Raw genomic sequence first — 54701 nt, 5'->3', positions numbered from 1 at the left:
GGCGCTGGTGGCGACCACCCTCGGCACCGCCGAGGACGAGCAGCGGGTCGAGCAGCTCACCGGCATGATCTTCAAGAAGTTCATGCTGCACTACAACTTCCCGCCCTTCAGCGTGGGCGAGGTGAAGTTCCTCCGCAGCCCGGGCCGCCGCGAGATCGGCCACGGGGCGCTCGCCGAGCGCGCGCTGCGGCACGTCATGCCGGCCGAGGACAAGTTCCCGTACACGGTCCGCATCGTCTCCGACATCATGGAGTCGAACGGCTCCTCCTCGATGGCCTCCGTCTGCGGCGGCTGCCTCTCGCTCATGGACGCCGGCGTGCCCATCAAGGCGCCGGTGGCCGGCATCGCGATGGGCCTCATCAAGGAGGGCGAGAAGATCGCCATCCTCTCCGACATCCTCGGGGACGAGGACCACCTCGGCGACATGGACTTCAAGGTGTGCGGCACCGAGGCCGGCATCACCTCGATCCAGATGGACATCAAGATCGGCGGCGTGACCCGGGAGATCCTCGAGCGGGCCCTGTCGCAGGCGGCCGAGGGGCGCAAGCACATCCTGGGCGAGATGCTGAAGTCGATCCAGGCGCCGCGCGCCGACGTCAGCGCCTACGCGCCGCGCATCACCACCATCAAGATCCGCCCCGAGCGCATCAAGGACGTCATCGGGCCCGGCGGCAAGGTGATCAAGGAGATCACCGCCCAGACCGGCTGCGCCATCAACATCGAGGACGACGGCTCCATCTCCATCGCCAGCTCCGACCAGGAGCGGGTGGCCGCCGCCATCAAGCGCATCCGCGACCTGACGCAGGAGGCGGAGGTGGGGAAGACCTACCTCGGCACCGTGCGGAAGATCGCCGAGTTCGGCGCGTTCGTGGAGATCTTCCCCGGCACCGACGGCCTCATCCACATCTCGGAGCTCTCCGACAAGCGGGTGAAGAGCGTCTCCGACGTCCTCTCCGAGGGCGAGGAGGTGCTGGTGAAGGTCATCTCCGTCGACCGGGCGGGCAAGATCCGGCTCTCGCGCAAGGAGGCCCTGGCCGACGCGGCCAAGAAGGCCGAGGGCGCGGGCGGCGGGTCGACCCAGGCCTGAGCGTGGCGCCGGTGCTCAAGCTGCGGCGGGTCGCGCACCGCGGCCCGCCGCTCGAGCTGCCGGGGTACCACAGCGCCGGCGCGGCCGGGCTCGACCTGCGCGCCGACGAGGCGTGCACGCTCGCGCCCGGCGAGCGCCGGCTGGTCCCCACCGGCCTGGCGCTCGAGCTGCCGCCGGGCCACGAGGGCCAGGTGCGGCCGCGCTCGGGGCTCGCGCTCAAGCACGGCATCGGGATGGTGAACGCGCCCGGCACCGTGGACCAGGACTACCGGGGCGAGGTGGGGGTCCTCCTCGTCAACCTGGGCCAGCTGCCGTTCGAGGTGAAGCGCGGCGAGCGCATCGCCCAGCTGGTGGTGGCGCCCGTGGTCCAGGTGCAGGTGGAGCTCGCCGAGGAGCTGTCCGACACGGGCCGCGGCGCCGGCGGGTTCGGCTCCACCGGCCGATAGCAGAGGGGCTGTCGCCATGATTCCTCGCTACACGCGCCCCGAGATGGCGCGCATCTGGTCCCCCGAGCGGCGCTACCGCATCTGGCTCGACGTCGAGCTGGCGGCCTGCGAGGCGATGGTGCGCCTGGGGCAGGTCCCGGCCGAGGACTACGGCCAGCTCGAGCGGACCTTCGCCCGCTACGAGCTCACCCCGGCCGACGTGGCGCGCATCGACGAGATCGAGCGCACCACCAAGCACGACGTCATCGCCTTCCTCACCTTCCTGGAGGAGCGGGGCGGTCTGCCGGCGCGGCACCTGCACAAGGGGATGACCTCCTCGGACGTGCTCGACACCACCCTGGCGGTGCAGCTCTCCGAGGCGACGGTGCTGGTGCTGGCCGGCGTCGATCGCGTCCGGGCGGCGCTCAAGAAGCGCGCCTTCGAGCACAAGACCACCGCCATGATGGGCCGCAGCCACGGCATCCACGCCGAGCCCATCACCTTCGGGCTCAAGCTGGCCGGCTGGTGGGACGCGTGGGGCCGCCGCCGCGAGGCCATCGAGCGCGCTGGCCGCACGGTGGCGGTGGGCAAGATCTCGGGGGCGGTCGGCACGTTCGCGAACGTCGATCCCCGCGTCGAGGCGTTCGTGATGGAGAAGCTGGGCCTCGCCGGCGCGGAGGGCGCGGCGACCCAGATCGTGAACCGGGACCGCCACGCCGAGCTGTTCTGCGCCTTCGCGGTGGCGGCCGGCACGCTCGAGCAGCAGGCCACCGAGGTCCGGCACCTGCAGCGCACCGAGGTGCGCGAGGCGGAGGAGCCCTTCACGGCCGGGCAGAAGGGGTCCTCGGCCATGCCGCACAAGCGCAACCCCATCCTCTCCGAGAACCTGACCGGCCTGGCCCGCCTCATCCGCTCCTACGCGCTGGCCTCGCTGGAGGACGTGGCGCTCTGGCACGAGCGCGACATCAGCCACTCCTCGGTGGAGCGCGTCATCGGCCCCGACGCCACCCTGGCCCTCGACTTCGGGCTGAACCGCTTCGCCGGCATGATGGAGGGGCTGCGCGTCTACCCGGAGCGCATGCTGCAGAACCTCGAGCTCACCGGCGGCCTCCAGGAGGCGCAGCGGGTGCTGCTGGCGCTGGTGGGCAAGGGCGTCCCGCGCCAGGAGGCGTACGTCTACGTCCAGCGGAACGCGATGAAGGTCTGGGAGGAGAAGGTCGACTTCCGGACCGCGCTGGAGCGCGATCCGGACGTGTCGCGGATCCTGACCGGCGGCGAGATCGGGGCCTGCTTCGCGCTCGACTACCACCTGAAGCACGTGGACACGATCTTCGCCCGCGTGTTCGGCGCGTAGCCGGGCGGCGCTACAGGTAGCCCTTCGCCTTCAGGTTCTTCTCGATCCGCGCCGCGACGCTGCCCACCTGCGACTCGAACGCGGTCCCGGTGAGGCGCTCGAAGGCCTCGATGTACTTCTGGGCGAGCATGACCCGCACGTCGTCGCTGAGCGGCGGCGGCTGGCCGTGGCCGGAGAAGCCGTGCTCCTTGATGAGCCACTGGCGGATGTTCTCCTTGTCGAGCATCTCCTGCTCGGCGCCGCGCGCGAACCGCTCCTCGTACCCCTCCGCCACCCAGTAGCGCGAGCTGTCCGGCGTGTGGATCTCGTCGATGACGACGAGCTTGCCGTCGGCGAGCCCCATCTCGTACTTCGTGTCGACGAGGATGAGGCCGCGGCTGGCGGCCCACTCCTGGCCGCGCTGGAAGAGGCGGTGCGCGATGGCGGTCGCCTCGCGCCAGACCTCGGGCGCCACCAGGCCCTGCTTCAGGATCTCCGCCTCGCTGATGGGCTCGTCGTGCTTGCCGTACTCGGCCTTGGTGGAGGGGGTGATGATGGGCTGGTCGAAGCGCTGGTCCTTCTTGAGCCCCTTCGGCCAGGCGATGCCGTAGGCGCCCGCCTTGCCCGCCTGGTAGTCGCGCCAGAGCGAGCCGGTGATGTAGCCCCGGATGACGATCTCGACCGGCAGCGCCTTGGCCCGCTTCACCACCATCACGCTCGGATCCGGCGCGTCGATGAGGTGGGTGGGCGCGAGGTCCTTCACCTTGTCGAACCAGAACAGGGTGAGCCGCGACAGCACCTCCCCCTTGAACGGGATGGTGCCGAGCACGTGGTCGAAGGCGGACACGCGATCGGTCGTGATCATGACGATGCGGTCGCCGCGGGAGTAGTTGTCGCGCACCTTCCCGCGGTAGAGCTCGCCCAGCCCGGGGAGGTCGAGCTGCCGCAGGGTGGACGGGAGCTGCGCGCGGATGGAGGACTCGGGGATCATGGGCGCCTCGTGTAGCATCCCCGCGCCGGCGGGGAGCGGGCCGATTGTAGCGAGGGACGCGATTTGAATCTCGACAACGTTTCGTTCGTGCTGCACCGCCCGTCCTCGGCCGAGAACATCGGCGCCGTGGCCCGCGCCATGAAGAACTTCGGGCTCTCCCGGCTCGCCATCGTGGCGCCGCCCTCCTGGACCGGCCTGCCCCGGGGCGGGGGCCCCCTCGGCGCCCGGGAGGAGGTGCTCCTGCGGGCGCGCAAGACCGCGCGGCGGGCCGCCGACGTGCTGGAGGGCGCCGCCATCCACGCCGACGCGCGGGCCGCGCTCGCGGGCGCCACGTGGACCTGCGGCACCACCTCGCGGACGGTGGAGGGGCGGGCGCCCATCTCGCCCCGCGCCCTGGCGGCGGAGGTGGCCGCCCGCAGCGCGCGCGGTCCGGTCGCGATCCTGTTCGGGGAGGAGCGGCGCGGGCTGTCCGACGCCGAGCTGGAGCTCTGCCAGGCGGCCTGCACCATCCCGACGCTCGCGGCCTACGACTCGATGAACCTGGCCATGGCCGCGGCGGTGCTCGCGTACGAGCTCAGGCTCGCCTCGCCCGGGCTAGGCGCGGCGGGGGAGGACGCGGCGGAGCCGGTCGAGCGGCGCCCGGCCCAGCACGCGACGGTGGAGGCGCTCTGGGCGCGCCTCGGGAGCGTGCTCGGGGCGGCGGGGTACCTGAACCCGCAGAACCCCGAGCACATCCTGGCCGAGTGGCGCCGCCTGCTCGCGCGCGCGGAGCCGACGCAGCGCGAGATCGAGCTGCTCCTCGCGGCGGCGAGGGCGCTCGAGCGAAAGCTGAAGCTGGGGTGAGCGGCACGGCGGGGGACGAGCCCCGCGCTCGCTCAGCTCGCGGCCGGGGCTTCGGCCGCGGGGGCGGCGGAGAGCTTGGCGCTCTTCCGGCTCGCCTTCCAGGCGTCGAAGTGCTCCTGGCACAGGCCGTGGGCGGCGACCTTCTTCTTGCAGGCTTCCTTGCCGCAGGTCTCGTAGCGCGGCGCGCCGAGGCCGGGCTTCTTCTCGAGCTCCCCGCGGCGCCACTTCTTGTAGTGGAAGAAGCAGAGCCCCTTCGCGCGGTAGCCGCGCTTGCAGCCCTCGATCTGGCAGCTCTTCTTGCCGCCACCCTTGGGCGCCGGCGCCGTCTTCTTGGTCTTCGCAGTCTCGGCCATGGCTCTCTCGAAAAGGCGACCGCGCCCGGAGAACGGGCGCGGGGGTCGCTAGATAACCCGACCTCGGCGAGGAGCGCAAGCCGTGCGTGCGCCGGGGGGCCGGCTACTCGTCGAGCGCGCCCGAGGCCGACCCCGTCCCGGTGACCGCGCCGTCCTCGGCGGCGTCCGGCAGCGGCCCCAGCTCGACGTGCAGCGAGCGCTCGTCGGGGCCCCGGCGGACCTGCAGCGCCACGCTGCGCCCCACGCCGGCGGTGGCGACGTACCAGCGCAGGCGGGCAGCGGTGGCCACGCTGCGCCCCTCGAACCCGGTGATGACGTCCCCGACCTTCAGGCCGCTCGCGGCCGCCGGCCCGCCGGTCACGACCCCGGTCACCACCACCTCGCGCGGGCGCGCGGCGCGGCCCGCCGCCGGCCGGAGCTCGCGCACCGAGACCCCGAGCCAGCTCCGCACCACCCGGCCGTGGTCGCGGAGCTGCGCCAGGATCTCCTTCGCCATGTTGATGGGGACGGCGAACCCGATGCCCTGGCCGCTCGCGTTGATGGCGGTCGCGATGCCGACCACCTCGCCCCGCAGGTTGAGCAGCGGCCCGCCCGAGTTGCCCGGGTTGATCGACGCGTCGGTCTGGATGAAGTCGTAGTAGCCGTCACGTCCCGAGGGGACGACGTCGGAGCGGCCGGTGTGGCTCACGATCCCGACGGTGACGGTGTGGGCCAGGCCGAAGGGGTTGCCCACCACCATCAGCCACTCCGCGATCTGGAGCCGATCCGAGTCGCCCAGGGGCAGCGCGGGGAGCGCCCGCCCGGCCGACACCTCGACGAGCGCCACGTCGCTGGCGGGGTCCTTCCCCACCACGCGCCCGGGGAGCCGCTCCCCGTCCTCGCCCACCTCGACCTCGACGCGCGCGGCGCCCTCGACCACGTGGGCGTTGGTGAGGATGAGGCCCGAGGGGTCGATGACGAAGCCGCTGGCGAGCCCCCGGCGCGGGGCGTCGCCGCGGAAGTGGTCGAAGACGTCCTTGAGCGGATCGCCGGGCGCGGGGTCGCGCTCGCCCTGGACCGTCACGATGCCGACCACCGCCGGCAGCGCCGCCTGGGCCAGCCGCGTCAGCTCGGGCAGCGCGCGGCCCGCGACCTCCGGCGGAGGAGCGGGCGGGGCGGCGGCCGTGCGCCCGGCGAGGAGGAGAGCCGCCGCAGCCGCCGTGAACCCGATGCCGCCCGGACGCCGCATCTCCCGCACCCCCGCCGCTCAAGGTGAGCGCGGCCGCGGGCGTCCACAAGGCGCGGGACCTGGCTGGCGCTACCGCGCCGCCCGCTCGGCGACGACGCGGTCGAGGGCGGCGCGGTCCGCCTCGGTGTGGTGCTCGGTGGGCACCGCGGGCCGCGCCGCGCGCGCCACCGGCCGGGAGGCCCGGGGGGGCCTCGGCCGCGCCGCCGGGCGCGGCGGCTCCGGCGCGAGCCCCATCGCCACCTTCGCCTCCGCCAGGGAGCGGTCGGCGAAGGTCGAGGCGTCCGGCGCGGCGCGCCAGCGATCGAGGACCGTGCGCCCGCGCACCGGGACGAAGGCGGCGGCCGCCGCGAGCGCGGCGCACAGGAAGAGCCCGAAGAGCACCCTCAGCATGCCGCGAGCGTGCCACCGCCCGCGGGCGCCGGCCAGTTTTCGGAAAGCGCGGCCGCCCGGGCGCGGTCAGTCCATCAGCCCCTCGTCGCGCGCGGCCCTCCCCAGCTTCTCCTTGAGCCGCTCGAACCGCTTGCGCAGGGCGGCCTCGCTCGGCGCGGGGCGCCCGTCCTCGGCCAGCACCAGCGCCACCTCGCGCCACGGCAGGTCGCGGTCGACCCGCAGGATGAGCAGCGTCTGCTCCTCGGGGGCGAGCCGCGCGCGCAGCGCGGACATGCGGTCGGCGCGCCGCGCCTCGTCGCCGAGGGTGGTGAGGACCTCGGCCGCGAGCGCCGACGCCTCGCGCGTCTCCAGGCGGCGCCCGCGCTGCCGGTAGGGGTCGCGCGCCCAGCGGGCGCTGGCGTGCCAGGCGATGCGGTAGGCCCAGCCGCGCAGGGAGGCGTCGCCGCGGAACCCGGGCAGCCCCTTCCACAGGTCCTCGGCGAACTGCGCGAACACCTCCCGCGCGTCCCCGTCGTTCCGGAGCAGGGAGACGAGGTAGGCGAGCACCTGCGGGCCGAGCTCGCGGAGGGCGAGCGCGGTCGCGTCCCGGGCCCGGCCTTCGGCCACCAGCGCCTGCACGCGCGCCTCGAGGGTCATGGCGGGGGGCATGGTAGCGAGGGCGGCCGGGCCGGCGCGAGCGGCTTTCACGCGGCTCCGAGCGCCGCCGCCAGCTCCGCCGCGCTGCGGGCCGGCGAGGGCGCCCCGGCGGCCGCGAGGCGCTCCGGCGCCACGAGCCCCCAGCCCACCGCCACGAAGCGCAGCGGGACGGCGCGGGCCAGGGCGAGGTCGACCAGGCTGTCCCCCACCAGCACCGCCTCCGCCGGCGCGACGCCCCGGCGCGCGAGCAGGGCGCGCGTCCCCTCGGGCGACGGCTTGCGCGGCGCCTCGTCGCCGCCCAGCACCTCGACGAACCGCTCCGCCACCCCGAGCCCCTCCAGGATCCGGCGCGCGAGCCGCCCGGGCTTGTTGGTGTGCACGGCCAGCGGGAAGGGGAGCGCGGCCAGGAGCTCGCGCAGCCCGGGGTAGAGCACCGTGTGGTCGAGGAGGTGCACCTGGTAGTGCTCCCACCAGGCGGCGAGCGCCGCCTCGCGCAGCTCGACCCGGGGCGCCACCGCGCGCTCCACCAGCAGCGCCGCGCCCTCGCCGACGAAGCTCGACACCTCCTCCAGCGAGCGCTCGGGGAGCCCGAGCGCCCGCAGCGCGTGGTTCACCGCCAGGCAGAGGTCGAGCCGGGAGTCGACCAGGGTGCCGTCGAGGTCGAAGACCGCGAGGCGGATCACGGGCCCCGCCTCTCGCGCTCGCCGTCGGGCTGGGCCGCGCCGGGCGCGCCCGCCTCGAGGATGGTGAACTCGACGCGGCGGTTCTTGGCTCGGCCCAGCGCGGTCGCGTTGGAGGCGAGCGGCCGCTCGAACCCGAACCCCTGGGAGCCGAGGCGGCCCGCGGCGACGCCCCGCTCGACGAGCGCGCGCACGACCGCGCGCGCCCGGCGGGCCGAGAGGTCCTGGTTGTAGGCGCGGCCGCCCACGTTGTCGGTGTGGCCGTCCACACGCACGCGGCGCAGCTCGGGGTGCGCCAGCAGCGCGCGGGCCACCTCGTCGAGGATGGGGAAGGACTCGCGCCGGAGCGTGTCCCGGCCGGTCTCGAAGGTGATGGCGTCGCGGAGCGCGATCCGGCTGCGCTCGACCTCGACCTCGACCAGCGGGGCGCCGGCGGCCGGCGGGCAGCCGTCGCTCTGGGCCGGGCCCGGCTGGTCGGGGCAGCGATCGTCGAGGTCGGGCACGCCGTCGCCGTCGCGGTCCGGGCAGCCCTCCAGCTCGGCCGGGCCGGGCTGGTCGGGGCAGCGATCCTCCGCGTCGGGCACGCCGTCGCCGTCCCGGTCGCCCGGGCGGCCGGCGCCTTCGCGCTCCGCGGCGGCGAGGCGCTCCCAGCGCAGCCCGGCGAAGACCCGGAACGACTCGCGCCCGTAGCCGGCGTCGCCGAACCAGGCGAGGCCGGTGCCGGCGCCGACGTCGACCGCGAAGTCGCGCCAGACCCGGGCGCGCACGCCGGCGCGGACCGAGAGCGGCGCCCGGGCGCGGTCGCTCGACAGGTCGAGCGCGCGCGGGAGCTGGCCGGAGAGGTCCGCCACCGCGCGCCACGAGGTGAGCCGCCCGAGCGGCGGCAGCGCCGTGGAGGCGCCGAGCCCGTAGGTGATCCCGTCGCTCGCCACGAGCTGCAGGTACTGCCCGCTCTTGCGGAACAGGTAGCCCACCGAGGCGTCGAGCCTGACCGGGCCCAGGGCGCGGCCCGCCAGGAGCTGCGGGTTCACCGCGAGGCCGTCGGAGAGGAAGGCGCGGCCGTCGCCGGTCGGGAGCCGGAGGTCGACCAGCGCCGCCAGGTCGAGCGGCAGGACGCGGGGCAGCGGCGCCTTGGCGAGCAGCCGCAGGTCGCCGAAGGCGGTGGCCGCGATCGGATCGACGAGTGGCCCGGTCACGCCGCGGGAGGTGAGCAGGTCGAGGTGGGAGCGCTGCCAGGCGGCGAAGGGCAGGTCGGCCCCGAGCTCGACGGCGCCCAGCGACCAGCTCCCGAGCGCGTGCAGCGCGACGCGATCGGCGAGCAGATCCCCGAGCCGCGCGTCGCCCTGCTTGGCGGCGAGCAGGCCGTGGACCCAGTCCACGAGCAGCTCGGCGTGCGCGGCGCCGGCCGGCGCGGGGGCGGCGGTCTCGACGGCGAAGGCGCCGTCGGCCAGCGCGGCCGGGCGGGAGGGGTCCGCGTCGAAGCCGCGGCGCGTGGGGTCGTCGGCGCGCGCGCTGGCGGCGGCGGCGAGGGCGGCGAGCAGGGCCAGTCGGCGCATGAGCGCGACTGTAGATCACACGTGGGCGGTGGCAAGCGCCGCGTCGCGCGCCGCCCCCGCCCGCCTTTGCACGACGCGTACGAGCGCGTCGCACACCGCCGGGTCGATCTGGCTGCCGCGCAGCCGCTCCAGCACCGCCACCGCCGCCGCGCCGGGCAGCGCCTGCTGGTAGGGGCGGACGGAGGTGCAGGCGTCGAAGGTGTCCACCGCGTTCACGATGCGCGCGACGAGCGGGATGGCCTCGCCGGCCAGGCGGTCGGGGTAGCCGCCGCCGTCCCACCGCTCGTGGTGGTTGCGCACCGCCGGCGCCGCCGCCTCGAGGAACGCCACGCCGCGCAGGATCTCCGCGCCGATGGCCGGGTGCGCGCGCATCAGCTCCTGCTCCGCGGGCGCCAGCTGGCCGGCCTTGTGGAGGATGGCCTCCGGGATCCCGATCTTCCCCACGTCGTGGAGGAGCCCGCCGTAGGCGAGCGCCTTCAGCGCGGGCTCGTCGAGACGGAGCTCCCGGCCCACCTCGACCGCCAGCTCCGCCACCCGGTCGCTGTGGCCGCGCGTCGAGGGGTCCTTGGCGTCGATGGCGGAGGCGAGGCTGCGCAGCGTGGCGAGGTACCCCGCCTCCAGCGCGGCGATGAGCGCCCGGTTCTCGCGGTCGTAGCTCGCGAGCTCGCGCGACATGTGGTTGAAGGTGTACGCGAGCTCGCCGATCTCGTTGCGGACGGTGACCGTCACCTGGCGGCCGAAGCGCCCGCGCGCGATGTCGAGGGCGCCGCGCACGCACTCCGAGACCGGGCGCGCCAGCCGCCGCGCGAACCAGGCGGAGAGCGGGAGCGCCACCGCCAGCGCGGCCGCGAGCCCGAGCGCCGCCGCCCGGAGGGTGACCGTCGCGTGCGCCTCGCGCAGCAGGACGAAGCCCAGCACGACCGACGGCACCACCGCGGCCGCCAGCATGAGCAGGAGGGTCGAGCGGAAGAGCCGCATCCGGGTCAGGGGCGGGTCGCCCGCTCGAGGGCCCTGGCGATGTCGCGCCGCCGGAAGGGCTTCTCCAGGATGATCGCGGGCGACTGGACGTCCTCCAGCTCGCGGATCGAGCTGTCGCTGATGGCCGTCAGCAGCACCACCGGCATCGCGAGCCCCCGCTCGCGCATCGCCTTGAGCGCGTCGAGGCCCGACAGCTTCGGCATGAGGAAGTCGAGGATGGCCGCGTCCGGCTGCTCGCGCACGGCCAGCTCGACGGCCTCGGCGCCGTTGGCCGCGGCCACCACCGCGTGGCCGAGGTCGACCAGCATGTCGCCCAGGAGCGCCCGGATGGTCTGATCGTCGTCGGCGATGAGGACCTTCATCCCACGCTCCCCGCGGTGCGCCCGGAGGATAGCACCCCCGCCCCGCGAAGCCCGGGCGTGGGTGCGGCCCATTCGCTCAAGGTCCGAGGCCCACCCACACGCTGCCGTCCGAGAACACCTCGCGCTTCCAGATCGGCACCTCGTGCTTGAGCCGCTCGATGGCGGCCTCGCAGGCCCGGAACGCCGGGGTGCGGTGCGGCGCGGCGCAGGCGATGACCACCGCCGCCTCGCCCGGCCCGAGGTGGCCGACCCGGTGGACGATGGCGACCGCGGCGCCGTGCTCCCGCTCGACCTCGTCCGCCACCCGCTGCAGCGTCCGCTCCGCCATGGGCAGGTAGGCCTCGTACTCGAGCCGCACCACCGGGCGGCCCTGCGTCTCGCCCCGCACGTCGCCCTCGAAGGTCACCACCGCGCCGCGGCCGGGGCCGCGGACCGCCTCCACCGCCTCGTCGAGCGCGAGCGGACGCTCCACCACCCGGCAGCGCGGCGCTCCGCCCGACACCGGCGGGATGACCGCGACCTCGGCGCCGTCCGGCACCGGCTCGGCATCGGACGCCATCTCCTGATTGACGGCCAGCCGGCAGCGCGGCAGGACGCGCGCGAGCGCCGGATGGCGCGCCGTGAGCGCCCGGCGCAGGTCGGCGACGGTGCCCGCGGGGAGGTCCAGCGCCTCGCGAGCCAGCCCGGCGGCCTCACGCGCGCCGGCGAAGTAGAGGACGGTCAGGGGCACGCCGCACTCCTTAACACGCCTTCGGCGCCGCCGCCCCGGGTCGGGGGCGCGGCGAGGCCACCTCGCGGCGCCTCACGCCCGGGTGGCCTGCGCCACCCAGCGCGACACCTGGCCGGCCGCCTCCGGCGCCGTCGGCGCGAACCGGGCCACCTCGGCCCCCCGCGCGAAGAGCACCACCGTCGGCGCCTGGCGGACGCGGTACGCCGCCGTGGCCGCCGGCTCGCCCGCCGTGTCCACGCGCAGGCACACCAGCTCGCCCGCGCGCGCGCTCGCCACCTCGGCCAGGCAGGAGGCGCGCGCGCCCGGCGCCGCGAAGTCGACCAGGACCGGGGCCGGAGAGGAGGCGATGAGCGTCACCAGGGCCGCCGCGTCGACGTGCTGGGGCGCGCCGCTCGTGTCGAGGGCCGCGCGGCAGCGCTCGCACCGCGCCCCGGCGCCGGCGGCGCTCCGGTTCACCGCGCCGCAGGCGGCGCAGCGGTAGATGCCCATCGGCGGATCCCCCCGCGAGGAGACGACCCCGGAAGGATACCACGCGGCCGCGCGGAGGGATCACCCCTGGTGCGATCGAGGGTGGGTTACTGTAAGTCAATTACCGGAAGATCCGCGCCAGGTCGCCGAACACCGTCACCGCCAGCAGGAGCCCGAACAACGCCACGAAGCCGGCGAGGTGGACCACGTTCTCGACGCGCTGGTTCACGCGCCGCCGCGTGACGATCTCGTAGACCAGGAACACCAGCCGGCCCCCGTCGAGCGCTGGCAAGGGGAGCAGGTTGAAGAGCCCGAGCGCGATGGAGATGAACCAGACGATGCTGATGAAGGGGGCGGCGCCGGCGCGGGCGCTCTTCGCCATCTCCTGGGCGATGCCCACCGGCCCGCGCAGCTCGGCGCGCTGGCGGCCGGTCACCATCTGACCCAGGCCGGCCAGGATCTCGCCCGCCCGCTCGTTGGTGACCCGCAGGCCGCCCGCGACGGCCTCGGCCGGAGAGGCCCGCGTGACCCGGGCCGCCTGGCCGATGCCGAGCCGCCCGGCGCCGCCCTTGTCCTCCGGGGTCGCGACGAGCTCCACCGTCGCGCCGCCGCGCTCCACGGAGAGCCGCGCCTCGCGGCCGGGGTGCGCCACCACCTCCTCCACCAGCGCCTTCCAGGTCTCGATCGATCGGCCGTCCACCGAGCGCACGCGGTCGCCGGCCTGGAGCCCCGCGCGCGCGGCGGCGCCGCCGGCCACGATCTCGCCGATCACCGGGGCCGGGTCCGGCTCGCGGAAGCCGAGGCTGGCGAGCATCGCGGCCGCCAGGAGCACCGCGAACAGGTAGTTCATGGCCGGCCCGGCCAGGATGACGAGGAACCGCCGCCAGGCGGGCTGGTTCGCGTACGCGGCTCGGTCGTCCGGCGCGATCTCCTCGCCCGGGCCCATCCCCGCGATCTTGACGTAGCCGCCGAACGGCACCGCCGAGAGCGCCCACTCGGTCTCGCCCTGGCGCCGCCTGAGGAGCACCGGCCCGAAGCCGACGCTGAAGCGCTCGACGCGCATGCGGCAGAGCCGCGCGGCGGCGAAGTGCCCCAGCTCGTGGATGATGACGAGCGCGCCGAAGGCGACGACGACCAGCAGCGCCACCACCGCGAAGCTCGCGGACGCACCGAAGACGTGAGCCATCCGAACCCCTTCACATGCCCGGCCGGGCGGGGTCAAGCCGCTCGGGCCCGACCTCCTCGGCCGCGAAGAGCTCGACCTTGGCCTGCGGATCGCGCCAGGCGCCCGGCGGGAGGCCCGCCTTGAGGCAGGTCCGCTCGAGGAAGGTCTTCGCGTCCCAGCCCTCCTCCACCGCCACCTGCGGCAGGAGCGCGCCGCGGTGCCAGCCGAGCTCGACCACCACGCCGTCGCGCCCGAGCGCCAGCTCGGACGGATCGCGCATCGGCCGGCGCGGCGCCACGATCGACACGTGCAGGTCGAGGTCGTCGAGCTCCTCGGGCCGGAGCGGCGGGAAGCGCGGGTCCTCGGTGGCGGCGCCGGCCGCCAGGGCCGCGACCGTCGCGGCCAGCGAGCCCCGCGGGGCGAACGAGCCGAGGCAGCCGCGCAGCTCGCCGCGCACCCGCAGCGTCACGAAGGCGCCGCCGGGCGCCGCCAGGGGACCCTCGGCGGGGAGCGCCGGCGCTCCGCCCAGCCCGAGGCGCGCCCGCACGGCGGCGCGCGCCACCCCGAGCAGCGCGGCGCGCTCGACCGGCCCCAGCGGCGCCGCGGCCGCGGGCGCGCTCACAGCCGCCTCCGCGCGCCGGTGAGCAGGTAGCGCCGGGCGTCCGCCAGGATCTCGGCGTGGTCGAAGGCGAGCGGCGCCGGGAGCGCGCTCCAGGCGAACGCCTCGGCGCGGAGCGCGTCGTCGCCGCCCTTCGGCGCGCCGGCCGCGCGCCCCAGGAAGACGGTGCTGATGGTGTGGTGGCGCGGATCGCGGCGCGGGTCGGAGTAGGTGTGGAGCTGCTCGACCAGGGTGACCTCGAGCCCGGTCTCCTCGCGCGCCTCCCGCACCGCGGCCGCCGCCAGCGCCTCGCCCTCGTCGACGAAGCCCCCGGGCAGCGCCCATCCGGCGGGCGGGTTCCTGCGCTCCACGAGCACGACGCGCCCGTCGGGGAGGAGGATGACGACGTCGACGGTGGGCTTGGGGTTCCGGTGGTCGGGCATGTCAGGGCGGGACGATGAGCGAGCCGGGGCCGGCGGCGCCGGGCGCGGGCGTGGGCTGGGGCGGCCGCGGGGCGGCGCTGCCGGGCGGGAAGGCCTTCTCGACGAGCAGCCGCGCGAACGGGATGCGGTCGGGCGGGGCGCCGCCGCGCAGCGCGCGGGCGGCGGCCGCCGCCAGGCCGGCGTGCACCGGGTCGCCGGCGCGCTGCAGGTGGTCGGCCACCGCGAAGAGGCGCGAGGACCAGCGCGCGCGCCGGGGCGGGTCGAAGAGCGCGGCCACCGCCTCGGCCAGCGCGCTCGCCGCGGCGTCGGCGCGCTGCCGCTCGTCGAGGTAGAGCGCCGAGACGGCGATCTCGTCGAGCTTGCGCGCGAGGCTGCGCAGCGCCTCCTCGTCGGCGAGCCAGCCGCGCAGGAGCGGGAGCTCGTGGAGCCGGCCCGAGGCCTCGACCGCGGCCCGCTCCTCCTCCTCGGGCAGCGCGGGGAACCGCTCGGCCGGGTCGGGCGGGAGCTCCGCCGGCCCGAGCCGCGCCAGCCACGCGTCCGCCCCCGGGGGCGGCGGGTGCGCGACCGGGTCGTTGAGCCGGCGGGCCGCGGCGACGAGGCCCTTCGCCTGCTCCCGCTCGGTCTCCGCCACGCCCATGCTGCGCCCGCGCTCGACGATGTCCTTCGCGAACTGCCGGTACTCCTTGCGGCCGAGGAGCGCGAGGTGGAGCTCGACCAGCCCCTTCTCGTCGGAGAGGACGGCCTGCCCCACCTCGATGCCCTTGCCCGGCACCGCGCGGCCGATCCAGACCGCGCGCTCGCCGTGGCCGTCGACGGTGGAGGCGAAGCACGGCACCGGCGGCTCGACCGCCGGCGCGGGCGGCGGGGCCGCGGGGCGCGGCGCCTCCGGGACGGCGACGCCGCGCATCTTGAGGACGTAGAGGGCGCGCTTGCCCTCCTTGGCGAGGTCCTTGTGAGGGTGGGCGGCGGCCGCGGCCAGCACGTCGGCGCGCCCGGCGGTCGCGGCGGCGCGGAGGAGCGCCAGCGCGAGCGGCGGGGGGAGGCTCAGGATCTCCTCCGGCTTGGCCTTGCCGAGGCCGAGGGCGAGGCGCGCGGCGCGGCCCGCCTCGTCCCGGGGGACGCCCGCGCTGGCCGCGATCTCCTGCGTCTCCCGGTTCGGGTCGCGGAGCATCGCGAGCAGGGCGTCCGGATCGAGGTTTTGCATTCAGCGCGGAATCTACACGCCAACCTTCGGTGCCTCAACGGAATGGGCGCCGCGCGCGGCGCCCCCGGCGCCCCCGGCGCGCCCGGGCGTGACCCCGGGCGGGCTGGCAGACGCTTGACGGGTCCGGGAGCTCCTCCTAGGCTCGTCCACCTGATCGAGACCCTCTGCCGAAGGAGCACGCCATGACGAAGCGATTCCTGCTGAGCGCCGCGCTGGCCGCCGCGAGCGCGTTCGCGCTGACCGCCGGCACCCCCGCCTACGCCTGCGGCAAGGACTGCGACTGCGCCAAGAAGGCCGCCGCCGAGAAGGGCGCGAAGCCCCAGGCGACCCCCGACGCGGCGCCTGCGCCGAAGCCCGCCGCGGCGGCCCCGGAGAAGAAGGCCGAGGGGACCGTCAAGTGCGAGTGCACGAAGGGCGGCAAGGGCTGCACCTGCCCCAAGGGCCAGTGCAAGTGCGCGAACTGTGGCGCCCCCAAGTACTCGGCTGCCGAGCCCGAGAAGAAGGGCTGCGAGTGCGCGAAGGGGAAGGACTGCGCCTGCCCGAAGGGCGAGTGCAAGTGCCACCAGAAGGCGGCCAAGGCCGCCTGAGGGGCGCCACCTCGACGCAGCGCGGAGGGCCGGCTCGCGCCGGCCCTCTTCATTTGACGCGCGCGGCGAGGGCGATGGCGCCGAGGATGAGCGCGCCGCCGGCGAGCTGCAGCGGCGAGAGCGCCTCGCCGAGCGCGACCCAGGCGAGCGCCGCCGCGAGCACCGGCTCCAGCATCGCGAGCAGCATGGCGACGCTGCCGGGCAGCACCGCCAGGGCCGCCGCGTAGAGCGTGAACGGCAGGGCGCTCGCGAGCAGCGCCACGTACAGGAAGTACGGCACGTCGGCCGGCGGGATGCTGGCGAGCGCCTGCCACGGGGTGCGCACCGGCACGAAGACGAGCGAGCCGAGCGTGAGCCCGACCGCGAGGAGCGGGATGGCGCCCAGCCCGCCCCGGCGCAGCTCGCCCGCGGTGACCGTCGCGCTCGCGAACGCGAACGCCGCCCCGAGCCCCCAGGCCAGGCCGGCCGCCGGGACCCGGACCCCGCCGCCCGGCAGCACCAGGAGCGCCGAGCCGGCGCTGGCGGTCGCGAGCGCCGCCGCCACCAGCGGGGAGGGGAGGCGCCGCGCCCGGACCGCCTCGAAGGCGGCCACCAGGAGCGGCGCCGTGTACTGGAGGAAGATGGCGACCGCCACGCCGGCGGCGGCGATCGCCTGGAAGTAGGTGAGCTGGACGGCGGCCAGCAACAGCGCGTAGAGCGCCAGCGCGGGCAGCCGCCGCGGCGCGAACGCGCCGGGGGCCACGCCCCGCGCCAGCGCGAGCGGGACGAGCGCCAGCCCGCCCACCAGCATGCGGACCTGCACCAGGTGGCCCGGGTCGACGGCGCGCTGGAAGAGCGCGCGCGCCACCACCCCGTTCACGCCCCACAGCGCCGCCGCCGTCAGCACCTGGAGGACGGCGGCGGTGCGGCGGGCGGGCCGGGGCGAGCCGGCCGCCGGGGCCGCGACCGCCTTCGCCGCGCCCGCCACCGGTCAGCCGATCTTCTGGTACTTCGACGCAGGCGCGCCGCAGATCGGGCACTTGTCGGGCGGGTTGCCGAACTCGACGTCGCCGCAGACCGGGCAGAGGTAGACGTCCATCTTGGAGAGGTCGGCGCCCGCCTCGAGCGCCTGCAGCGCCTGGCCGAAGAGGCCCGCGTGGACCTTCTCCGCGGCGTTGGCGAACCCCAGCATGTGGCGCGCCTTGTGGTTCTCCGCCTGCGCCTGCGCCACCATGGGCGGGTACATCTCGGTGAACTCGTAGGTCTCCCCCGAGACCGCGGCGCGCAGGTTCTCGAGCGTGGAGCCGACGCCGCCCATGTTGCCGAGGTGCGCCAGCGCGTGGATCGTCTCGGCCTCGGCGGCGGCGCGGAACAGCTTCGCGATCTGCGGGTAGCCCTCCTTCTCCGCCTTCCGGGCGAAGGCGAGGTACTTGCGGTTGGCCTGGCTCTCGCCGGCGAAGGCGACCTGGAGGTTCTCGACGGTGGTGGGCATCTGGGGCTCCTGTCGACGTGTAGGGGCGGGGCTCGTCCCGCCCGCCGCGGCACGGCGGGCGGCGAACCCCCGCCCTACAGGACGGGGGCGCTGCTGTCCATGACCAGGCTCAGGCGCTGCGCTCGGTGGCGGGCCGGCGGGCGCGGTGCGCGCGCAGGACCTTCGCCAGGTAGTGCCCGGTGGAGCTCTCCTTCGCCGCCGCCACCTGCTCCGGCGTGCCCTCGGCGATGACGAGCCCGCCGCCGGCCCCGCCCTCGGGGCCGAGGTCCACCACCCAGTCGGCGCACTTGATGACGTCGAGGTTGTGCTCGATCACCACCACCGAGTTGCCCGCCTCCACCAGCCGGTCGAGCACCTGGAGCAGGCGGCGCGTGTCCTCGAAGTGCAGGCCGGTGGTCGGCTCGTCGAGGATGTAGAGCGTCCGGCCGGTGCCGACCCGCGCCAGCTCGCGCGAGAGCTTGATGCGCTGGGCCTCGCCGCCGGAGAGGGTGGGGGAGGGCTGCCCCAGCTTCACGTAGCCGAGGCCGACGTCGTCGAGCGTCTGCAGGACCCGCAGGATCTCGCGGTGGTTCGCGAACAGCGCCATCGCCTCGTGCACCGAGAGGTCGAGCACCTCGGCGATGTTCTTGCCCTTGAACTGGACCCGCAGCGTCGCCTCGTTGAAGCGCTTGCCGTGGCACACCTCGCACGGCACGAGCACGTCGGCGAGGAAGTGCATCTCCACCAGCTTCATGCCGTCGCCCTGGCACGCCTCGCAGCGGCCGCCCTTCACGTTGAAGCTGAAGCGGCCGGGCTGGTACCCGAAGGCGCGCGCCTCCGGGGTCTGGGCGAAGACCTCGCGGATGAGGTCGAACACCTTGGTGTAGGTGGCGGGGTTCGAGCGCGGCGTGCGCCCGATGGGCTGCTGGTTGATGTCGATGACCTTGTCGATCTGCTCGTGGCCGAGGATGGCCTGGTGCTTCCCGGGCACCTCGCGGGTGCCGTAGAGGAGCCGGGTGAGCGCCGGGCGCAGGATCGCGTTCACCAGGGTGGACTTCCCGGCGCCCGAGACGCCGGTGACCGCGGTGAGGGTGCCGAGCGGGAACTTGACCGTCACGTCCTTCAGGTTGTTCGCGCTCGCGCCCGCGACGGTCAGCGCGCCGTGCGCCGCGCGGCGCCGCTCCGGCACCGCGATCTCTCGCCGGCCGGAGAGGTAGGCGCCGGTGAGCGAGGCGGGGTGCCGCTTCACCTCCTCGGGCGTGCCCTGCGCCACGATCTCGCCGCCGTGCTCGCCCGCGCCCGGCCCGAAGTCCACCAGCCAGTCGGACTCCTCCATCGTCTCCTCGTCGTGCTCCACCACGATGACGGAGTTGCCGATGTCGCGCAGCCGCTTGAGCGTGCCGAGCAGCTTGCCGTTGTCGCGCTGGTGCAGCCCGATCGACGGCTCGTCGAGGATGTAGATGACGCCGGTGAGCTCGGACCCCATCTGCGAGGCGAGCCGGATGCGCTGGCTCTCGCCGCCGGAGAGCGACGGGCCGGGCCGGTCGAGCGTGAGGTAGGAGAGGCCCACGTCGAGGAGGAACTTGAGGCGGTTCTTGATCTCCTTGAGCAGCTCGTCGGCGATGCGCGCCTGGTGGCCCTGGAGGTCGAGCTGGTCGAGCCAGGCGTGCGCCTCGGTGATGGTGAGGCCCGACAGCTCGACGATGCTCTTGCCGCGGATCTCCACCGCCCGGCTCTCCGGCCGGAGGCGCTCGCCCTGGCAGGTGGGGCATGGCTTGTCGGAGAAGTAGCGCATGTAGTAGCGCCGCATCGCCTCCGAGCCGGTCGCCTTGAACCGTCGGTGGAGCTGGTTCACCACCCCCTCCCAGACGATCCGGGCGCGGTTCGTCCCCTCGTTGCCGTTGAGGACGATCTCGCGCTGCGCCTTGGGCAGCTTCGACCAGGGGGTGTCGAGGTCGATGCCGAGCGCGCGCGAGAGGTGCTCGACGAACTCGAAGGTCCAGCCCTCGCCCTTCTCCATCCCGCTCGCCCACGGGTCGATGGCGCCCTCGCGGATGGTGAGCGACGGGTCGGGGATGATGAGGTCCACGTCCATCTCGGCGCGGGTGCCGAGGCCCTGGCACTCCTGGCAGGAGCCGAGCGGGCTGTTGAACGAGAAGTTCTGGGGCGCCAGCTCGCCGAAGGAGAGGCCGCACACCGGGCAGGCGCTCTGCTCGGAGAAGAAGCGGTCGTGCTTCTTGTACTCCTCCGGATCGACCCCCGGTCCGACCTTCTGCTCCTGGGCCGCGTCGGCCGCGATGAGCGTGCCCTTGCCCTCGCGCAGCGCCGTCTCGACGGAGTCGGTGAGGCGGGCGCGGAGGTCCGGCTTCACCACCACCCGGTCGACCACCAGCTCGATGTCGTGCTTCAGCTTCTTGTCGAGGACGAGCCGCTCCTCGAGCGAGTGGACCACGCCGTCCACCCGGACGCGCGCGAAGCCCCGCTTGTGCGCGTCGCCGAGGAGCTCGCGGTACTCACCCTTGCGGTTCTGGACCAGCGGCGCGAGCAGGAGGAGGCGCGAGCCCTCCGGCATGGCCAGGAGCGTCTCGACGATCTGCTGGGCCGTCTGCTTCCCGACCGGGCGCCCGCAGCTCGGGCAGTGCTGGACCCCGATGGAGGCGTACAGCACGCGCAGGTAGTCGTGGACCTCGGTGATGGTCCCCACCGTCGAGCGCGGGTTGTTCGAGGCGGCCTTCTGCTCGATGGAGATGGTCGGGGAGAGCCCGCGGATGGTGTCGTACTTGGGCTTCTCCATCTGCCCGAGGAACTGGCGCGCGTACGAGGAGAGGGACTCGACGTAGCGGCGCTGGCCCTCGGCGTAGAGGGTGTCGAAGGCGAGCGAGCTCTTCCCGGAGCCGGAGACCCCGGTGAAGACGACCAGCTTCTTCTTGGGGATCTCGAGCTGGACCGACTTCAGGTTGTGCTCGCGGGCCCCCTTCACGACGATGGTTTCGGGCTCGCTCATGGATTCGCTGTCTTAACCGGCTCTGCCCCGCAGGGCCAGCGACGGAGCGCTCACGCCGTTCCCCCGCCGGGCGAAAGGCGGTATTCCACGGGGCACATGGCCGAGCTTCGCAACGACCGCGGCGCGCTGCGCTGTGCGCTGACCCTGGCGGGCCGGGCCTCGCCCGCCGGCCCCCCCGGCGGCGGCGCGGCCGAGCCTGCGCTCGACCTGCTCGCGACCGCCGCGGTCGAGTACCACGACGCGCGCGACGGCGAGTGGTGGCCGCTCGTGCGCCTGCCGCCGCTGCGGGTGGCGGCGGCCCAGGTCGACGAGCTCCTGGCCGCCACGGCGGCGCTCCTGCGCGGCGAGGGCGAGGGCTTCGCCTGGCGCGCCGGCGGCGAGGCGCCCCTCGCTGTCCAGCTCGGCGCGACCCCGGGCGGCGCGGTGGTCGAGATCGGCCTCGATCTCTCCGGCTTCCTGGCCGAGGCGGCCGGCGGAGGCGGGCCCGGCGGCGAGCTGGCGCTGTTCCGGTTCCGGGCCGCGCAGGCCGACCTGGTGCGCTTCTCCGGCGCGCTCGCCGCCGAGCTCGAGGCGATCCGCGCGTCATGAAGACGAAACGGCTCGCCGCGCGCGGACAGCTCTTCGTCTCGGGCGCGCTCTTCGGGCTCATGGCCTCGGTGGCGCGGCTCGCCTCGCGCGGCGGGACGGGCTTCACCGCCGCCCAGATGACCACCGTCCGCTTCGCGGTGGGCGCCGCCATGACCCTCGCGCTGTTCCGGCTGCGGCCCGGCACCTTCCGGCCGGTGCGGCGGTGGCTCCTCGTCAGCCGCGGGCTGCAGGGCGGCCTGGCGGTGCTGCTCTACTTCATCGCGCTGGCGCGCATCCCGGCCGGGCAGGCCACGCTCCTCAACAACCTCTTCCCCGTCTTCGCGGTGGGGATCTCGGTCTTCGCGCTGGGCGAGCGGCCGACGGTCCACCTCGCGCTGGCGCTGGCGCTCGTCACCGTCGGCGTCGGGCTCGTGATCGCGCCGGGCGCCGGTGCGCTGCTGGCGGTCGCCGACGCCGGCGTCCTGGCCGGCCTCGCCTCGGCGGTGCTCGGGGGCGGGGCGGTGGTGGCCATCCGGGCCCTCCGGCCCACCGACAACGCCCCGACCATCTTCTTCTCGTTCTGCCTGGGCGGGCTCGTCATGGCGGCCCCGTTCTCGGGGGGGCCCTGGCCCACCGACCCGCGGCTGTGGGCGCTGGCGGTGGCGGTGGGCGTGCTCTCCTTCTTCGCGCAGATCCTCATGACCCACGCCTACGGCGTGTTCACGGTGGCCGAGGCGGCGCTCTGGCAGCAGCTCACCCCGGCGGCCAGCTTCCTGTGGGCGCTCCCCATCCTGGGCGAGCGCCTCTCGCCGGTCGGCGCCTGCGGCCTCGTGCTCGGCGCCTGCGGCGTGGTGTACGGCAGCGTCCTCGGCCACCGCCCGGCCGAGGGGCTCCCGCCGGCGCCCATCGCCGAGCCGGTCGAGCCGGCATGACGGACCGGGCGCACGCGCGGCGCCGCGCGCTGGCGCGGCTCGAGCTCGCCGGCTCCGCCGTCTGCTTCGGGCTCATGGCCGTGCTGGCGCGCCGCCTGTCGCGCGGCCCGGGCGGCTTCACCGCCGGGCACCTGTCGGTGGTGCGCTTCGCGGTGGGGGCGCTGGTCTCGCTGGCGGTGTTCCGGCTCCGGCCCGCGCTCTACCGCCCGAGCAACTACCGGCTGCTCGTCTCGCGGGGCCTCTCCGGGGGACTGGTGGTGGTGCTCTACTTCGCGGCGCTGGCCCGCATCCCGGCCGGCGAGGCGGGGCTCCTCTACAACCTCTTCCCCGTCCTGGCGACCGGGATGTCCTTCTTCGCCTTCGGCGAGCGCCCCACCGTCCACCTGGTGGTGGCGCTGCTGGTGGCCACCGGCGGCGTGGCGCTCGTGCTCGGCGAGGGGGCGCTGCGGGTGGGGGTGGGCTGGGGCGAGGTGGCGGCGGTGGCGGCGGCCGTCTTCGCGGCCACGAGCGCCAACGTCATCCGCGCCATGCGCGGCACCGACAACGCCCCCACCATCTTCTTCTGGTTCTGCCTGGCCGGCTTGCCGGTGGTGCTCCCGTTCGCGCTGGATCCGTGGCCGGCGCTCGGGCCGGTCTGGGCGGTGGCGCTGGCCGTGGCGCTCGCCGCCTTCGCGGCGCAGGTGCTCATGACGGAAGCCTACGGCGCGCTGTCGGTCTCCGAGGCGGCGGTGTGGCTGCAGCTCACCCCCATCGCCCAGTACGCGCTGGCGCTGCCGCTCCTCGGCGAGAAGCCCGGGCTCCCCGCGCTGGCCGGGACGGCGCTGGCGGTGGCCGGGGTGGCATACGGGACTGCCTGGGGAAGCCGGCGCACGGCGCCGGTGGTGGCGGTGGCGCCGCCGCCGTGACCCCGCGGGCCCGCGCTGCGCCCGCCCCCGCGCGCGGTTAGGCCACGGCCCGTGCGCGCCCTCCTCGCCCTGCCCGCGCTGGCGCTCCTGGCGCTGTCCACGCCCGTGGCGAAGCGCGGCGCGGCGGCCTCGGGGAGCTGGCGGGGCGATGCGCCGGGGGTGCGACGCCACCTGACCGCGGCCGACCTGCCGGCGCCCTACGCCACGCGCTCGGCGGGCAACGGCCCCGACGTCGTGCCCGCGCCGCCGGGGGCCGCGCTCCGCGCCCCGGAGGGCTTCGCGGTGGCGCGCTTCGCGAGCGGGCTCGAGAACCCGCGCGCCCTGCGCGTCGCGCCGAACGGCGACCTGTTCGTGGCGGAGACGGCGGCCGGCCGGATCCGGGTGCTGCGCGCCGGCCCCGGGGCGTGGAAGGCCGAGCGCGCCGAGACCTTCGCGAAGGGCCTCGACGGACCGTTCGGGATGGCCTTCTACCCGCCGGGCGCCGCGCCCGCCTGGCTGTACGTGGCCGAGGAGAACCGGGTGGTGCGGTACGCCTACCAGCCCGGCGACCTGGCCGCGCGCGGGCCGCCGGAGGTGGTGGTGGCGAGCTTCTCGCCCGCGACCGGCGGCCACTCCACCCGCGACGTGGCCTTCTCGGCCGACGGCCGGCGCATGTTCGTGTCGGTCGGCTCGGCCTCGAACGCGGGGGAGGAGATGGGGACGAAGTCCCGCGAGGAGGCGGCGCGCTGGGACGCCGCGAACGCGCCCGGCGCGGCCTGGGGCGACGAGGCGCGGCGCGCCGACGTGCTCGCCTTCGCGCCGGGCGGCGGCGGCGGCAAGGTCTTCGCGACCGGCCTGCGCAACTGCGTCGGTCTGGCGGTCCACCCGCGCACCGGCGACCTGTGGTGCGCGGTGAACGAGCGCGACGGCCTGGGCGACGATCTCGTCCCGGACTTCGCGACCCGCGTCCGCGAGGGGGCCTTCTACGGCTGGCCCTGGTACTACCTGGGCGCGAACGAGGACCCGCGCCGCCGCGGCGAGCGGCCCGACCTGGCCGGGAAGGCGACCCTGCCGGACGTGCTCTTCCAGGCGCACTCCGCCTCGCTGCAGCTCGCGTTCTACGACCCGCCGGCGGGCGCGCCCGCCGCCTTCCCGGAGGCGTGGCGCGGCGACGGCTTCGCCGCCTTCCACGGCTCGTGGAACCGCACCGAGCGCACCGGCTACAAGGTCGTGCGCCTCCTCCTGAAGGACGGGGTCCCGACCGGCGAGTACGAGGACTTCCTGACCGGCTTCGTCGTGGACGACGCTCGCGTGTGGGGGCGGCCGGTGGGCGTGGCGGTGGCGCGGGACGGCGCGCTCCTCGTCAGCGAGGACGGCAACGGGACGATCTGGCGGGTCGCGCCGGGGCCGGGGTCGGGCGGAGGGACCGGAGCGGCCCGGCCGGCCGGGAGCGGCGGCGGCTGCGGCGGCTGAGGACGCCGCCGAGGCGGCGCCCTGGGCGGGCGCGGCCCGAGGGGGCCGGGCGGACTAGGACAGGCGCATGCCCGTCGCCTTCGAGCCCTTCACCGAGGATCACCGCGCGTTCCGCAAGACGGTCCGCGAGCTGTGCGAGCGCGAGCTCGCCCCGCACGCGCGCGCCTGGGACGAGGCGGGCCTCTTCCCGCGCGAGCTCTTCCAGCGCTTCGGGGAGCTGGGGTACTTCGGCATCCGTCACCCGGAGCGGTGGGGCGGGTCCGGCCTCGACTACTGGTACGTGGTGGCGTACGTCGAGGAGCTGGCCCGCTCGCGCTCGGCCGGGCTCAACATGGCCATGCTGGTCCAGGGCGAGATGGCGACGCCGGTCATCGCCGACCTCGGGACGGACGAGCAGAAGCGGGAGTTCCTGGCGCCGGCGCTGCGGGGCGAGAAGATCGCGGCGCTCGCCATCTCGGAGCCGGACGCGGGGTCGGACGTCGCGGCCCTCCGCACCACCGCCCGGCGCGACGGGGACGACCTGGTGGTGAACGGCAGCAAGACCTGGATCACGAACGGCACCCGCGCCGACTTCCTCACCCTCGCGGTCCGCACCGGGGAGGCGGGGTACGGCGGGCTGTCCCTCCTCACCTTCCCGACGGACGTGAAGGGCTACGCGGTCTCGAAGAAGCTGGAGAAGGTGGGGAACCTCGCCTCCGACACCGCGCTCCTCTTCTTCGACGACTGCCGCGTGCCGCGGCGGTACCTGCTGGGCGAGGAGAACCAGGGCTTCGTCCACATCATGCAGAACTTCCAGGGCGAGCGGCTGGCGGCGGCCCTGATGGCGGTGGCGGCGATGGACCTCATGCTGGAGGACACCCTCGCCTACGGCCGCGAGCGGCGCGCCTTCGGCCGCCCGCTCGTGTCGATGCAGGTGTGGCGCCACAAGCTCGCCGAGCACCGCTCCTCGGTCGAGGCCGCGCGCTGGCTCGCCTACCGGGCCGCCGACCTGTTCGCGCGCGGCGAGCCGGCGGTGAAGGAGATCTCGATGGCGAAGCTGGTGGCCTGCGACCTGGCGCAGCGGGTCGCCTACGATTGCATGCAGCTCCACGGCGGGATGGGATACGTGGTGGAGACCGACGTCGCGCGCGCCTGGCGCGACGTCCGGCTGCTCACCATCGCCGGAGGCGCGAGCGAGATCATGAAGGAGATCGTGGCGAAGGCGGAGGGGCTGTGACGGACGCCCTGGTGGTGCTGGTCACGGCGCCCGACGCCGAGGCGGCGGCGCGCCTGGCGAGGACGCTCGTCGAGGAGCAGCTCGCCGCCTGCGGCAACGTCGTGCCCGGGGTGCGATCGATCTACCGCTGGGAGGGCAAGGTCTGCGACGACCAGGAGGCGCTGCTCGTGCTCAAGGCGCCCGCCGGGCGGTTCCCGGAGCTGCGCGATCGGATCCTGGCGCTGCACCCGTACCAGGTGCCGGAGGTGATCGCGCTGCGGGTGGAGGAGGGGAGCGAGCGGTACCTGGCGTGGCTCGCCGAGAGCGGGCGGTGAGCGGGGAAGGCGAAGCTTTCGCGGCTCGAACGTGCTTGAGCGGCCCCCTCTCCCCGGTCCATTCATGATTCGACGCGAGTCTCCCTCGGCCCGTCCAAGCCAGCAGAGAGGTGCGTGGCCGTCTCGCGGCCGCCGTCGAGGCAGGGCACCGTCCGGTGACCGGCGCCAGCGAGACGTCGCTCCCCGGCCGCCGCGCCGGCCGCAAGATCGGCTCACGATCCGGTGCCGCACTGCCCCAGCGTTCACGTCGCGCCAGCGGTCTGCGCGCCCTCGCCGCACGCCCCAGAAGTGCTTCCGCCAGCGGCGGTGGATGGAGCGCTCCGGTCCGCGTCCTTCCGGTACTGGTCCATGTGCTTCCGGCCAAAGACGTGCTCCGCGTGCAGGGAGTTGTGATCCCAGCAAGCCACTCTCAGGTTGTCGGCGGTGCTGCGCCCGCCGAGCGCCACCGGGTGGATGTGGTCGAGCTCGAGTCGCTTCGTCGAGCCGCAGACGCTCCCGTCCGGCAGGCGGAAGCTGCAGCGGCCGCCGTCCCGCTTCCACGCTTCCCGCGCCACCGCCGCCGGGACGTGGCGCGGGTCGGCGGAGGGCTTCTGAGGCGCCGGCCGCGGCCGCTTCACGAGGCCGCGCCGTCGGGCGGTCTTCTCGAGGAGGAGGTCGAGCGCGGCGGTGAGCACCGCCTCGGTGTCGCCGTCGGGGATGGCGTGGGAGAGCGCGTCCTTGGCGGCGTCGAGCTTGGCGAGGAACGCCTTCGAGAGGGTGACGTGGTAGCGGCGGAGGTCGGCGTCGAGGGGCACCACCTCGTCGCGCGGGCGAGCCGGCGCGGAGAAGAGGTCTGCGTCTGGCTGTACCCTTTCGGACTTCGCCGGCGAAGTCCGTTCGGGTACAAGCGCCTCCGCCGCTGCGGGCGCACACGGCGGAGCGGCCCGCACGACGGCCGTGACCACCTCGCGGCGCGGCGGATTCGCGACCGGACTGAGCTCGGCGACGAGCGCCTCCGCCCCGCGCTTCGAGAGGCCGTAGAAGCGCGGCAGCACCTCCTCCGCGTTCTCCGGAGTGAGCGCCTTCGAGAGTTCGTAGACGACCGACATGCAGACGCGGCCGTCGCGGAGCGGCTCCACCACGGCGGGGAAGCGCTGGACGAGCGCAGCCGCGGTCATCCGACGAGCGGCGGCGCTGCTCGTGAGCCGGAGCTCGCGCTCGAGGTACTGGAAGAGCGGGGCGTAGCCGAGCGTGCCCCACCCGCGCTGGCGGTCGAAGTCCGCCAGGGCGACGAGAAAGTCGGCGAGTCGGTTCCGCTCCTCGGCGAGGAGCGAGGCGATGCGGCGGGAGAGGGCGCGGGCGTCGGTCATACGGAGAGTGTCTCATGCGTTGTGGCGGGCTCCTGGGACGCGCGAGGCTCGCGCAGGGACCATTCGGCGACCACACCCGGCGAGAACGGGTTCGGCCGGCCGCCGCGCCTCGGAGCGGCCCGGCGCGGCCGCGGGAGAGGTCTCCTCGCGCCTTCGCGTCCGCCGAAGCGCGATCCGCGCTGGAACGCGTCAAGCTCCCTTGCGGGACGACCCAGGATAGTGACACGCCGTGAATGACGGTCTGTCCGGCCATGCATCGCCGCCGGTCACGCGTGTTCACCCTCAGAGAATGTCGCGAGCCGGACCACGCCCCGCCGCCTCGTACGCGCGGCGCCGCCTCGCGTGCTACGGCCGCCACACCGCGGCGCCCGCCAGCGCGGCGCCGCCCGCCCACCTGCTGCGCCCCTCTCTGCCGAACACAGCCCGCTCGCGCGGGACCGCCGCAAAGATCGAACGTGGTTGCGAGGCCCCTCTCCCCGGCCCTCTCCCCGCTCCGCGGGGCGAGGGAGAGGGGTGAGCCCGCGGGGGTCCCGCAGCTCGAGGCGTTTGCGAAGATGTGATGAGTCGTCTGCCGCTTCGCGGGGGAGGGAGACCGAGACGGACGGTGCGCCTGGCGCGCTGCGGGGCGGGGCCGGTGGGCCCTCAGGCGAGCTCGACGACCACCGGGGCGTGGTCGCTCGTGCCGAACTCGCGCAGGCTGTCGCAGCGGGTGAGGCGCGGCGCGAGCGCCTCGCTGGCGAGCACGTAGTCGATGCGCCAGCCGATGTTGCGCTGGCGGAGGCTGCGCCAGGGGGCCCACCAGGTGAAGAGCGCGTCGTCGTCGGGGTGGAGGCGCCGCGCGGTGTCGACGAGGCCGTGGCCCAGCAGCTCCGCGAACAGGGCGCGCTCGTCGGGCCGCTGGCCGATGGCGCCGGGCTTGCGCTCCTTGGGGTGCACGTCCACCTCGGCGCGCGCCACGTTGAGGTCGCCGCAGAGGAGGAGCTGCCGGCCGCGCGCGTGCTCCGCCTCGGTCCAGGCCTCGAGCGCGGCGAGGAAGCGCAGCTTGGCGGGGAAGTCCTTGCCGCCGTTCGGCACGTAGATCGAGGCCACCGTGAGCGGGCCCAGCTCGACCGTGACCACGCGGCATTCGTGGTCGAACGGCGGGTGCGCGAAGGCGGGCCGCGCCGGCGCGAGCTCGCGGCGGACGTGCAGCGCCACCCCCGAGTAGGCGGACGCGCCGTGCCAGTACGCCCAGTAGCCGGCGGGGTCGAACAGCAGCGCCGGGATCTGCGCCGGCGTCGCCTTGATCTCCTGCAGGCAGACCACGTCCGGGCGCTCCCGCTCGGCGAGCTCGCGCAGCTGCGCCTCGCGGGCGCGCACCCCGTTCACGTTCCAGGTGACGAGCTTCACGCGGGCCCCTGCCTATCAGCGCTTGCGGAACAGCGCCTCGAGCGCGTCGCGCGGGTCCTCCTCGGCCGGCCCGGGCGCCTCGCCGAAGAGGGCGCCGAGCGCGTCGCGGGCGGCGCGGGAGCGGACGCGGCGGCGCGAGGCGCCGTCGCCCAGGTGGAAGAGGTCGCAGGCGTTGGAGGCCTGCTTGTCGAGCACGTGCTCCGCGTGCGGCTCGCGGCAGGCGTGGGCCGCGCCCTCGTCGTAGAACGCGCAGTTGATGCAGGCGTGCAGGTCGGCGTCGCACTCGGGGCAGGTGGTGCGCCGTCCCACCGGCCCGTCGATGCGCAGCTCCGCGCCGCAGCCGTGGCAGCTCGTCGGCATGAGGAGATTATACTCCCGGGGGTGGCACCGGGCCGGCGGCCCGGCCGCGCCGCCTCTCCATGCGCGACCCCGTCCCCTTCGGCCGGTACCTGCTGCTCGACCGCGTCGCGGCCGGGGCGATGGCGGAGGTGTTCGTGGCGCGGGTGGCCGAGGGGGAGGGTGCCGGCCGGCTGGTGGCGGTGAAGCGGCTCTGGTCGACCCTGGCGGAGGACCCGGCGCTCGTGACCATGTTCCTCGACGAGGCGCGGATCGCGGTCCAGCTCGACCACCCCTGCGTGGCGCGGGTGGACGACCTCGGCCAGCACGGCGCGAGCTACTACCTCGCCATGGAGTACGTCCCGGGGAAAGACCTCGAGGCGCTCCTGGCGGCCCTCTCCGCGCGGGGGGAGCGGCTGTCGCCGGCGCTGGCGGCCTTCGTGGCGGAGCGCGTGGCGGCCGCGCTCGCGCACGCCCACGCGCGCCGCGACGGCGCGGGGCGGGCGCTCGGCGTCGTCCACCGCGACGTCTCGCCGCGCAACGTGCTCCTCTCCTTCGCCGGAGAGGTGAAGCTGGCCGACTTCGGGCTGGCCCAGGCGGGCCTGCGCGGCGCGCCGGAGCAGCCGGGCGTGGTGCGCGGCCGGGCCGGCTACGTCAGCCCGGAGCAGGCGCGGGGGGGCGAGGTGGACGCGCGCTCCGACCTCTTCTCCCTGGGGGTGGTGCTGCACGAGATGCTCACCGGGCGGCCGCTCTTCTCCGGCGGCGGCGACCTCCTGGCGCTGGAGCGGGCGGCCGAGGAGCCGGTGCCGTCGCCGCGCGAGCTCGCGCCGGAGGTCCCGCGGGCGCTGGCCGCGGTCGTGCTGGAGGCGCTGGCGCGCGATCCCGCGCGCCGCCCGCCCTCCGCCGAGGCGCTGCGCGAGCGACTCGCGCCACACGCCGACCCGGACGGCCCGGCGCGGCTCGCGGCGGTGCTGGCGGAGCGCTTCCCGGACGACCTCGCGCGCGAGCGCGAGCGCGCCCTGCCGCGCTGAGGTCCGGGCGCGGGAGCTACCCGCCCTGCTTCATCTGTCCGCTGCGCTGGTTGAGCTGGTCGATGGTGGCGTCGCGCACGTGGTCGCGCTGCACGTCGTCCATGACCCGGTAGCAGCGGCGCACGGGGATGTTGCTGCCGGTCGGGCGCTCGTCCTCGCAGACGAGGCGCGAGCCCGGCTCGGCGCGCGCGGCGGCCGCCGCGGTGGCGGCGTCGCCGGTGCGGGTGGCGGTGGGCGCGCGGCAGGCGCCGCTCCCGAGGAGCAGCAGGGTGGCGGTGGCGGCGAGGCGCGTCATGCTTGCGTTCTCCGGGCGAGCAGGTCGGGGGGACTGCGGGGGACGTCTCTCACGGCGAGCGGCGGGCGCTCGGCCAGGTCGGCCGAGAGCACCGCCACGGTCTCCACGTCGAGGCGGATGCGCTCCCACTCCTCCGGCGGCACCGCCAGGAACGCGTCCACCACCGCCGGGTCGAACTGGGTGCCCCGGCAGCGCAGCACCTCGGCGCGCGCGTCGGCGAGCGGGCGGGCGCGGCGGTACGGCCGATCGCTGGTCATGGCGTCGAGCGTGTCCACCACGTGGAAGATGCGCGCCCCGACGACGATCTCCTCGCCGCGCAGCCGCGCCGGATAGCCCTGGCCGTCCCAGCGCTCCTGGTGCTGCAGCACGATGATCGAGGCGGTGCGCAGGTAGTCCACCCGCTGCAAGAGGTGCCACCCCAGCTCCGGGTGGCGCTTCATCTCGATCCACTCGTCGTCGGCCAGCGGGCCGGGCTTGAGGAGCACGCCGTCGCGCACTCCGATCTTGCCGATGTCGTGGAGCAGGGCGCCGTGTTCGATGGTGGTGATCTCGGGCTCGCCGATCCCGAGCTGCTGGGCCAGGCGGCGCGCGTAGAGCGAGACGCGGCGCGAGTGCCACTGCGTCTCGGCGTCGCGGTAGTCGAGGGCGGAGATGAGCCCCTCGAGCAGGGCCTGGGTGCGCTCCCGCACCATCTCCTCCAGGCGCAGGTTGATCTCGCGCAGCTGGTCGTTCTGGCGCTGCACCTCGCCCGTGAGGCGCTCGTTCTCGCGGCGCAGCCGGGCGGCGTCGATGGCCTGCGTGACCGTGGCGAGCAGCTCCTGCTGGTGCCACGGCTTCGAGATGATCCGGTAGACCTCGCCGGAGTTGACCGCCTGCAGCGCCACCCGGAAGTCCTCGGCGGCGGTGCAGAGGATGCGGGCGGCGTCCGGCAGGCGCGCGCGCGCCTGCTTGAGGAACGTGACGCCGTCCATCGTCGGCATCATGTAGTCCGAGATGATGACGGCCGGCGGGTCGCGATCGAGCGCCGCCAGCGCCTCCTCGGGCGAGACGTAGCAGCGGGTGCGGAACCCGGCTCCGTCGAGGATCCGGGCCAGCGCGCGAAGGATGAGCTCGTCGTCGTCGACGATGAAGACGCGGTCTTGGCCCATGGACCCCACGCCGGCCCCCGCCGGCGGAGCGCATCATGCGCCCCCACGGCGGGGGAGAGCAACCCCGCTCGCACACGGCGGGAGAGGTAGGGCTACGCCCTACACGCGGCTAGAAGCTGGCGAGGAACTCGTCGTTCGAGTCGAACTCGGAGAGCTTCTTGAGGAGTCGCTCCATCGCCTCGACCGGCTTCAGGGAGGCGAGCGCGCCGCGCAGCTTGCGGATCTTCTCGATCTCCTTGGGGAGGAAGAGCTTCTCCTCCTTGCGCGTCCCCGAGGCGGCGATGTCGATGGCGGGGAAGATGCGCCGCTCGGCGAGCTGGCGGGAGAGCACCACCTCCATGTTGCCGGTGCCCTTGAACTCCTCGAAGATCACCTCGTCCATCCGCGAGCCGGTGTCGATGAGCGCGGTCCCGATGATGGTGAGCGACCCGCCCTCCTCGGCCTTGCGGGCGGAGCCGAAGAGCCGCTTCGGGCGCTCCAGGGCCCGGCTGTCGACGCCGCCGGTCAGGGTGCGGCCGGAGGACTCGATCTCGCGGTTGTAGGCGCGGGCGAGGCGGGTGATGGAGTCGAGCAGGACGACGACGTCCTTGCCGCCCTCGACCAGCCGGCGGGCGCGCTCCATCGCCATCTCGGCGGCGTGGATGTGCTCCTCGGCGGGCCGGTCGTTGGACGAGCCGATCACCTCGCCCTGCACGTTGCGCCGCATGTCGGTGAGCTCCTCGGGGCGCTCGTCGACGAGCAGCACCATGAGGTGCACGTCCGGCCGGTTGCCGGTGATCGCCTGGGCGATCCGCTGCAGCATGATGGTCTTGCCGGCCTTGGGCGGCGAGGTGATGAGCGCGCGGGCGCCGAGGCCGATGGGCGCGATGAGGTCGAGCACCCGGCCGACCATCTCGTCCGGCCGCGTCTCCATGAGGAGCTTCTCGGTCGGATCGGTGGCGGTGAGGTTCTGGAAGTGGGTCCGCCGCGCCACGGCGAGGGGATCGGTCCCCTCCACCTGGTCGACGCGCGACAGGATCCGCTTCATGTTGCGGACCGTCGCCACGCCCTTCACGAGCACGCCCGGCTGCAGGTGCATGCGCTCCACCAGCCAGCGCGGCACCTCGACGTCGAGCGACTGCGGGAGGTAGCTGCGCTTCGGGTCGCGCAGCCAGCCCACCCCCTTGCCCTCGAACTGGAGGACGCCCTCGACCTCCTCGGTCTGCTCGGGCTGGCCCTGCGGCTGCGGCGCGCCGCCGGCGGTCGCCGGCCCGGCCGCGGCGGACGGCGCCTGCGCCTGGCCGTTGGGCGCGCCCTGCTGACCCGGCTGGCCGGGCTGGGCACCGCGCCCGCGGCGCCCGCGGCGGCGGCGGCGGCGGCGGCCCTGACCGGGCTGGCCGGGGGCGCCCTGCGGCGCGCCTCCACCCTGGCCGTCGCCGGCGGCTGCGGCGGCGGGCTGCTCGGAGACTGGGGCGGCGGGAGCGGGCGCGTCACCCGCGGGCGGGGTCTGCTCGTTCTCGGTCATGCTGTCTTCTGCTCCGGCCGCGGGGCTCGTTGGCACACCGCGGCGCGTCCTGGGCTGGCCATGCGTGGCCGGAGCGCGGGATCGACTTCACTGTCCGCTTGCTCCGCCCGCCCCCGCTGCCGCGCCGCCGTAGGTCCGGCGCCGCGTCCGCTGCGGCATCGCGGCGCCTCAATGCGTCGAGCGAGCCTGCAGGCGGGGGTCTGCCCCTCGCCGCAAACCTAGATCGCGAGCGGGAGGGAGACAACTCGATCTTTAGCAAAAAAGCGCAACCGGCGAAAGCCCAACCCGACGTCACCTCGGCCCGGGCCCCGCCTCCGCGCCGGGCTCCTGCCCGGCGCCGCTTCCTTCCCAGGCGCCGAACCAGCCCGGCGGGAGCGCCACCAGCGGGCCAACCTCGAGCAGGAGGGACACCGCGCGCAGCTCCGGGAGGCGGGCGATGGCGTCGAGCGGGCCCGCGTCCGCCTGCAGCTCCAGGCCGCCGGCGAGGTCGCCCAGGAAGCCGTGCTCCGGCTCGAACGCGGCGAGCTCGACCTCCTCGTCCGCGGGGAGTCCGGCGCGCTCCTTCGCCAGCCGGACCGCGTCGTCGAACGTACCGAGCGCGTCCACCAGCCCGCGCTCGAGCGCCTGGGCGCCCGTCCACACCCGGCCCTGGGCCACCTGCTCGACCGCCTCGCGCCCGAGGTGCCGCCCCTCGGCCACGCGCGAGACGAACACGCCGTAGAAGGCGCGCACCTCCCGCTCGACCAGCGCCCGCTCCTCCTCGGTCCAGCGGCGGGTGAACGACTGCAGGTCGGCGTGGCGGCCGCGCTTCACGGTGACGGTGGAGACCCCGAGCTTGCCGAGCAGGCCGGACAGGTCCGGCTTGAGCGCGAAGACGCCGATCGAGCCGGTGAGGGTGGAGGGCTCGGCCACGATGGCGTCGGCCGCCACCGAGACGAGGTAGCCGCCGCTGGCCGCGAGGTCGCCCATGGAGGCCACCACCGGCTTGCCGGCCCGGCGCGCCTGCACCACCTCGCGCCAGATGAGGTCGGAGGCGAGGCCGTCGCCGCCTGGCGAGTCGACGCGCAGCACGATCGCCGCGACCTCCCGATCGCCCGCCGCCCGCTTCACCAGGGCAGCGATGGTCTCGGCGCCGGCGATGCCGTCGTCGCCGAGCGGCGCGGACCGGCTCCGGCCGGCGGCGATGGCGCCCTCGACCCGCACCACGGCGATCTTGTGCCGCGGCCCCCAGCGCTGGGCGGCGCGCGGCGGCGACTCGTCGAGCCCGGCCGCGAGCCGCACCCGGTGCCCGACCCGGGCGGCGACCGCCAGCTCGAGCTCGTCGGGCCAGGCGAGCCCGTCCACGAGCCCGGCCTGCCGCGCCTCGTCGGCGCTGAACACGCCGGTGTCGACCAGCTCGCGCACGCGCGCCTCGGGGAGGTGGCGCGCCTCGGCGACGGCGCGCACCTCGCGGTCGAAGACGTCGGCCTGCACCGCCTCGGTGACCTCGCGCTGCGCCTCGCTCATGTCCTCGCGCACGAGCGGGTCGGGCGCGCTCTTGTACCGGCCGACGGCGACCACGTCGAAGGTCACGCCGAGCTTGCCCAGGCCGCGCGCCAGGAACGGCGTCGTCGAGGCGAGGCCGGCGGGGAAGAGCGCGGCGGAGGGGGGCACCAGCACCGCGGTGGCGGCGGTGGCGAGGTGGTACTCCTTCAGCCCGCCGCCGGCGAGGTAGGCCACGACCGGCTTCCTCGCCTTCACCTCCAGCAACAGGCGCCGGAGCTCCTCGGCCCGCGCGTGGCCCACCGGCAGGTCGTCGATGCGCACCACCAGCCCCGGCACGCTCGGGTCGTCCCGCACCTGCCGGAGCCGCGCCAAGAGGGCGCCCCAGCGGTCGCGGTCCACCGGGAAGAGGAGCGAGCGCGAGCGCGACAGCGCGCGGGCCAGGTCGAGGTTCGGCACCGGCTGCGGGATGAACCCGCGCCCGCGGTACCGCTCGGCGGAGAGGCGGGCGCCGACGACCCAGCTCTGGTCCATCCCCTGGCCCCCACCGCCGCCGAGCGTCACGCCGGCGTGCGGCGCGTCGAGGACGAGGGCCAGCTGGCCGTAGACCTGGCCGTAGGGGCCGGTCTGGCCGGCGTGGGCGGGGAGCTGGAGCTGCCCGCGCAGCCCGAGCCCGGAGGCGAGCTCGACCCCGACCCCGAGCGCGACCGCCCGCGCGATGAGGTCGCCGCGCCCCTGATCGTCGGAGAGGAGGTCGGCGGAGAGGGTGAGGCCGTCGCCGAGCAGCCGCGTCGCGGCGCCCAGGTCGTAGCCGATGGGCAGGCGCCGGCCCGAGAGCTCCGCGTTCATCCCGCGCACCGCGAGGCCGAGGGAGAGGTGGCGGGTGGGGCGCAGCGTGAGGCCCGCGTCGAGGCTCCACAGCTTCTGCAGCGCCGGATCGGGGGAGGAGTAGAAGTTGCCCGCCACCGCCAGCGAGGCGAGCTGGCCGGCGGGGAGGGCGAGCGCGAAGGTGGTCTTGCGGAAGCGCGCGCCGCCGCCGTCCTGGGGGCGGATCCACTCCATGGCGAGCGTGGGCACGAGCCCGAACGCCGGCACGGTGAGCCAGAACCCGTCCTCGCCCAGCCCCGTCCCGCGGCGCCCCTCGTGGAAGTACTGGAGGGTGGGGGCGGCCACGAAGCCGGTGCCGGCCGGGTTGAGCTGGACGGCGGTGGGCTCCTCGGCGCCGGCGAGGGAGAGGCCGGGGACGGCCAGACCGCCCGGGGCGCCCAGCGCGCGGCCCTGCAGGTTCGCCGTCTGGGCGGCCGCGGCGAGCGGGAGGGCGGCGGCGAGCGCGGCGGCGAGCTTGACGCAAGGTGACATGGAGGCCCCTCGGGGAGGCCGCCATCTTGTCACTCCTCGTTGCCGGCGTCCTCGACCTTTCGGAGATCGTCCTCGCCGAGCGGGACGAGGTGGCCCGACTTGTACTGCCGGAACAGCTCGAAGATCTGCTCCTTGTGCGGGCGCACCTTGCCGATGGGGCACTGCTCCCAGTCCTTCACCGGCTCGTCGCAGTACCCCATCCGCTTGTCGCCGCACTTCGGCTGCAGGTACCCGCCGATCTCGGGGACGGCCTTCACGATCTCGCGCCGCATGAGCGCCACCATGTGGCGGATCTCCCACTGCGCGCGCCAGCACAGGCGCAGGTCGGCGATGTGGAGCAGCTCGGCGAAGTTGACCATCACCTGGAAGTTGGTGGGGGTCGCGTTGGGCAGCACGAACCGGGCGTCCTCGGCCGGGATGCCCCGCTCGAGCGCGAGCTGGTAGACCCGCGTGATCTCCGCCATGAGCCGGTCGTACTCGGCCCGCATCCCCGGGGTCTTCTCCCAGGTCTTGGGCGTCACGTAGTCGAGCCGCTCCTCCTTGTACTTCACGTACCGCTGCGACTGCTGCTCGAAGCTGATGCCGATGCGGTGGCGGACGAACTGGTGGCTGAGCGAGCGCGAGACGCCGGAGATGCCGAACCAGAAGACCACCTGCTCGAGCGGCGAGGCGTGGCCGGTCTTGAGCCGCTCCTGGATGAAGTCGCGGATGGTCGCCGGCGCGATGCGACCGTCGCCGATCTCGGCCCACACCTCGGCGGGGGTCTTCGGGGTGTAGCAGGTGCGGTAGGCCCCGTAGAGCTTGGTGAGGGGATCCCGGGCGTAGTCGATGAGCGTCACTTCGAGCGGCATGCGTAGAACGTAGCGCCTGGCCCTGACGCCGCGCTATACGTCGCGTCCATGTCCGAGCTCACCTCCGCGAAGCTGGCCTCCAGCTCGCGCGTCGAGATGACGCAGTTCGTCCTGCCCGGCTACGCCAACAGCTTCGGCAACGCCTTCGGCGGGCGGGTCATGCAGTGGATCGACCTGGCCGCCGCCATGGCCGCCATGCGCCACACCCGCATGCCGGTGGTGACCGCCTCCATCGACCAGCTCGCCTTCCACGGCCCCATCCGCGTCGGCCAGATCGCCATCCTGAAGGCGCGGGTGAACGCGGTCTTCGGCAGCTCGATGGAGATCGAGGTGACGGTCGAGTCCGAGGACCCGCGCAGCGGCGAGCAGCGGCTGTGCTGCGACGCCTTCGTCACCTTCGTCGCGCTCGGGAAGGACGGCAAGCCGGCCAAGGCGCCGCTGCTCCTCACCGAGACCGAGGACGAGGCGCGCCGCGCCGCCGAGGCGGCCGTCCGCCGCGCCGAGCGCATCGCCAAGCGTCCCCGCCCCTGAACCCACCCAGGAGGAATCCCGTGTCCAGAACCGTCCCCGCCGCGGCGCTCGCCTGCGCGCTCGCGCTCGCCTGCAAGTCCACCGGCGCCACCGCCCCGGGCGCCTCTGCCGCCGGCGCCGCCGCCGTGTCGGCGCCCGCGCCCGCCACGCCCGGCATCGACCCCTCCATCGTCGACCCGGCGGTGAAGCCGTGCGACGACTTCTACCGCTACGCCTGCGGCGGCTGGCTGGCGAGGACGCCCATCCCGCCGGAGAAGTCCATCTGGAGCCGCGGCTTCTCCGAGGTGGAGGAGCGCAACGTCGCGCTCCTGCGCCAGGTGACCGACGCCGACGCGGCGGGCCAGCTCGACGCGAAGGACCGCTTCCCGCAGAAGGTCGGCGACTTCTACGCCGCGTGCATGGACGAGGCCGGCATCGAGGCGCGCGGCACGAAGGACCTGCTCGCCGCCTGGGCGCGCATCGACCAGGCGAAGGACGTCCCGGGCCTGGCCCAGGAGCTGGGGCTCCTGCACAAGCAGGGGGTCTTCCCGCTCTTCCGGCTCGAGAGCGACCAGGACGCGAAGGACGCGACCCAGGTGATCGGGGTGGTGGAGCAGGGCGGCCTGTCGCTGCCGGACCGCGACTACTACCTCAAGGACGACCCGAAGAGCGCCGCCATCCAGCAGGCCTACCGGGAGCACCTCGTCCGCATGCTGGGCCTGGCCGGCGCCGCGCCGGCGCAGGCGGCGGCGGACGCGAAGGCGATCTACGCGCTCGAGCACGCGCTGGCCGAGGCGCACTGGACGCGGGTCGAGATGCGCGACCCGCAGCGCACCTACAACCGGGTGGACCTCGCCGGCCTCGAGCAGGCCGCGCCCCGCTTCCCGTGGAAGACGTACCTCGACGCCCTCGGCCACGGCGGGCTCACCGCCTTCAGCACCACCACCCCGCGCTTCCTCGGGCGGATGAACGAGCTCCTCGGGTCCACCCCGCCCGCCACCTGGCGCACCTACCTCAAGTGGCGCGTCCTCTCCGCCACCGCCAGCCACCGGGCGCTGCCGAAGGCGTTCTACGACGAGCGGTTCGCGTTCCTCTCCAAGAACTTCACCGGCGCCGAGAAGCAGGAGGTGCGCTGGAAGGACTGCGTGCACGCGACCGACGGCGCGCTGGGCGAGGCGCTCGGGCAGGCGTTCGTGCGCCGCCACTTCGGCGAGGACGGCAAGGAGCGCACGCACCAGCTCGTCTCGGACGTGGAGGGCGCGATGGGGCGCGACCTCGACGGCCTCGCCTGGATGGACGGCCCGACCCGCGCCAAGGCGCGCGAGAAGCTCGCCAAGGTGGTGAACAAGGTGGGCTACCCGGACTCCTGGCGCGACTACGCCACCCTGCAGGTGGACCGCGCCTCCTACTTCAACAGCCTCCTCGCCGCGCAGGCGTTCGAGGTGAACCGCGATCTGTCCAAGATCGGCAAGCCGGTCGACCGCAACGAGTGGATGATGTCTCCGCCGACGGTGAACGCCTACTACAACCCGTCGATGAACGAGATGGTCTTCCCGGCCGGCATCCTGCAGCCGCCGTTCTTCATCCGCGGCGCGCCCGACGCGGTGAACTACGGCGCCATCGGCATGGTGGTCGGGCACGAGCTGACCCACGGCTTCGACGACCAGGGCCGCCAGTACGACGCGCTCGGCAACCTCCGCGACTGGTGGACGCCGGCGGTGGGGGCGGAGTTCGACCGGCGCGCCGCCTGCGTCGTGAAGCAGTACGACGGCTACGTGGCGGTGGACGACGTGAAGCTCAACGGCAAGCTCACCCTGGGAGAGAACATCGCCGACCTGGGGGGGCTCAAGCTCGCCTACGCGGCCTGGCTGGCGAGCCGCGCCGGCAAGCCCGCCGCGCCGGTGGCCGGGTTCACCCCCGAGCAGGCGTTCTTCGTCGGCTACGCCCAGTCCTGGTGCACGGCGGTGCGCCCGCAGGCGGCCCGGCTGCGCGCCGCCACCGACCCGCACGCCCCGCCGGTCTGGCGGGTCAACGGCCCGCTGGCGAACCTCTCCGCGTTCCAGGAGGCCTTCTCCTGCCCCGCCGGCAGCCCGATGGTGCGCGCCGGCGCCGACCGCTGCGAGGTCTGGTAGCCGCGGGGCGCCGCCGGCGGCCGTGCGCCGCCGGCGCGCCTCAGCCGCGCAGCGCCGCCGCGACGATGCCCGGGACGTGCCGCCAGTGCCCGTCCGCCTCGAGCGCCGCGAGGCGGCGGCCGAGCGCGTGGGCGGTCTTGTGGCTCGGCACGTACGGCAGCTTCACGGGGCTCCAGGCCGGGCCGCGCAGCACCAGCTTCTCGACGTGCTCGAGCATGCGGGTGTTGTGGACGAACCCGCGCCCGCTCTGGATGCCGGTGAGGGTCGAGCCGGGGAACGCGCCCCAGGGGCCGGTCCCGGTGGTGTAGGCGAGCCCCGGCCACAGGTTCACGCACACCGAGCCGTAGCGCAGCCCGCGCACGGCGCGCTCCACCGCCGCCGAGACCGTCCGGTCGAGCTGCGAGCGCGCGCTCACCAGCACCGCGGCGCTGAGCGTGCCCCACAGCCGCTCGTTGCAGAACCGCACCGCCTGGTCGAGGTACTCGACCGGATCGTCGCTCCCCACCTGCGTCTCGGAGAGGATCGAGCAGAACGGCTCGGTGGTGAAGGCCGGCTCGGCCGGGTCGTCCGGGTCGAGCCCCGGGAGCAGGGTCCAGGGGAGGGTGTGCTCGCCGCCGCCCAGCCGGCGGAGCTCGTCGCGGCCCTCGGTGAGGGCCTGGTAGCGCTCCTCGGCGCCCGGGTACCAGGCGCGGCGCGCCGGGGTGAGCGCCAGCTTCTGCAGCACGAGCTCGAGGAAGCGGTCGCGCAGCTTCCAGCCGCGCGGCAGGACCAGCATCTTGCCGGCGATGCAGTTGAACGAGGCGTTGTGCGTCACCATCCCGGCGACCCCGTCGGCCTGGTAGGCCAGCTCGCGCTCGGACCAGGAGCCGGGCACCACCAGGATGGGCGTGACGTTCCCGAGCTCGCTGGAGATGGGCTTCTGGAGCAGCGGGGCGCCGCGCGCCATGCGCTCCGCCCGCTCCGGGCCCGGGGGGCCCCACACCAGGAGGTCGTGGGTGCGGTTCGAGCCGGTGATGTGCAGCTCGTCCACCGCGGGGTGCTGGGCGAGGTAGGCCCCCTCCTCGGCGCCGCCGTACACGACGGCGAGGAACCCGGCCGCGATGGCGCCCGCGAACGCCTCCTCGAGCAGCGGCCCCAGGTACGCGTTCACCGGGTTCATCTTGAGCAGGCAGACCTTGCCCTCGTTGAAGAGCTTCGTGACCACGTCGGCGGCCGGGATCGAGTTCACGTTGCCCGCGCCGAGCACGAGGCAGACCTTCCCGTCGTGGTCGGGCGCCTTGTGGAAGCGCGCCCGCGAGCGGTTCATCTCGTCCTCGTCCACGCCCGCCTCGAGGTGCACGTCGCCGCGGATCCCGGCGTAGAGGAGCGCGTCCAGCCGGTTGGCGGGGAAGACGCGGACGGTGAGGCGGCCGTCGGCGGTCTCGCCGGTCTGGCCCACCGGCGTGTTGCCGTTGCGCTCCAGCATGACGAGCGAGCGGACGGTCTGGCGCAGGAAGCGCAGCGTGGCGTAGGGCGAGGCGAGCCACTCCTCTCCCTCCTGCGGCGTGCCCGGCTGCAGGCCCTTGGCGGCACAGGCGGCGGCGACCGCCCGCTCGGCGATGGCGGCGGCGCCGCGGTGGAGGTCGCGGGCGAGCGCGATGCGGGCCGCCAGCGGGCGCCTCGCCCAGCGCGACGCCCCCTCGCGCAGCCGCTGCAGCGCCTCGTCGAGCCGGGCGCGCTCGGTGGGCTTCGGGATCTCCACGGCAGCGGGCATCGCGCACCTCTCGGTCCGAGAGCGTAGAGCGCGCGGGGCCCGCCGGCACGGGACATTTCGGTGCCGCGGCGGGGGCGCGGGGGCGGCGGCGGGTCAGGCCGGGCGCAGCGTGGCGAGCGTGACCTCCGGATCCGAGTCGATCCGGAGCCGCAGTGCCGAGTTGCCGATCCCGCGGTTCACGTAGAGCTGCACCGCGCCGAGGCGGTAGAGCCCGCGCTCGTAGGGCTCGTGCGCGAGCGTGCGCAGCATGAACGGCGTGAGCCCGGGGACGTGCCACTGGCCGCCGTGGGTGTGTCCGGACAAGCAGAGGAGCGGCAGCCCGGCGCCCCGGAGGTCGTCGGCGGTGCGAGGCCCATGCGCGAGCACGAGGCGCGAGCCGGGCTCGGCCCCCCGCAGCGCCTCCTCGGGCCGCGCCTGGCCGGTGAGCCGGTCGTCCACGCCGATGACGGTGAAGGGCGCGCCGCGCAGCTGCAGGGTGGTGTTCTGGTTGCGGAGCACCGCGTAGCCGAGCGCCTGCAGCGCGCGCGTGGCGCCGCGGGCGTCCACCCAGTGGTCGTGGTTGCCGAGCACCGCCACGGTGGGCGCGAGGAGCCCGCCCAGCTGCTCGCGCATGAGGCCGACGCCGCGCCGCTCGCGGCAGAGGTAGTCGCCGGTGAGGACGACGAGGTCGGGATCGAAGGCGTTGGCGCGGTCGATGGCGTCGCGGATGCGCTCGCGCGGCGTGCGCGCGCCGACGTGGAGGTCGGAGAGCTGCACCACCCGCAGGCCGGCGTGGGCGGGATCGAGCCCCTCCACCGCGAACGCCCGGGCCTCGCTGCGGGTCGGCTCGGTGGCCGCGGCGGCGGGCGCGGCCCCGCCGGCGACGGCCAGCGCCGCCGCGCCCTTCAGGAAGTCTCGCCGAGTGAGCGCCATCGTTCAGGCCGGGAAACGCTCCGCGCGCCGGCGCCATTCCGGCCGCGGAGGCGGCCCGCCAGTGTCGCAGAGACGGCCCGGCCCGCACAAGCGCGGGCGCCGCGCCGCCTACTTGCCGCCGAGCAGGTTCGACGGCGTGACGCCGAGCGCCTTCGCCATCTTCTCGACGGTCTCGAGCGGCGGCGATCGCTGGCCGCGCTCGAGCATCGAGACGTAGGACACCGAGATGCCGACCTTGTCGGCAAGCGACTTCTGCGAGAGCTTCTTCTTCGCGCGAAGGCGCCGGACGTTGCCAGCGAAGCGGGTCAGCAGATCCATTGTGGCCGGGCTTTAGCAGAGCGTACGGGCGGTGCGCATCGACCTTTTAGGGTTCGGGTGTGAAGTCGGATGGTCACGGTGCGTCACGCTCCTTACCGTCACGGTCAGTCCCCACCCACATGCGGAGGAGCACCTGATGGCGAAAGCGATCTGGAAGCTCGCGATCGGCGACGAGGCGCCGGATTTCGAGCTCCCGGCCACCGGCGACACGGCTGGCAAGGGAGGCCCGAAGAAGAAGGTCCGCCTCTCGGACTACCGCGGCAAGAAGAACGTCATGCTGGCCTTCTTCCCGGCCAGCTTCACCCCCGTCTGAACCGTGCAGATGCCCTCGTACGAGGAGGATTCCTCCGAGTTCGAGCGGCGCAATGCCCAGGTTCTGGGCATCAGCACGGATCTCGTCCACGCGCAGGAAGCCTGGGCCAAGTCCCTCGGCGGGCTGTCGTACCCCCTCCTGGCGGACAACTGGCCGTACGGCTTCGTCGCCGCCCAGTACGGCGTGCTCCGGGGCGACGGGCTGGTGGAGCGGGCGATCTTCGTCGTCGACAAGCAGGGGAAGGTTGCCTACATCGACATCCACGACATCTCGCAGCAGCCGCCCACCGACAAGATCATGGCGGCGCTCGACAAGCTGAAGTAGCGGGCCGTGCGGCTCGAGGAGCTCTCGATGGCGACCGAGAAGACCGAAGGGAAGCCCCTCGAGCTGTCGCGGTACTGCGTCCCGTACACCCCCTTCGCGGGGAAGCTGGAGGAGGCGACCATCTGCCTCGTCTCCACCGCGGGCGTCCGCGAGAAGAGGGACGCCCCCTTCCAGGTGGAGGGGGACGCGAGCTACCGCGTGATCTCCGGCGAGGCCGCGGGCGCGGACCTCACCTTCGACGACGCGCACTACGATCACGCCTGCGCCGACCAGGACATCAACTGCATCTTCCCCATCGACCGGATGCGGGAGCTCGCCCACGAGAAGCGCATCGGTGGCCTCACCGAGCAGCACTTCTCGCTCGGGTTCAGCATGGCGCTGCGCGACCTGCGCGAGAAGACGCTGCCGCAGCTCGTGCGCGAGATCGACCGCACCCGGCCCAGCGCCGTGCTGCTCACCGGCGGTTGACGCCTCTGCCACCGCACGGTGGTCACCGTGCAGCGGATGATCGAGCTGATCGGCATCCCCACCGTCGTCATCACCGTCGAGCCGGAGGAGAGCGCGCAGGCCCGGCCGCCGCGGGCGCTCTGCCCGCGCGGCTTCGTGGCCGGCCACTCGCTCGGCAAGCCCAACGCGCCCGAGCTGCAGAAGCGCATCCTCACCGACGCCCTCGCGCTCCTCACCGGCCCGGCGCGGCCGGGCGAGGTGATCGAGCGCGAGTACACCTAGCCGCCGCGGCGGCCGTCACGGCCCCGCGTAGGCCACCACGCCGCCCGGCGCGCCGTGGAGCGAGCGCATGGCGAAGTAGACCACCGGGTTCGGCTGCGACCAGTCGTCGACCTGGATGCTCCAGGCGACGTGGTGCGCCAGCTCCGGGACCCCGGCCTTCGCCGCCAGCGGCAGGGACCACGCCCCGGCGTGCGTGTCGTAGCGGACGATCTCGCCCCAGTCGGTGCTGATCCAGAGCTGGTCGCGGCGGTCGCACGCCAGCGCCCACACGTTCTGGCCGCCGCCGGGGAGGCCGTAGGCGGCCAGGCTGCCGTCGCTGGTGCTGACGCGCGCGAGGCCGTGCGTCCGGGAGCCCACCCACAGCGCGCCGTCGGGGCAGAACGCCATCGCCTGCACGTCGTCGTCCGCCGGCTGCGTCAGCACCGTCGGGTCCGCCTTCGGGTCGTCGGGCCACAGGTCGAAGACGAGGTTCCAGTCCATCGCGACGCCGATCCCGAGGTTCGAGGTGTCGCCGCGCATCCCGCCGAGCCGCAGCCCGTTGTGCGCCCAGGGCTGCCCGGACGGCGCGAGGGCGATCGCCCAGGTCTCGCCGGTCTGAGCCGGGCCCTTCACCACGCCGTCGGGGTAGGTCGTCCCGTTGAAGGCCGGGTGCTCGTGCTCGAAGACGTTCCAGGCGCCGGTCACCGGGTCCGCGAACTTGGGGCAGACCGCCGGGTCGGCGCCGTGCGCGGAGGGGCAGCTCCGGATGTAGCCGTTCCCGTACCAGCCGCGCGCCTCGGCCTGGTCGTTGAAGAAGGCGGACAGGGTGACGTGCGTGCCGCCCATCCACACGTCGCCGTACTGGGGCGTGCCCGGGTGGTGGTTCACGGCGATCCGGTAGACCCGGTGCAGCTTGCGACGGCCGTACAGCATGAACTCGTCCCAGGGCTGGCAGGTCGGGGTCGCGCTGGGCGTCGAGGTCTGCTCGAAGGCGCCGCAGATGACCCCGGGCGCGGTCGCGACGTACACGTGGCGGGTCCGCGTGAGCTTGCCCGCCGCGGCGTCGAACGCCAGCACGTCGAGGCCGCCCGAGTCCTTCGCCCACTCCGCGTTGAGGTCGCCGTCGGTGCCGTACGCCCAGAACCCGGCGATCGCCTTACCCGCGGCCGCGCCGCCGACCGAGACGATCCGGCACAGGGCCGGGGCGCCGGGGGGCTGGGGGTGGGCGGTGCGGTCGAGGTCCGCCTCCGTCGCGGTGAAGGGATCGAGCCCCTGGAAGCAGTTCTGCGTCAGCCCGGCGGCGGCGGCGTCGAAGCGCGCGAAGGTGTCCTTCGCCGGGGCGAGCGCGGCCGCGGGCGCCTTCGCGTACACGGCGTCGCCGCCCGCCACGTAGACGTTCCCGCCCTCGTCGGCGGAGACGTCGTAGGTCTCCGCGGGCAGCCCCTGCTGCGCGCCGTAGAAGGTCCAGCCGTCGAGCGTGACCGGCGGCGCCAGCGTCACGCCGGCGTCGGGGGTGCCGGCGTCCGGGGTGCCCGTGCCGGCGTCGGGAGCGCCGGCGTCCGCCCCGCCATCGCCCGCGCCGCTGCCCGCGGCGGCCACCGCGCCGCCCCCGCCGTCCGGGTCGGCGCCGCCGTCGCTGGCGCCCGCGTCCGAGCCGGCGAGCGGGCCGGCGTCCGGCGGCACGCTCACCTGCTCCTGCTTCCCGGCGCACGCCGCGAGCGACAGCCCCAGCGCCACCTTCATCGCCCACCCACCCCTCGCCATGCCGGCCTCCCGCCTGCTCACCACCTCGACGAACGGTGGGAGCGCGCCCTGGCGGGCGCCAGGCCTGCGATCGGGAGCCGCCCGCCCGAGACGCCCTCACGGGCCCGCGTAGGCCGCCACGCCGCCGCCGGCCGAGATGGCGCCGCTCGCGTCCGCGCTGGCCATGAAGGCGGCGTACACGATGCGTGGATTCGACCAGCGGTCGATCTGGATCGAGCGCACCGGCTGCCGCGCGAAGTCGGGCAGGCCCGCCGGATCGAGCGCGGTGAACTGGCCGTCGCGCCAGCGCAGGAGGCCGCCCCAGCCGAGCCCGATCCACACGGACTGGTCGCTCGGGTCGCAGGCGACGGCGTACACGCTGTCGCCGTGCGTGCCGGGGTCGGGCAAGGAGAGGTACGTCACGCCGCCGCCGGGATCGCGCCGGGCGAGGCCGTGCGCGGAGGAGCCGATCCAGAGCGTCCCGTCGTCGCAGAAGGCGAGGGACTCGACGTTGTCGTCGATCGACTCCGTGGGGACGGCGTTGTCGGGCCAGAAGTCGTACCAGAGCGGGTTCGCGGCGGTCTCCGGCTCGAGCCACCACACGTCGTCGTGCAGGTCGGCGCCGTACCCCCTGAGCCAGGCGGTGCGGAAGCCGTTCGAGCACCAGGGCGTGCCGCTCCGCGGGTCGACCGCGACGGCGTGCGTGTAGCCGGTGAGGAAGGCGTTGCGCGTGTTCGACCAGAACGCGGGGTGGTCGTGCTCCCACACGTCCTTCGCGTCGGCCCACTTCGCCGGCTGCCCGGCGGTGCGGTCGCGGAGGCCGCGCGCCGCGGAGTCGTGGAGGTAGGCGGTGATGCTGGCGTGGGTGCCGCCCAGGAAAGCGTCGCCGTAGAGCGGCGTGCCCGCCTGGTGGTTCACCGCGATGCGGAGGACCTGGCGCAGCTTGCGGCGCCCGACCTGCCAGAAGAAGGGATCGGGCGGGTTGGGGCAGGAGGTGGCGCGGCTCTCGACGAGGCGGCCGCTCGCGTCCGGCGCGACGCAGACGGTCTGGGGCGGCGAGGCGAGGAAGAGGTGCCGGGTGCGGGAGAGCTTCGCGCCGTCGAACTGGACGAGGTCGGCGCCGCCCGAGTCCTGCGCCCAGTCGGCGTCGAGGTCCTCGTCGGTGCCGATGCCCTTGAGGCCCACCACCGCCGTCCCGGGCGCGGCGCCCGCCACCGAGACCACCGGGCAGAGCCGGGGCGCGCCGGGCGGGGCCGGATGGACGCGGTTGATGGCGGCGGGAAAGGCAGGGTCCGACTCGGCCGGGAGGCCGGCGTAGCAGTTCTGCGTGAGCCCGGAGGCGGCCGCGTCGTAGCGCTGGAACGCGGCGTCGCCGCGCCGCTTGGCGTAGAGGGCGTCGCCGCCCGCCACGTAGACGTTGCCGCCCTCGTCGGCGGAGGCGTCGTTCACGTCGCGCGAGAGCCCCTGGGCCGTACCGTAGAAGGTCCAGCCGTCCTTCGTGAACGGAGGCGTGAGCGCGGTCCCGCCGTCGGTGCCCGCGTCCGGCGCGCCGGCGTCGGGGGACCCTGCGTCCGGCGTCCCTCCGTCCGCGGCGCCGCCGTCCGCGCCCGTGGCGGTGACGCCGCCGTCGTCCGGGGCGCCGCCGCCGGTCGAGGCCGGCGAGGACGGGTGTGAGCCGCCGCTGCAGGCGGCCAGGACGGCCGCGCACCAGAAGCCTGCCAGGGCTCGCCGCGCCAGGACCATGGGCCTCTCCCCCGCGCCGCGGGGGGCGCGCACACAAGGTTGGAGCGTTCCCAGGGGGCGCCAAGGCTGCCTGTGGGATGGCGGCGGGGGCGGGGAGCGTACGGCGGGGGTCCACTGGGCGCGGCGCCCGGTCGCCGGGCGGCCGGGCGGTCCACGGCGCGGGCGGGCCCGGCCGGCGCGGCGGATGGCGGGCGCGGGTTTGCGCCTGGCACCGCCGCTGCAGAACGCGTCGCGCGGGAGGCCTCCATGACGAGGACACCGGGCGCGCGGGAGCGGGGCGGCGAGCTGGCGGCGTGGCAGCGGCTGGAGGACGAGGCTGCGCACGCGGCCGCCGGCCTGCGCGCCGCCCGCGAGCGGGCGCGGGTCGCGCGGTCCCGCGCGGCCGATCGGCGGGAGCGAGGTGAGCAGGCGCGCCTCGCGGGGCAGGAGGCGTTCGCGGTCGGGCTCCTCGACGCCGCAGACGCCCATGAGCTCACCGCCCGCCGCGCCGAGGTGGAGGCCGTGGAGCTCGAGCGGCGCCATGGCGCGCTGCGGCGGGAGGCCGACGCGCGGCGTGTGCGCCTGGGGGCGCGGGGTTCCAGCCCGGTGCGGCTCGCGCCGGAGGAGCTGGCGTGAGCGGCGTCAGCGGCGCGAGGGCCGGCGGGGTCGCGCCCGGCGCCGCCCGGAGCGGGGCGGCGGCGCGGTCCCCTCCGCCGGGCGCGTTCGCGGCGGCGCTGGCGCGCGCCCGCACGGCGCCGCGGCGCGCGCGGCCGGGGGCGACGGCGGGCCCAGGCGCGGGTCTGGAGGAAGCGGGAGCGCTGGCGCGCTCCGCCGCCGACGCGGGCCAGGCGGCGCTCGGCAAGCGGCGGCGCGGCGCCGAGGAGGGCCACCAGGCGCTCGGCGAGCGGCGGTCGAGCGCCGAGCCCGACGGAGGCGCCGCGGCGCCGCGCTCGCCCGAGGCGCCCGCGCCCGGTGCCGCCGAGCCGCGCGCTCCGGAGGGCGCCCGCGCCGGCCCCCTCTGGCCGCCGGCCGCGCTCGAGGCGCTGGCGCTCGCCGCCCGGCGAGGCGAACGCCCCTCCCTCGAGCTGTCGATGGGGCGCGAGGTGCGGGTGACGCTGGTGCGCGCCGCGCGCGGCGTCGAGGTGCTCCTCGACGTCCGCGCCGGCCTCCGCCCCGCCGCCGAGGCCGAGCTCCCCCGCCTCGTCGCGGCGCTGCGCGAGCGCGGGGTCGCGGTCGCGCGGGCGGAGGTCCGGGCGCCGTCCCGCGCGTTGACGGCGCGGCAGGGGTCCGCTACAAGGGCTCCCTTGCAGCGTGATGGCACCGTCGCCAAGTGGTAAGGCCCGGGTCTGCAAAACCCGTATTCGGCGGTTCGAATCCGCCCGGTGCCTCCAACAATCCCGCCAGCTTAGCTCAGTTCGCCGCCCTCGCGGGTGCGGCGGCATTCACGAGCCATCGCCGGCGAGTCAGCCGCGGGTGGCGCTGGGGCGCCCATGCGTTCGCGCGGTCGTCTCCGCGACGGGCGACCAGGGCGCCGCGGCGGGCGCACCTCCCGCCGGCGCGACGCCCTCGGGCTGCGCCTCGCCCCCCAGCCGGAAGGTGCCGACCAGCTTCGAGAGGTCCTCCGCCTGGCCGTTCAGCTCGACCGCGGCCGAGGACGACTCCTCGGAGCTGGCCGCGTTCTGCTGGGTGACCGTGTTCACCTGAGCCATGGCCTGGTTGACCTGCTCGATCCCTGCTGCTTGCTCCTTCGCCGCAGCTGAGATCTCGGCGACGATCTCGCTCACCTTCGTGACGGAGACCACGATCTGGGAGAGCTTGACGCCGACCTGGCTCGCGGTGGCGGTGCCCTCGCCGGCGACGGTCACCGACTGCCGGATGAGCTCCTCCGTCTTGCTGGCCGCCTCCTTCGAGCGCGTGGCGAGTGAACGCACCTCCTCGGCCACGACCGCGAAGCCACGGCCCGCCTCCCCGGCCCGCGCGGCCTCCACCGCCGCATTCAGCGCGAGCAGGTTGGTCTGGAAGGCGATCTCGTTGATGTCCTTGATGATCTGGGATGTGCCCTCGGCGGAGGCCTTGATCTTGGCCATGTCCTGAGTCATCCGCTCCATGGCGGTGCTTCCCTCGGTCGCCGCTCCCTTGGCCGCGGCCGCGAGGGCTGCGGCCTGCTGGGCGTTGTCCGCAGCGTGCCCGGTCATGCCTGCCAGAGACTCCAGGCTCGACGCCGTCTCCTCGAGCGAGCTGGCCTGCTCGGACGCGCCGCTCGCGACCGCCTGACTCGACGAGGCGATCTGGCCAGCGGCCGACGAGACCTGGGCGACCGAGCGCGAGACCTGGCTCATCGCCCGTTGCAGGCCCTCGCCCGTGGCGTTGAGCGCATCCTTCATCCGGCCGAACTCGCCGGCGTACTGGCCGGTCATCCTGGCGCCGAGGTCGCGGTCGGCGAGCCGCTCCGCCATGCCCCGGACCTCGCTCACCGGCTGTGCGATGGCGTCGAGGAGCTCGTTCAAGCTCCTCATCAGCGCGGCGTTGTTGCCGAGGTACTTGCGCTCGTCGACGCGTGCGTCGAGCCGCCCGACCTTCGCAGCGTCCAGGAGCCGCCGCAGGTCTTCGCCCCGCGACTCCACCACGTCGATGAGCTGGTTGAGGCTCTGCTTGATGCGGTTGAAGTCCCCCTGGTACTCGGTCGTGATGCGGGACGGGCTCTCCCCGTTCGCGATCTGGTGGACGTGCTCCGCGGTCACCTGGAGCGGCGCCGTGAAGGCCTCGATCGTCGCGTTCATCCCGACGAGCACGGGGCGGAACTCGGCGCTCACCGCCGCCAGATCGGCTCGGACTTCGAGCGCTCCCCGCCGGACGGCATCGCACAGCAAACGCGCCTGCGAGATCATCGCGTCGAGCACGCGCTGGACGCCGCGAATGATCAGGGTCGCCAGGAGGAGCGAGGCGAGCAGCGCCGCGCCGAAGGTGGCCAGCAACATCCACCGCCCGCGGTGGAGGTCGCCGAGCGCGCGCTGGCGCGTCGCCGTGAAGCTCGCCCGCTGGTCGCCGCACAGCTCGAGGATGATGGCGCGCGCGTCCCTCCAGACGGGGGTCTCCTTCTTCCGGAGCAGGTCGACCGCCTCGTCCCTGCGCCCGCCCGCGGCGAGATCCATCACCTCGTGCTTGAGGGCGTCGTCGCGCGCCCAGAGATCGGCCACGCGGGCGAGCCGGTCCTGCATCGCCGCCGGCGCCGTACGGCGCGCCCGCTCCAGCGCGGCCACGAAGCCCGCGTCCGCATCACGGAAGTTGGACTTGCCCTTCTCGTCGGCTCCGCCGGCGAGCATCACGTTCCGAGTGGCCTGCCCGCTCTGAAGCCCGTTTCCATAGAGCGTCTGCAGGTCGACCAGCAGGTCGAGGTCGCGGCCGGTGACCGCGGCCATCGCGGCCTCCGCCCCGAGTCCCTGGAGCACCGCGATCCCGCCCACGGTACTCAGGCCGACAGCCACGAGCGCCGCCAGCACGAAGAGCCGGACGCGGATGGTAGTCCTATCGTGCATGGTGGGCCCTCGGATGTGGGACGCCGCATGGCGCGAGGTGCATGCTCCACACCACCCGGCAACGTCCGGCGGCCCAGTGATCTCTGGCGTATGGCTGCATCGACCTCCGGGTGTGCGTGACCCTGGGTGTGGACCCCCCGCGCACGCGCTGGCGCGGTGGCATGGCTCCGAGCCAGTCACCGCGCGACGGCTTCGACGGGCGCAGGCCGCGAGCCCCGGGAGAAAACCGGCGAGCCCTCGGCCGGGCGCACGGACAGGGGCGTCCGACGGCAGCGCGGACCCCACATCCCCCGATCCCACGACGTGCCTCCGCTCGTCGAGCTGACCACTCCTTGAAGAGAGGGGGGTCGTCCTGGAGGTGGCCCATGTCCGCGAGCGCAGCGCTTCGAGCCTCGAAGCACCGGTGTAGCTGCAGCCGGCGCGCGACCTACCGCGTGCGCGCGCGCCGCGGGCGCCACGCCAGCACCGATCACCCGCTGTGCCAGCGCTGCTGGCGGTCGCTCGTGGACCGCTACCGGGTGAGGACCCCGGCGGTGCACCGCTGGCTCGAGGACGAGCTCCTCGCCCGCGTCCTCGTCCGCGCCGCGGCCCCGAGCTAGCGCTCGGACCGCGCGGCTTGCTTCGGAGTCCCCCGGCGCCCCGAACCCCTCGGGGCACGTCCCGCGCGGGCTGACACGGCGCAGCTTTGTCTCTGCGGGGTGAAACCCGGGGAGGCGGATGGCGGAATGCGGGGGACTGTGCCGGGGGGCGGGGGCGGTGGCGGAGGGCCGTGGGTCGCGGCCGCCGCGCCGGGGCAGGGGACGCTCTCGACGCGGGCGCGGTTCGCGCGCTTCGTCGCGGTGGGCGCGTCGGGCGTGGCCGTGAACCTGGGCGCGCTGGCGCTCCTCGCCGGGGCGCTGCGCGTGCGCGAGGTGGTCGCCTCGGCCCTGGCGATCGAGCTGAGCATCCTGTGGAACTTCGCGCTCAACGACGCCTTCACCTATCGTGATCGCAACGCGGGGGCGTCGGCGGGGCGGGCGGGGCGGGTGCTCCGCTACAACGCCGTGAGCCTGGTCGGGCTCGCGCTCCAGCTCGGCACGTTCGTGCTCCTGCGGGTGCTCCTCCTCAAGGCGCTCGGGCGCGAGTCGCTGGGGCCGCTCCGCTACCTGGCGCAGCTCGCCGGGATCGCCCTCGCCACCTTGTGGAACTTCACCGGGAACCTGCGCTTCACCTGGCGCCAGGCAGGGGCGCGGGCCGGGGAGGGGGCGGCGTGAGGCCGGTGGAGCAGGCGGCGGCGCCGGCCGGGCTCTCCGCGCCGGTCTGGCCGCGCGAGGCGCCCGCCGCGCGCGCCCGCGCGGCGGCGTCCGGCCACGCGCCGGCGGCGATCTTCGTCGGGCTGCTGGCGCTCGGGCTCGCGCCCCTCTGGCTCGTGCCGCACGTCCCGACGCAGGACGGCGCGAACCACGTCGAGAGCGTCCTGGGCCTCCTGCGCCTCCCGCACTCCGCGCTCCTCCAGCACCACTACCTGCCGAACTACGGCCCGCAGCCGAACTGGCTCACCCAGCTCCTCTTCGCGGGCCTGGTGCAGCTCGTCTCGCCGCGGGTGGCTGAGAAGCTGGTCCTCTCCGGCTACCTGCTCCTCCTGCCGCTCGCCTTCCGCTACGCCCTGCCGCGCACCGCCCGCGGCCGCTGGGCGGCGCTCGCCATCTTCCCTTTCCTCCACAGCTACCCCTTCCACATGGGGTTCTGGAACTTCAGCTACAGCCTGGTCCTCTTCTTCGCGGCCGTCGGGTGCTGGTACCGCCGGCGCGGGCGGTTCACGGCGCGGAGCGGGCTCGCCTTCTCGGCCCTCACCGTCGCCCTGTTCGCCGCGCACTCGGTCTCGACCGCGGCCGCCTTCGCGGCCATCACGGCGGTCCTCGCCTGGCGCGGCGGGCTCGCGCTCTGGCGCGCCCGCCGCCACGTCCGGCGGCGGTCGGTGGTGGTGCGCGGCTACCTCAGCCGGGCGATCGCGACCTACGCCTGGGCGCTGCCCGCCATCGCGCTCCTCGCGTTCTTCCTCGTCCACCAGCCGAAGCCCTACGCCTACCGTCCGTCGCTCTTCGACTACGCCAAGCACCTCGCGAGCCTCTACGCCCTCGTCTCCTTCGACCGGCGCGAGCTGTTCCTCACCTTCCCGGTGGCGCTGGCGGTCGCGGCGGCGGTGCTGCTCGCGCTGCGGGCCCGCGCCCGGCGCGCCCTGCGGCCGGTGGACGGCTGGCTCGCCGCCGCCGCGCTCGCCACCGCCCTCTACTTCCTCACCCCCGACTCGGTGGCCGACGGCGCCCAGCTCACCGACCGCCTCGCGCTCTACCCGTTCTTCGCGGCGCTGCTCTGGCTCGGGTGGTCGAGCGCCCCGCTCGTCACGGTGCGGCGCGCCGCGCTGGCGCTGGCCGTGCTCTTCCTCGCCGCCACCGGCTTCCGGCTGGCGAAGTACCAGCAGCTCGACGGCTACCTGGCCGAGTACGAGTCGGTGGCGACGCACGTGCCGGAGGGCAGCACCATCCTGCCGCTCACCTTCGCGCCCTTCGGGCCGCGCGAGGGCGGGGCCATCGACGGCAAGAAGCTGCTCTCCTACCGCGTCCAGGTGTTCCAGCACGTGAACGGCTGGATCGCCTCCGACCGCCGCGGCGTGGACCTCGACAACAGCCAGGCCAAGACCACCCACACGCCCCTGCGCTGGAAGGACGAGACGAACCCGTTCACGTACCTCAACACCCGGCCGTTCGGGCTGGAGGACGAGCCGCCCTGCGTCGAGCTGTGGGCCTACACCCGGCTCGTCGGCCGGATCGACGCGGTGCTGGTGTGGGGTGCGACGGAGAAGAGCGCGCAGGACGCGTGCGGCGGGGCGGTGCTGGCGGAGCTGGCGCGCGACTACGAGCGCGTCTACGTCTCGCAGCCGCGCGGGATGGCGGAGCTGTGGAGGCCGAAGGCGGCGCGGTGAGGCTCCAGGCTCGAGGGGCAAGACGCGTCGTGCCCCTCGCACGCCGGCGGCCGGACGGCCTGGAGCGGCCCCTCTCCCCTGGCCTCATGATTGGCCACAAGTCTTCCCCGGCACGTCAAAGCCAGCAGAGAGGTGCGTGGCCGTTCCGCGGCCGCTGCCTCGTCGAGGCAGGGCACCATCCGGCGACCGGTACCGGCGAGGCGCCGCCCCCCGGCCGCGGCGCCGGCCGCAAGATCGGCTCACGATCCGGTGCCGCACTGCCCCAGCGTTCACGTCGAGCCAGCGGCCTCAGCGCGAGTGCCGCACGCCCCAGAAGTGCTTCCGCTGGCGGCGGTAGGTGGAGCGCTCCGGTCCGCGCCCTTCCGGAACTGATTCATGCGCTCCCTCCCGAAGACGTGCTCCGCGTGCAGCGAATTGTGACTGCGGCAACACAGTCTCAGGTTGTCGGCGGTGCTGCGCCCGCCGAGCGCCACCGGCTGGATGTGATCGAGCTCCAGCATCCAGGTGCTCCCGCAGCGGTGGCCGTCCGGCGAGCACCAGGCGCAGCGCCCGCCGTCCCGCTTCCAGACCTCGCGGCGCACCGCGGCCGGGATGGGCTCGCGCTGGCCCGGGGCCAGCGGCGGCGCCTTCTCAGCCGGCGCGGGGCTCTTGAGCTTCCGCGAGGGCTCCACCGCTCCGCGGCGCTTGCCGTGCTTCTCGAGCGCGCACTTCACCGCCTCGCGGAGGAGCGCGCCGAGGTCGCCGTTCTGGACCTTGTGGGCGAGGAGCGACTTCAGCTGGTCGAGATCCTTCTTCAGCTCGGCGTCCACGGTGACCCGCATCGAGTAGCTGTCGGCGCCGAGCGGCTCGAGCGTGGCCCGGCGCGGGGCGGGGAGTCGCGGCGGGTCGCTTGGCCGGAACTCCTGCGCAGCCGCCGCTTCGAGCGTCAGAGCCTCCACCGACGTCGCCCCGGGCTGTAGGGCGGGGGCTCGTCCCCCGCCGCCGTCGACCTCGACGCAGCCCGCCTCAATCGGCTTCGCGAGGGCAGCCGGCGCCTGCTCCGGCCTCGGGAGCCGCCGCAGCCCCTCCCGCGGCGCCGGTCGCGGCTGCAGCGACGCGACGAGCTGCTCCGTCTCCACCTTGGTCTT

At 74.9% G+C, this 54701-nt stretch carries 54 protein-coding genes and 1 tRNA gene (1 of these 55 running past the window's edge); 22 read left to right on the top strand and 33 right to left on the bottom strand.

The window, feature by feature from the left end; all coding sequences use genetic code 11:
- The 3 genes in view from pnp to purB are tightly spaced (at most 16 nt apart) and all read left to right on the top strand, a layout consistent with a single transcriptional unit that may run on beyond the window.
- A protein-coding gene (gene pnp / locus HWY08_RS21030) for a polyribonucleotide nucleotidyltransferase (RefSeq protein WP_176068953.1) crosses the window boundary here: on the top strand, positions 1-1087 show its 3' portion. The gene continues 1073 nt to the left of window position 1, outside the view; the window shows 1087 of its 2160 coding nt (coding positions 1074-2160); its start codon lies off the left edge, out of view; the stop codon is at positions 1085-1087.
- Complete coding sequence (gene dut, locus HWY08_RS21025) at positions 1084-1533, top strand: dUTP diphosphatase (protein ID WP_209005202.1); 450 nt, start codon at positions 1084-1086, stop codon at positions 1531-1533. The genes pnp and dut overlap by 4 nt, the downstream gene beginning before the upstream one ends.
- A gap of 16 nt (positions 1534-1549) precedes the next feature.
- A complete protein-coding gene (gene purB, locus HWY08_RS21020) occupies positions 1550-2866 on the top strand; it encodes an adenylosuccinate lyase (RefSeq protein WP_176068949.1) in 1317 nt (438 codons plus the stop codon).
- 10 nt (positions 2867-2876) lie between these two features.
- On the opposite strand, the gene HWY08_RS21015 is transcribed toward purB, so the two are convergent.
- Complete coding sequence (locus tag HWY08_RS21015; RefSeq protein WP_176068947.1) at positions 2877-3836, bottom strand: phosphoribosylaminoimidazolesuccinocarboxamide synthase; 960 nt, start codon at positions 3834-3836, stop codon at positions 2877-2879.
- 87 nt (positions 3837-3923) lie between these two features.
- On the opposite strand from HWY08_RS21015, the gene HWY08_RS21010 reads away from it, so the two are divergent.
- Positions 3924-4679 carry an RNA methyltransferase gene (locus HWY08_RS21010; protein WP_235969740.1) on the top strand — a complete coding sequence of 252 codons (756 nt, stop codon included), beginning with the start codon at positions 3924-3926 and terminating at the stop codon, positions 4677-4679.
- A 32-nt stretch (positions 4680-4711) separates the two neighbouring features.
- On the opposite strand, the gene HWY08_RS21005 is transcribed toward HWY08_RS21010, so the two are convergent.
- The 14 genes from HWY08_RS21005 to HWY08_RS20940 form a co-directional block, all read right to left on the bottom strand.
- The gene (locus tag HWY08_RS21005) at positions 4712-5032 is read right to left on the bottom strand and encodes a hypothetical protein (protein WP_176068943.1); all 321 of its coding nucleotides are present in this window, start codon (positions 5030-5032) and stop codon (positions 4712-4714) included.
- A gap of 103 nt (positions 5033-5135) precedes the next feature.
- Positions 5136-6260 carry a S1C family serine protease gene (locus tag HWY08_RS21000; RefSeq protein WP_176068941.1) on the bottom strand — a complete coding sequence of 375 codons (1125 nt, stop codon included), beginning with the start codon at positions 6258-6260 and terminating at the stop codon, positions 5136-5138.
- Between the two features lie 69 nt (positions 6261-6329).
- Positions 6330-6650 (bottom strand): hypothetical protein, encoded by a 321-nt coding sequence (locus HWY08_RS20995; protein ID WP_176068939.1) that lies wholly within the window; start codon positions 6648-6650, stop codon positions 6330-6332.
- A 66-nt stretch (positions 6651-6716) separates the two neighbouring features.
- Positions 6717-7286, bottom strand: coding sequence for an RNA polymerase sigma factor (locus HWY08_RS20990; protein WP_235969739.1), 570 nt, complete (start codon positions 7284-7286; stop codon positions 6717-6719).
- Between the two features lie 47 nt (positions 7287-7333).
- Positions 7334-7969 (bottom strand): HAD family hydrolase, encoded by a 636-nt coding sequence (locus HWY08_RS20985; protein WP_176068935.1) that lies wholly within the window; start codon positions 7967-7969, stop codon positions 7334-7336.
- A complete protein-coding gene (locus HWY08_RS20980; RefSeq protein ID WP_176068933.1) occupies positions 7966-9522 on the bottom strand; it encodes an OmpA family protein in 1557 nt (518 codons plus the stop codon). Before HWY08_RS20980 ends, HWY08_RS20985 begins: the two co-directional genes overlap by 4 nt.
- Before the next feature lie 15 nt (positions 9523-9537).
- Positions 9538-10500, bottom strand: a complete 963-nt coding sequence (locus tag HWY08_RS20975; RefSeq protein WP_176068931.1) for an HD-GYP domain-containing protein — start codon at positions 10498-10500, stop codon at positions 9538-9540.
- A 5-nt stretch (positions 10501-10505) separates the two neighbouring features.
- Entirely contained in the window at positions 10506-10862 is a 357-nt protein-coding gene (locus tag HWY08_RS20970; protein ID WP_176068929.1) for a response regulator, read from the bottom strand.
- Between the two features lie 76 nt (positions 10863-10938).
- Complete coding sequence (gene moaD / locus HWY08_RS20965; protein ID WP_176068927.1) at positions 10939-11592, bottom strand: molybdopterin converting factor subunit 1; 654 nt, start codon at positions 11590-11592, stop codon at positions 10939-10941.
- A gap of 72 nt (positions 11593-11664) precedes the next feature.
- Entirely contained in the window at positions 11665-12081 is a 417-nt protein-coding gene (locus HWY08_RS20960) for a thiol reductase thioredoxin (protein WP_176068926.1), read from the bottom strand.
- A gap of 100 nt (positions 12082-12181) precedes the next feature.
- Complete coding sequence (rseP, locus tag HWY08_RS20955) at positions 12182-13246, bottom strand: RIP metalloprotease RseP (protein ID WP_176068924.1); 1065 nt, start codon at positions 13244-13246, stop codon at positions 12182-12184.
- 10 nt (positions 13247-13256) lie between these two features.
- Complete coding sequence (gene amrA, locus HWY08_RS20950; RefSeq protein ID WP_235969738.1) at positions 13257-13847, bottom strand: AmmeMemoRadiSam system protein A; 591 nt, start codon at positions 13845-13847, stop codon at positions 13257-13259.
- Entirely contained in the window at positions 13844-14266 is a 423-nt protein-coding gene (locus tag HWY08_RS20945; protein WP_176068921.1) for an NUDIX domain-containing protein, read from the bottom strand. The genes amrA and HWY08_RS20945 overlap by 4 nt, the downstream gene beginning before the upstream one ends.
- 1 nt (position 14267) lies before the next feature.
- Positions 14268-15470: a Y4lR C-terminal helical domain-containing protein gene (locus HWY08_RS20940; RefSeq protein ID WP_176068919.1), complete on the bottom strand. Its 1203-nt coding sequence runs from the start codon at positions 15468-15470 to the stop codon at positions 14268-14270.
- A 182-nt stretch (positions 15471-15652) separates the two neighbouring features.
- Here HWY08_RS20940 and HWY08_RS20935 point away from each other — a divergent pair, with 182 nt between their 5' ends.
- Entirely contained in the window at positions 15653-16057 is a 405-nt protein-coding gene (locus tag HWY08_RS20935; protein WP_176068917.1) for a hypothetical protein, read from the top strand.
- A 49-nt stretch (positions 16058-16106) separates the two neighbouring features.
- On the opposite strand, the gene HWY08_RS20930 is transcribed toward HWY08_RS20935, so the two are convergent.
- The 3 genes from HWY08_RS20930 to uvrA all read right to left on the bottom strand — a co-directional run bounded on the left by HWY08_RS20930 (position 16107) and on the right by uvrA (position 20511).
- Positions 16107-17024 carry a DMT family transporter gene (locus HWY08_RS20930; protein WP_176068915.1) on the bottom strand — a complete coding sequence of 306 codons (918 nt, stop codon included), beginning with the start codon at positions 17022-17024 and terminating at the stop codon, positions 16107-16109.
- A 3-nt stretch (positions 17025-17027) separates the two neighbouring features.
- Entirely contained in the window at positions 17028-17528 is a 501-nt protein-coding gene (locus HWY08_RS20925; RefSeq protein WP_176068913.1) for a rubrerythrin family protein, read from the bottom strand.
- Positions 17529-17637: 109 nt separating this feature from the next.
- Positions 17638-20511, bottom strand: coding sequence for an excinuclease ABC subunit UvrA (gene uvrA, locus HWY08_RS20920; protein ID WP_176068911.1), 2874 nt, complete (start codon positions 20509-20511; stop codon positions 17638-17640).
- 96 nt (positions 20512-20607) lie between these two features.
- On the opposite strand from uvrA, the gene HWY08_RS20915 reads away from it, so the two are divergent.
- The 6 genes from HWY08_RS20915 (at position 20608) to cutA (ending at position 25897) form a co-directional block, all read left to right on the top strand.
- Positions 20608-21099: a hypothetical protein gene (locus tag HWY08_RS20915; RefSeq protein WP_176068909.1), complete on the top strand. Its 492-nt coding sequence runs from the start codon at positions 20608-20610 to the stop codon at positions 21097-21099.
- Entirely contained in the window at positions 21096-22010 is a 915-nt protein-coding gene (locus HWY08_RS20910) for a DMT family transporter (protein ID WP_176068907.1), read from the top strand. Before HWY08_RS20915 ends, HWY08_RS20910 begins: the two co-directional genes overlap by 4 nt.
- Positions 22007-22915, top strand: coding sequence for a DMT family transporter (locus HWY08_RS20905; RefSeq protein WP_176068905.1), 909 nt, complete (start codon positions 22007-22009; stop codon positions 22913-22915). Before HWY08_RS20910 ends, HWY08_RS20905 begins: the two co-directional genes overlap by 4 nt.
- A gap of 51 nt (positions 22916-22966) precedes the next feature.
- Positions 22967-24367: a PQQ-dependent sugar dehydrogenase gene (locus HWY08_RS20900; protein WP_176068903.1), complete on the top strand. Its 1401-nt coding sequence runs from the start codon at positions 22967-22969 to the stop codon at positions 24365-24367.
- 67 nt (positions 24368-24434) lie between these two features.
- The gene (locus HWY08_RS20895) at positions 24435-25583 is read left to right on the top strand and encodes an acyl-CoA dehydrogenase family protein (RefSeq protein WP_176068901.1); all 1149 of its coding nucleotides are present in this window, start codon (positions 24435-24437) and stop codon (positions 25581-25583) included.
- Positions 25580-25897, top strand: coding sequence for a divalent-cation tolerance protein CutA (cutA, locus tag HWY08_RS20890; protein WP_176068899.1), 318 nt, complete (start codon positions 25580-25582; stop codon positions 25895-25897). Before HWY08_RS20895 ends, cutA begins: the two co-directional genes overlap by 4 nt.
- A 242-nt stretch (positions 25898-26139) precedes the next feature.
- Here the strand turns inward: cutA and HWY08_RS20885 are convergent, their stop codons facing one another.
- From HWY08_RS20885 to HWY08_RS20875, 3 genes are all read right to left on the bottom strand, one after another.
- A complete protein-coding gene (locus HWY08_RS20885) occupies positions 26140-27246 on the bottom strand; it encodes an HNH endonuclease (RefSeq protein WP_176068897.1) in 1107 nt (368 codons plus the stop codon).
- Positions 27247-27888: 642 nt separating this feature from the next.
- Positions 27889-28635: an exodeoxyribonuclease III gene (locus tag HWY08_RS20880; RefSeq protein ID WP_176068895.1), complete on the bottom strand. Its 747-nt coding sequence runs from the start codon at positions 28633-28635 to the stop codon at positions 27889-27891.
- Positions 28636-28650: 15 nt separating this feature from the next.
- Positions 28651-28995, bottom strand: a complete 345-nt coding sequence (locus HWY08_RS20875) for a hypothetical protein (RefSeq protein ID WP_176068893.1) — start codon at positions 28993-28995, stop codon at positions 28651-28653.
- Positions 28996-29054: 59 nt separating this feature from the next.
- On the opposite strand from HWY08_RS20875, the gene HWY08_RS20870 reads away from it, so the two are divergent.
- The gene (locus HWY08_RS20870; protein ID WP_176068891.1) at positions 29055-30002 is read left to right on the top strand and encodes a serine/threonine-protein kinase; all 948 of its coding nucleotides are present in this window, start codon (positions 29055-29057) and stop codon (positions 30000-30002) included.
- 16 nt (positions 30003-30018) lie between these two features.
- Here the strand turns inward: HWY08_RS20870 and HWY08_RS20865 are convergent, their stop codons facing one another.
- The 5 genes from HWY08_RS20865 to thyX all read right to left on the bottom strand — a co-directional run bounded on the left by HWY08_RS20865 (position 30019) and on the right by thyX (position 36641).
- Complete coding sequence (locus HWY08_RS20865; protein WP_176068889.1) at positions 30019-30297, bottom strand: hypothetical protein; 279 nt, start codon at positions 30295-30297, stop codon at positions 30019-30021.
- Complete coding sequence (locus HWY08_RS20860) at positions 30294-31445, bottom strand: HD domain-containing phosphohydrolase (RefSeq protein WP_176068887.1); 1152 nt, start codon at positions 31443-31445, stop codon at positions 30294-30296. The genes HWY08_RS20865 and HWY08_RS20860 overlap by 4 nt, the downstream gene beginning before the upstream one ends.
- 109 nt (positions 31446-31554) lie before the next feature.
- The gene (rho, locus tag HWY08_RS20855; RefSeq protein ID WP_176068885.1) at positions 31555-32949 is read right to left on the bottom strand and encodes a transcription termination factor Rho; all 1395 of its coding nucleotides are present in this window, start codon (positions 32947-32949) and stop codon (positions 31555-31557) included.
- 291 nt (positions 32950-33240) lie between these two features.
- Entirely contained in the window at positions 33241-35790 is a 2550-nt protein-coding gene (gene sppA / locus HWY08_RS20850; RefSeq protein ID WP_176068883.1) for a signal peptide peptidase SppA, read from the bottom strand.
- Positions 35791-35819: 29 nt separating this feature from the next.
- Entirely contained in the window at positions 35820-36641 is an 822-nt protein-coding gene (gene thyX, locus HWY08_RS20845; RefSeq protein WP_176068881.1) for an FAD-dependent thymidylate synthase, read from the bottom strand.
- Positions 36642-36689: 48 nt separating this feature from the next.
- Here thyX and HWY08_RS20840 point away from each other — a divergent pair, with 48 nt between their 5' ends.
- Positions 36690-37172 (top strand): acyl-CoA thioesterase, encoded by a 483-nt coding sequence (locus HWY08_RS20840; protein WP_176068879.1) that lies wholly within the window; start codon positions 36690-36692, stop codon positions 37170-37172.
- Positions 37173-37192: 20 nt separating this feature from the next.
- Positions 37193-39283 carry a M13 family metallopeptidase gene (locus HWY08_RS20835; RefSeq protein ID WP_176068877.1) on the top strand — a complete coding sequence of 697 codons (2091 nt, stop codon included), beginning with the start codon at positions 37193-37195 and terminating at the stop codon, positions 39281-39283.
- Positions 39284-39323: 40 nt separating this feature from the next.
- Here HWY08_RS20835 and HWY08_RS20830 read toward each other — a convergent pair whose 3' ends face one another.
- The 3 genes from HWY08_RS20830 to HWY08_RS20820 form a co-directional block, all read right to left on the bottom strand.
- Complete coding sequence (locus tag HWY08_RS20830; protein WP_176068875.1) at positions 39324-41036, bottom strand: aldehyde dehydrogenase family protein; 1713 nt, start codon at positions 41034-41036, stop codon at positions 39324-39326.
- Positions 41037-41129: 93 nt separating this feature from the next.
- Positions 41130-41948, bottom strand: a complete 819-nt coding sequence (locus HWY08_RS20825; RefSeq protein WP_176068873.1) for a metallophosphoesterase — start codon at positions 41946-41948, stop codon at positions 41130-41132.
- 108 nt (positions 41949-42056) lie between these two features.
- On the bottom strand, positions 42057-42266 hold the full coding sequence (locus HWY08_RS20820) for a helix-turn-helix domain-containing protein (RefSeq protein ID WP_176068871.1): 210 nt from the start codon (positions 42264-42266) through the stop codon (positions 42057-42059).
- A 136-nt stretch (positions 42267-42402) separates the two neighbouring features.
- Between HWY08_RS20820 and HWY08_RS21995 the strand changes: the two genes are divergently transcribed.
- Positions 42403-42903 (top strand): redoxin domain-containing protein, encoded by a 501-nt coding sequence (locus tag HWY08_RS21995; RefSeq protein WP_235969737.1) that lies wholly within the window; start codon positions 42403-42405, stop codon positions 42901-42903.
- Positions 42904-42930: 27 nt separating this feature from the next.
- Positions 42931-43632, top strand: a complete 702-nt coding sequence (locus HWY08_RS22065) for a glycine/sarcosine/betaine reductase selenoprotein B family protein (RefSeq protein ID WP_255499727.1) — start codon at positions 42931-42933, stop codon at positions 43630-43632.
- Between the two features lie 15 nt (positions 43633-43647).
- Here the strand turns inward: HWY08_RS22065 and HWY08_RS20795 are convergent, their stop codons facing one another.
- Positions 43648-45375, bottom strand: coding sequence for a hypothetical protein (locus HWY08_RS20795; RefSeq protein WP_176068861.1), 1728 nt, complete (start codon positions 45373-45375; stop codon positions 43648-43650).
- Positions 45376-45471: 96 nt separating this feature from the next.
- Positions 45472-47097, bottom strand: coding sequence for a hypothetical protein (locus tag HWY08_RS20790; protein WP_176068859.1), 1626 nt, complete (start codon positions 47095-47097; stop codon positions 45472-45474).
- A gap of 246 nt (positions 47098-47343) precedes the next feature.
- Here HWY08_RS20790 and HWY08_RS20785 point away from each other — a divergent pair, with 246 nt between their 5' ends.
- The 3 genes from HWY08_RS20785 to HWY08_RS20775 all read left to right on the top strand — a co-directional run bounded on the left by HWY08_RS20785 (position 47344) and on the right by HWY08_RS20775 (position 48467).
- Complete coding sequence (locus tag HWY08_RS20785; protein ID WP_176068857.1) at positions 47344-47712, top strand: hypothetical protein; 369 nt, start codon at positions 47344-47346, stop codon at positions 47710-47712.
- Entirely contained in the window at positions 47709-48413 is a 705-nt protein-coding gene (locus tag HWY08_RS20780; protein WP_176068855.1) for a hypothetical protein, read from the top strand. The genes HWY08_RS20785 and HWY08_RS20780 overlap by 4 nt, the downstream gene beginning before the upstream one ends.
- Positions 48393-48467 (top strand) — tRNA-Cys (locus HWY08_RS20775). The genes HWY08_RS20780 and HWY08_RS20775 overlap by 21 nt, the downstream gene beginning before the upstream one ends.
- A gap of 72 nt (positions 48468-48539) precedes the next feature.
- Here the strand turns inward: HWY08_RS20775 and HWY08_RS20770 are convergent.
- Positions 48540-50612, bottom strand: a complete 2073-nt coding sequence (locus tag HWY08_RS20770; protein ID WP_176068853.1) for a methyl-accepting chemotaxis protein — start codon at positions 50610-50612, stop codon at positions 48540-48542.
- A gap of 365 nt (positions 50613-50977) precedes the next feature.
- On the opposite strand from HWY08_RS20770, the gene HWY08_RS20765 reads away from it, so the two are divergent.
- The 3 genes from HWY08_RS20765 (at position 50978) to HWY08_RS20760 (ending at position 53574) form a co-directional block, all read left to right on the top strand.
- Positions 50978-51211: a hypothetical protein gene (locus HWY08_RS20765; protein WP_176068851.1), complete on the top strand. Its 234-nt coding sequence runs from the start codon at positions 50978-50980 to the stop codon at positions 51209-51211.
- Positions 51212-51337: 126 nt separating this feature from the next.
- Complete coding sequence (locus tag HWY08_RS21990) at positions 51338-51865, top strand: GtrA family protein (RefSeq protein ID WP_235969735.1); 528 nt, start codon at positions 51338-51340, stop codon at positions 51863-51865.
- The gene (locus HWY08_RS20760) at positions 51862-53574 is read left to right on the top strand and encodes a GtrA family protein (RefSeq protein WP_235969734.1); all 1713 of its coding nucleotides are present in this window, start codon (positions 51862-51864) and stop codon (positions 53572-53574) included. Before HWY08_RS21990 ends, HWY08_RS20760 begins: the two co-directional genes overlap by 4 nt.
- Positions 53575-53843: 269 nt before the next feature.
- Here HWY08_RS20760 and HWY08_RS20755 read toward each other — a convergent pair.
- A partial coding sequence (locus tag HWY08_RS20755; RefSeq protein ID WP_176068849.1) for an HNH endonuclease occupies positions 53844-54701 on the bottom strand: 858 nt, incomplete at its 5' end.

The sequence above is a fragment of the Anaeromyxobacter diazotrophicus genome, from assembly GCF_013340205.1.
GTDB lineage: Bacteria > Myxococcota > Myxococcia > Myxococcales > Anaeromyxobacteraceae > Anaeromyxobacter_A > Anaeromyxobacter_A diazotrophicus.
The sequence above is the reverse complement of the archived record's forward strand: the minus strand, read 5'-3'. Positions and strand labels throughout refer to the sequence as shown.

Coding starts and splice junctions, on each gene's coding strand:
- HWY08_RS20840 (WP_176068879.1), top strand. CDS start 36,690: ATGTCCGAGCTCACCTCCGCGAAGCTGGCCTCCAGCTCGCGCGTCGAG.
- HWY08_RS20940 (WP_176068919.1), bottom strand. CDS start 15,470: ATGCAAAACCTCGATCCGGACGCCCTGCTCGCGATGCTCCGCGACCCG.
- HWY08_RS20865 (WP_176068889.1), bottom strand. CDS start 30,297: ATGACGCGCCTCGCCGCCACCGCCACCCTGCTGCTCCTCGGGAGCGGC.
- HWY08_RS20795 (WP_176068861.1), bottom strand. CDS start 45,375: ATGGCGAGGGGTGGGTGGGCGATGAAGGTGGCGCTGGGGCTGTCGCTC.
- thyX (WP_176068881.1), bottom strand. CDS start 36,641: ATGCCGCTCGAAGTGACGCTCATCGACTACGCCCGGGATCCCCTCACC.
- HWY08_RS20905 (WP_176068905.1), top strand. CDS start 22,007: ATGACGGACCGGGCGCACGCGCGGCGCCGCGCGCTGGCGCGGCTCGAG.
- HWY08_RS20975 (WP_176068931.1), bottom strand. CDS start 10,500: ATGCGGCTCTTCCGCTCGACCCTCCTGCTCATGCTGGCGGCCGCGGTG.
- HWY08_RS20895 (WP_176068901.1), top strand. CDS start 24,435: ATGCCCGTCGCCTTCGAGCCCTTCACCGAGGATCACCGCGCGTTCCGC.
- HWY08_RS20765 (WP_176068851.1), top strand. CDS start 50,978: ATGTCCGCGAGCGCAGCGCTTCGAGCCTCGAAGCACCGGTGTAGCTGC.
- HWY08_RS20980 (WP_176068933.1), bottom strand. CDS start 9,522: ATGCGCCGACTGGCCCTGCTCGCCGCCCTCGCCGCCGCCGCCAGCGCG.
- HWY08_RS20910 (WP_176068907.1), top strand. CDS start 21,096: ATGAAGACGAAACGGCTCGCCGCGCGCGGACAGCTCTTCGTCTCGGGC.
- purB (WP_176068949.1), top strand. CDS start 1,550: ATGATTCCTCGCTACACGCGCCCCGAGATGGCGCGCATCTGGTCCCCC.
- HWY08_RS21000 (WP_176068941.1), bottom strand. CDS start 6,260: ATGCGGCGTCCGGGCGGCATCGGGTTCACGGCGGCTGCGGCGGCTCTC.
- HWY08_RS20915 (WP_176068909.1), top strand. CDS start 20,608: ATGGCCGAGCTTCGCAACGACCGCGGCGCGCTGCGCTGTGCGCTGACC.
- HWY08_RS20970 (WP_176068929.1), bottom strand. CDS start 10,862: ATGAAGGTCCTCATCGCCGACGACGATCAGACCATCCGGGCGCTCCTG.
- HWY08_RS20770 (WP_176068853.1), bottom strand. CDS start 50,612: ATGCACGATAGGACTACCATCCGCGTCCGGCTCTTCGTGCTGGCGGCG.
- HWY08_RS20885 (WP_176068897.1), bottom strand. CDS start 27,246: ATGACCGACGCCCGCGCCCTCTCCCGCCGCATCGCCTCGCTCCTCGCC.
- HWY08_RS20945 (WP_176068921.1), bottom strand. CDS start 14,266: ATGCCCGACCACCGGAACCCCAAGCCCACCGTCGACGTCGTCATCCTC.
- rho (WP_176068885.1), bottom strand. CDS start 32,949: ATGACCGAGAACGAGCAGACCCCGCCCGCGGGTGACGCGCCCGCTCCC.
- HWY08_RS21015 (WP_176068947.1), bottom strand. CDS start 3,836: ATGATCCCCGAGTCCTCCATCCGCGCGCAGCTCCCGTCCACCCTGCGG.
- HWY08_RS21990 (WP_235969735.1), top strand. CDS start 51,338: ATGCGGGGGACTGTGCCGGGGGGCGGGGGCGGTGGCGGAGGGCCGTGG.
- HWY08_RS20960 (WP_176068926.1), bottom strand. CDS start 12,081: ATGGGCATCTACCGCTGCGCCGCCTGCGGCGCGGTGAACCGGAGCGCC.
- HWY08_RS20935 (WP_176068917.1), top strand. CDS start 15,653: ATGACGAAGCGATTCCTGCTGAGCGCCGCGCTGGCCGCCGCGAGCGCG.
- sppA (WP_176068883.1), bottom strand. CDS start 35,790: ATGTCACCTTGCGTCAAGCTCGCCGCCGCGCTCGCCGCCGCCCTCCCG.
- HWY08_RS20825 (WP_176068873.1), bottom strand. CDS start 41,948: ATGGCGCTCACTCGGCGAGACTTCCTGAAGGGCGCGGCGGCGCTGGCC.
- HWY08_RS20860 (WP_176068887.1), bottom strand. CDS start 31,445: ATGGGCCAAGACCGCGTCTTCATCGTCGACGACGACGAGCTCATCCTT.
- rseP (WP_176068924.1), bottom strand. CDS start 13,246: ATGGCTCACGTCTTCGGTGCGTCCGCGAGCTTCGCGGTGGTGGCGCTG.
- uvrA (WP_176068911.1), bottom strand. CDS start 20,511: ATGAGCGAGCCCGAAACCATCGTCGTGAAGGGGGCCCGCGAGCACAAC.
- HWY08_RS20790 (WP_176068859.1), bottom strand. CDS start 47,097: ATGGTCCTGGCGCGGCGAGCCCTGGCAGGCTTCTGGTGCGCGGCCGTC.
- HWY08_RS20995 (WP_176068939.1), bottom strand. CDS start 6,650: ATGCTGAGGGTGCTCTTCGGGCTCTTCCTGTGCGCCGCGCTCGCGGCG.
- HWY08_RS20785 (WP_176068857.1), top strand. CDS start 47,344: ATGACGAGGACACCGGGCGCGCGGGAGCGGGGCGGCGAGCTGGCGGCG.
- HWY08_RS20925 (WP_176068913.1), bottom strand. CDS start 17,528: ATGCCCACCACCGTCGAGAACCTCCAGGTCGCCTTCGCCGGCGAGAGC.
- HWY08_RS20830 (WP_176068875.1), bottom strand. CDS start 41,036: ATGCCCGCTGCCGTGGAGATCCCGAAGCCCACCGAGCGCGCCCGGCTC.
- HWY08_RS20875 (WP_176068893.1), bottom strand. CDS start 28,995: ATGCCGACGAGCTGCCACGGCTGCGGCGCGGAGCTGCGCATCGACGGG.
- HWY08_RS20820 (WP_176068871.1), bottom strand. CDS start 42,266: ATGGATCTGCTGACCCGCTTCGCTGGCAACGTCCGGCGCCTTCGCGCG.
- HWY08_RS20870 (WP_176068891.1), top strand. CDS start 29,055: ATGCGCGACCCCGTCCCCTTCGGCCGGTACCTGCTGCTCGACCGCGTC.
- HWY08_RS20990 (WP_235969739.1), bottom strand. CDS start 7,286: ATGACCCTCGAGGCGCGCGTGCAGGCGCTGGTGGCCGAAGGCCGGGCC.
- HWY08_RS21005 (WP_176068943.1), bottom strand. CDS start 5,032: ATGGCCGAGACTGCGAAGACCAAGAAGACGGCGCCGGCGCCCAAGGGT.